The organism is Arthrobacter sp. SLBN-53 (assembly GCF_006715585.1).
Classification (GTDB): Bacteria; Actinomycetota; Actinomycetes; order Mycobacteriales; family Mycobacteriaceae; genus Mycobacterium; species Mycobacterium neoaurum_A.
Map to the genome: position 1 here is coordinate 1,833,486 of NZ_VFNN01000001.1, position 57,671 is coordinate 1,891,156.

The 57,671-nt window shown below is 67.8% G+C and carries 43 protein-coding genes and 1 tRNA gene (2 of these 44 cut by a window edge); 26 read left to right on the plus strand and 18 right to left on the minus strand.

What is annotated here, in order from left to right; translation table 11 throughout:
• The 3 genes in view from FBY28_RS08690 to FBY28_RS08700 are tightly spaced (at most 9 nt apart) and all read left to right on the plus strand, a layout consistent with a single transcriptional unit that may run on beyond the window.
• A protein-coding gene (locus FBY28_RS08690) for an SDR family oxidoreductase (protein ID WP_141865938.1) crosses the window boundary here: on the plus strand, nucleotides 1–281 show its 3' portion. It extends 511 nt beyond the left edge of the window; only the last 281 of its 792 coding nucleotides appear in the window; its start codon lies beyond the left edge, outside the window; the stop codon is at nucleotides 279–281.
• Nucleotides 282–287: 6 nt separating this feature from the next.
• Nucleotides 288–1,391 (plus strand): NAD(P)H-dependent amine dehydrogenase family protein, encoded by a 1,104-nt coding sequence (locus FBY28_RS08695; RefSeq protein WP_141865940.1) that lies wholly within the window; start codon nucleotides 288–290, stop codon nucleotides 1,389–1,391.
• Between the two features lie 9 nt (nucleotides 1,392–1,400).
• Complete coding sequence (locus tag FBY28_RS08700; protein ID WP_141865942.1) at nucleotides 1,401–2,462, plus strand: poly-gamma-glutamate hydrolase family protein; 1,062 nt, start codon at nucleotides 1,401–1,403, stop codon at nucleotides 2,460–2,462.
• Between the two features lie 57 nt (nucleotides 2,463–2,519).
• Here the strand turns inward: FBY28_RS08700 and FBY28_RS08705 are convergent, their stop codons facing one another.
• Nucleotides 2,520–3,875, minus strand: coding sequence for an APC family permease (locus tag FBY28_RS08705; RefSeq protein WP_141865944.1), 1,356 nt, complete (start codon nucleotides 3,873–3,875; stop codon nucleotides 2,520–2,522).
• Between the two features lie 13 nt (nucleotides 3,876–3,888).
• Nucleotides 3,889–5,553, minus strand: coding sequence for an amidohydrolase (locus FBY28_RS08710; protein WP_216847580.1), 1,665 nt, complete (start codon nucleotides 5,551–5,553; stop codon nucleotides 3,889–3,891).
• A gap of 82 nt (nucleotides 5,554–5,635) precedes the next feature.
• On the opposite strand from FBY28_RS08710, the gene FBY28_RS08715 reads away from it, so the two are divergent.
• The 7 genes from FBY28_RS08715 (at nucleotide 5,636) to FBY28_RS08745 (ending at nucleotide 10,392) form a co-directional block, all read left to right on the plus strand.
• Nucleotides 5,636–6,928, plus strand: a complete 1,293-nt coding sequence (locus tag FBY28_RS08715) for an NAD(P)/FAD-dependent oxidoreductase (RefSeq protein ID WP_141865948.1) — start codon at nucleotides 5,636–5,638, stop codon at nucleotides 6,926–6,928.
• Between the two features lie 147 nt (nucleotides 6,929–7,075).
• Nucleotides 7,076–7,621 carry a sigma-70 family RNA polymerase sigma factor gene (locus tag FBY28_RS08720; RefSeq protein WP_286177876.1) on the plus strand — a complete coding sequence of 182 codons (546 nt, stop codon included), beginning with the start codon at nucleotides 7,076–7,078 and terminating at the stop codon, nucleotides 7,619–7,621.
• Complete coding sequence (locus tag FBY28_RS08725; protein ID WP_141865952.1) at nucleotides 7,618–8,331, plus strand: anti-sigma factor; 714 nt, start codon at nucleotides 7,618–7,620, stop codon at nucleotides 8,329–8,331. Before FBY28_RS08720 ends, FBY28_RS08725 begins: the two co-directional genes overlap by 4 nt.
• Before the next feature lie 18 nt (nucleotides 8,332–8,349).
• On the plus strand, nucleotides 8,350–9,150 hold the full coding sequence (locus tag FBY28_RS08730; protein WP_141865954.1) for a TIGR03621 family F420-dependent LLM class oxidoreductase: 801 nt from the start codon (nucleotides 8,350–8,352) through the stop codon (nucleotides 9,148–9,150).
• Nucleotides 9,151–9,327: 177 nt separating this feature from the next.
• Entirely contained in the window at nucleotides 9,328–9,570 is a 243-nt protein-coding gene (gene mbp1 / locus FBY28_RS26395) for a microaggregate-binding protein 1 (protein ID WP_036460373.1), read from the plus strand.
• A gap of 133 nt (nucleotides 9,571–9,703) precedes the next feature.
• Nucleotides 9,704–9,776 (plus strand) — tRNA-Arg (locus FBY28_RS08740).
• 166 nt (nucleotides 9,777–9,942) lie between these two features.
• Nucleotides 9,943–10,392 (plus strand): hypothetical protein, encoded by a 450-nt coding sequence (locus tag FBY28_RS08745; RefSeq protein WP_141865956.1) that lies wholly within the window; start codon nucleotides 9,943–9,945, stop codon nucleotides 10,390–10,392.
• Between the two features lie 13 nt (nucleotides 10,393–10,405).
• On the opposite strand, the gene FBY28_RS08750 is transcribed toward FBY28_RS08745, so the two are convergent.
• Genes FBY28_RS08750 through FBY28_RS08760 form a run of 3 tightly spaced genes read right to left on the minus strand, consistent with a single transcriptional unit; the run spans nucleotide 10,406 to nucleotide 14,838 of the window.
• Nucleotides 10,406–11,926, minus strand: a complete 1,521-nt coding sequence (locus tag FBY28_RS08750; RefSeq protein WP_141865958.1) for an HAL/PAL/TAL family ammonia-lyase — start codon at nucleotides 11,924–11,926, stop codon at nucleotides 10,406–10,408.
• A gap of 45 nt (nucleotides 11,927–11,971) precedes the next feature.
• On the minus strand, nucleotides 11,972–13,018 hold the full coding sequence (locus FBY28_RS08755) for a MupA/Atu3671 family FMN-dependent luciferase-like monooxygenase (protein WP_141865960.1): 1,047 nt from the start codon (nucleotides 13,016–13,018) through the stop codon (nucleotides 11,972–11,974).
• Nucleotides 13,015–14,838, minus strand: coding sequence for a non-ribosomal peptide synthetase (locus FBY28_RS08760; protein ID WP_141865962.1), 1,824 nt, complete (start codon nucleotides 14,836–14,838; stop codon nucleotides 13,015–13,017). Before FBY28_RS08760 ends, FBY28_RS08755 begins: the two co-directional genes overlap by 4 nt.
• A 192-nt stretch (nucleotides 14,839–15,030) precedes the next feature.
• On the opposite strand from FBY28_RS08760, the gene FBY28_RS08765 reads away from it, so the two are divergent.
• Nucleotides 15,031–30,459: a non-ribosomal peptide synthetase gene (locus FBY28_RS08765; protein ID WP_141865964.1), complete on the plus strand. Its 15,429-nt coding sequence runs from the start codon at nucleotides 15,031–15,033 to the stop codon at nucleotides 30,457–30,459.
• Nucleotides 30,460–30,568: 109 nt separating this feature from the next.
• On the opposite strand, the gene FBY28_RS08770 is transcribed toward FBY28_RS08765, so the two are convergent.
• Nucleotides 30,569–31,669 carry an iron-siderophore ABC transporter substrate-binding protein gene (locus tag FBY28_RS08770; protein ID WP_141865967.1) on the minus strand — a complete coding sequence of 367 codons (1,101 nt, stop codon included), beginning with the start codon at nucleotides 31,667–31,669 and terminating at the stop codon, nucleotides 30,569–30,571.
• Nucleotides 31,670–31,781: 112 nt separating this feature from the next.
• Here FBY28_RS08770 and FBY28_RS08775 point away from each other — a divergent pair, with 112 nt between their 5' ends.
• The 3 genes from FBY28_RS08775 to FBY28_RS08785 are packed head-to-tail and all read left to right on the plus strand — an operon-like array spanning nucleotide 31,782 to nucleotide 35,217.
• Nucleotides 31,782–33,062, plus strand: a complete 1,281-nt coding sequence (locus FBY28_RS08775; protein ID WP_141865969.1) for an MFS transporter — start codon at nucleotides 31,782–31,784, stop codon at nucleotides 33,060–33,062.
• 41 nt (nucleotides 33,063–33,103) lie between these two features.
• Nucleotides 33,104–34,156: an iron chelate uptake ABC transporter family permease subunit gene (locus FBY28_RS08780; protein ID WP_216847581.1), complete on the plus strand. Its 1,053-nt coding sequence runs from the start codon at nucleotides 33,104–33,106 to the stop codon at nucleotides 34,154–34,156.
• On the plus strand, nucleotides 34,153–35,217 hold the full coding sequence (locus tag FBY28_RS08785) for a FecCD family ABC transporter permease (protein ID WP_286177878.1): 1,065 nt from the start codon (nucleotides 34,153–34,155) through the stop codon (nucleotides 35,215–35,217). The genes FBY28_RS08780 and FBY28_RS08785 overlap by 4 nt, the downstream gene beginning before the upstream one ends.
• A gap of 16 nt (nucleotides 35,218–35,233) precedes the next feature.
• Here FBY28_RS08785 and FBY28_RS08790 read toward each other — a convergent pair whose 3' ends face one another.
• Nucleotides 35,234–36,277, minus strand: coding sequence for a TIGR03857 family LLM class F420-dependent oxidoreductase (locus FBY28_RS08790; protein WP_141865972.1), 1,044 nt, complete (start codon nucleotides 36,275–36,277; stop codon nucleotides 35,234–35,236).
• Nucleotides 36,274–36,708 carry a nuclear transport factor 2 family protein gene (locus FBY28_RS08795; protein ID WP_160145468.1) on the minus strand — a complete coding sequence of 145 codons (435 nt, stop codon included), beginning with the start codon at nucleotides 36,706–36,708 and terminating at the stop codon, nucleotides 36,274–36,276. The genes FBY28_RS08790 and FBY28_RS08795 overlap by 4 nt, the downstream gene beginning before the upstream one ends.
• Nucleotides 36,709–36,757: 49 nt before the next feature.
• Between FBY28_RS08795 and FBY28_RS08800 the strand changes: the two genes are divergently transcribed.
• On the plus strand, nucleotides 36,758–37,858 hold the full coding sequence (locus FBY28_RS08800) for a phosphotransferase (RefSeq protein ID WP_141865975.1): 1,101 nt from the start codon (nucleotides 36,758–36,760) through the stop codon (nucleotides 37,856–37,858).
• A 9-nt stretch (nucleotides 37,859–37,867) separates the two neighbouring features.
• On the opposite strand, the gene FBY28_RS08805 is transcribed toward FBY28_RS08800, so the two are convergent.
• The 3 genes from FBY28_RS08805 to FBY28_RS08815 all read right to left on the minus strand — a co-directional run bounded on the left by FBY28_RS08805 (nucleotide 37,868) and on the right by FBY28_RS08815 (nucleotide 41,026).
• On the minus strand, nucleotides 37,868–38,479 hold the full coding sequence (locus FBY28_RS08805; RefSeq protein ID WP_141865977.1) for a TetR/AcrR family transcriptional regulator: 612 nt from the start codon (nucleotides 38,477–38,479) through the stop codon (nucleotides 37,868–37,870).
• 95 nt (nucleotides 38,480–38,574) lie between these two features.
• Nucleotides 38,575–40,359, minus strand: coding sequence for an MOSC and FAD-binding oxidoreductase domain-containing protein (locus FBY28_RS08810; RefSeq protein WP_141865979.1), 1,785 nt, complete (start codon nucleotides 40,357–40,359; stop codon nucleotides 38,575–38,577).
• 7 nt (nucleotides 40,360–40,366) lie between these two features.
• On the minus strand, nucleotides 40,367–41,026 hold the full coding sequence (locus FBY28_RS08815; RefSeq protein ID WP_141865981.1) for a cysteine hydrolase family protein: 660 nt from the start codon (nucleotides 41,024–41,026) through the stop codon (nucleotides 40,367–40,369).
• Between the two features lie 297 nt (nucleotides 41,027–41,323).
• Here FBY28_RS08815 and FBY28_RS08820 point away from each other — a divergent pair, with 297 nt between their 5' ends.
• The 3 genes from FBY28_RS08820 to FBY28_RS08830 are packed head-to-tail and all read left to right on the plus strand — an operon-like array spanning nucleotide 41,324 to nucleotide 44,489.
• Nucleotides 41,324–42,469 (plus strand): PP2C family protein-serine/threonine phosphatase, encoded by a 1,146-nt coding sequence (locus FBY28_RS08820; protein WP_216847583.1) that lies wholly within the window; start codon nucleotides 41,324–41,326, stop codon nucleotides 42,467–42,469.
• Complete coding sequence (locus tag FBY28_RS08825; RefSeq protein ID WP_141865985.1) at nucleotides 42,466–44,049, plus strand: sensor histidine kinase; 1,584 nt, start codon at nucleotides 42,466–42,468, stop codon at nucleotides 44,047–44,049. Before FBY28_RS08820 ends, FBY28_RS08825 begins: the two co-directional genes overlap by 4 nt.
• Nucleotides 44,046–44,489: a response regulator gene (locus FBY28_RS08830; protein ID WP_141865987.1), complete on the plus strand. Its 444-nt coding sequence runs from the start codon at nucleotides 44,046–44,048 to the stop codon at nucleotides 44,487–44,489. The genes FBY28_RS08825 and FBY28_RS08830 overlap by 4 nt, the downstream gene beginning before the upstream one ends.
• On the opposite strand, the gene FBY28_RS08835 is transcribed toward FBY28_RS08830, so the two are convergent.
• Together FBY28_RS08835 and FBY28_RS08840 are read right to left on the minus strand one after the other, a co-directional pair.
• A complete protein-coding gene (locus tag FBY28_RS08835) occupies nucleotides 44,475–44,921 on the minus strand; it encodes an ATP-binding protein (protein ID WP_141865989.1) in 447 nt (148 codons plus the stop codon). The genes FBY28_RS08830 and FBY28_RS08835 overlap by 15 nt on opposite strands.
• Nucleotides 44,922–44,954: 33 nt before the next feature.
• Nucleotides 44,955–45,335 carry an STAS domain-containing protein gene (locus FBY28_RS08840; RefSeq protein ID WP_141865991.1) on the minus strand — a complete coding sequence of 127 codons (381 nt, stop codon included), beginning with the start codon at nucleotides 45,333–45,335 and terminating at the stop codon, nucleotides 44,955–44,957.
• Nucleotides 45,336–45,532: 197 nt separating this feature from the next.
• On the opposite strand from FBY28_RS08840, the gene FBY28_RS08845 reads away from it, so the two are divergent.
• The 4 genes from FBY28_RS08845 to FBY28_RS08860 are packed head-to-tail and all read left to right on the plus strand — an operon-like array spanning nucleotide 45,533 to nucleotide 50,419.
• Nucleotides 45,533–47,047 (plus strand): ABC transporter substrate-binding protein, encoded by a 1,515-nt coding sequence (locus FBY28_RS08845; protein WP_141865993.1) that lies wholly within the window; start codon nucleotides 45,533–45,535, stop codon nucleotides 47,045–47,047.
• Nucleotides 47,044–47,994 (plus strand): ABC transporter permease, encoded by a 951-nt coding sequence (locus FBY28_RS08850; RefSeq protein WP_141865995.1) that lies wholly within the window; start codon nucleotides 47,044–47,046, stop codon nucleotides 47,992–47,994. The genes FBY28_RS08845 and FBY28_RS08850 overlap by 4 nt, the downstream gene beginning before the upstream one ends.
• Nucleotides 47,991–48,863, plus strand: coding sequence for an ABC transporter permease (locus tag FBY28_RS08855; protein ID WP_141865997.1), 873 nt, complete (start codon nucleotides 47,991–47,993; stop codon nucleotides 48,861–48,863). Before FBY28_RS08850 ends, FBY28_RS08855 begins: the two co-directional genes overlap by 4 nt.
• Nucleotides 48,860–50,419 (plus strand): ABC transporter ATP-binding protein, encoded by a 1,560-nt coding sequence (locus tag FBY28_RS08860; protein ID WP_141865999.1) that lies wholly within the window; start codon nucleotides 48,860–48,862, stop codon nucleotides 50,417–50,419. Before FBY28_RS08855 ends, FBY28_RS08860 begins: the two co-directional genes overlap by 4 nt.
• Here the strand turns inward: FBY28_RS08860 and FBY28_RS08865 are convergent.
• The 3 genes from FBY28_RS08865 to FBY28_RS08875 form a co-directional block, all read right to left on the minus strand.
• Nucleotides 50,346–51,575, minus strand: a complete 1,230-nt coding sequence (locus FBY28_RS08865; RefSeq protein ID WP_141866001.1) for an MFS transporter — start codon at nucleotides 51,573–51,575, stop codon at nucleotides 50,346–50,348. The two genes, FBY28_RS08860 and FBY28_RS08865, sit on opposite strands and share 74 nt — an antisense overlap.
• A gap of 73 nt (nucleotides 51,576–51,648) precedes the next feature.
• On the minus strand, nucleotides 51,649–52,242 hold the full coding sequence (locus FBY28_RS08870; RefSeq protein ID WP_141866003.1) for a methylated-DNA--[protein]-cysteine S-methyltransferase: 594 nt from the start codon (nucleotides 52,240–52,242) through the stop codon (nucleotides 51,649–51,651).
• Nucleotides 52,239–52,700 (minus strand): RNA polymerase sigma factor, encoded by a 462-nt coding sequence (locus FBY28_RS08875; RefSeq protein WP_216847584.1) that lies wholly within the window; start codon nucleotides 52,698–52,700, stop codon nucleotides 52,239–52,241. Before FBY28_RS08875 ends, FBY28_RS08870 begins: the two co-directional genes overlap by 4 nt.
• A gap of 83 nt (nucleotides 52,701–52,783) precedes the next feature.
• On the opposite strand from FBY28_RS08875, the gene FBY28_RS08880 reads away from it, so the two are divergent.
• From FBY28_RS08880 to FBY28_RS08895, 4 genes are all read left to right on the plus strand, one after another.
• Nucleotides 52,784–53,983: an acetyl-CoA acetyltransferase gene (locus FBY28_RS08880; protein ID WP_141866007.1), complete on the plus strand. Its 1,200-nt coding sequence runs from the start codon at nucleotides 52,784–52,786 to the stop codon at nucleotides 53,981–53,983.
• Nucleotides 53,980–55,482, plus strand: coding sequence for a carotenoid oxygenase family protein (locus FBY28_RS08885; RefSeq protein ID WP_141866009.1), 1,503 nt, complete (start codon nucleotides 53,980–53,982; stop codon nucleotides 55,480–55,482). Before FBY28_RS08880 ends, FBY28_RS08885 begins: the two co-directional genes overlap by 4 nt.
• Complete coding sequence (locus FBY28_RS08890; protein WP_141866011.1) at nucleotides 55,479–56,399, plus strand: winged helix-turn-helix transcriptional regulator; 921 nt, start codon at nucleotides 55,479–55,481, stop codon at nucleotides 56,397–56,399. Before FBY28_RS08885 ends, FBY28_RS08890 begins: the two co-directional genes overlap by 4 nt.
• Nucleotides 56,400–56,506: 107 nt before the next feature.
• Nucleotides 56,507–56,917: an Hsp20/alpha crystallin family protein gene (locus tag FBY28_RS08895; RefSeq protein ID WP_216847585.1), complete on the plus strand. Its 411-nt coding sequence runs from the start codon at nucleotides 56,507–56,509 to the stop codon at nucleotides 56,915–56,917.
• On the opposite strand, the gene FBY28_RS08900 is transcribed toward FBY28_RS08895, so the two are convergent.
• Entirely contained in the window at nucleotides 56,914–57,495 is a 582-nt protein-coding gene (locus tag FBY28_RS08900) for a GNAT family N-acetyltransferase (RefSeq protein WP_141866015.1), read from the minus strand. The genes FBY28_RS08895 and FBY28_RS08900 overlap by 4 nt on opposite strands.
• Nucleotides 57,492–57,671: the final stretch of a hypothetical protein gene (locus FBY28_RS08905; RefSeq protein ID WP_141866017.1), read on the minus strand. 240 nt of this gene lie beyond the right edge of the window; only the last 180 of its 420 coding nucleotides appear in the window; its start codon lies beyond the right edge, outside the window; it ends in the stop codon at nucleotides 57,492–57,494. The genes FBY28_RS08900 and FBY28_RS08905 overlap by 4 nt, the downstream gene beginning before the upstream one ends.

Here is a 57,671-nt window from a genome sequence, read left to right on the forward strand (position 1 = left end):
CCCGACTCTCGGCGCTGGACCTCTGCCCGCGCATCCGCGTCAACGCCATCGCACCCGGATCGATCCTCACCTCCGCGCTGGACGTGGTGGCCTCCAACGAGGCGCTGCGCGATCCGATGGAGAAGGCGACACCCATGCGCCGGCTGGGCGACCCGACCGATATCGCCGCGGCGGCAGTCTATTTGGCCTCCCCCGCCGGCAGCTACCTGACCGGTAAGACCCTCGAGGTCGACGGCGGGCTGACCTTCCCCAACCTCGACCTGCCCATCCCGGACCTGTGAGGAACCATGTCTGACACATCAGCTTCCACACCCACACCGATCCGGGTCGCCGCCATCGGCACCGGAAACGTCGGCCGCCACGCCCTGCGCCAGCTCATCGAGGACCCGCAGTACGAACTCACCGGGGTGTGGGTGTCCTCGGCGGCCAAGGCCGGCAAGGACGCCGGAGAGCTTGCCGGACTGGATGTTTCGACCGGCATCACGGCGACGGACGATCTCGGGGACATCCTGGCCACCGCACCGGATTGCGCGGTCTACACGGCGATGGCCGACAACCGGCTGCCCGACGCGCTCGAGGATTACCGGCGCCTGCTGGCCGCTGGCATCAACGTCGTCGGCAGCGCGGCGGTGTTCCTGCAGTACCCGTGGCAGGTGCTGCCCGCCGAACTGGTCACCCCGATCGAAGAGGCGGCGCGAAAGGGGTCTTCGAGCATCTTCGTCAACGGCATCGACCCCGGTTTCGCCAACGACCTGCTGCCGCTGGCGCTCGCAGGGACATGCCAGCGTGTCGAGCAGATTCGCTGTATGGAGATCGTCGACTACGCCACCTATGACAGTCCCACCGTCATGTTCGACGTGATGGGCTTCGGCAAGAGCACCGACGAACTGCCGATGCTGCTGCAGCCCGGTGTGCTGAGTCTGGCCTGGGGTTCGGTGGTGCGCCAACTGGCCGCCGGCCTGGGCGTCGAACTCGACGAGGTCACCGAGACCCACACCCGGATCCCGGCCCCCGAGGACTTCGAGATCGCGGCGGGGCCGATCCCCAAGGGCAGCACCGCCGCCATGCGTTTCGAGGTGCGCGGCATGGTCGACGGCCATCCCGCCGTGGTGCTGGAGCACGTGACCCGGCTGCGCGAGGACCTCTGCCCGGACTGGCCCCAGCCCGCTCAGGAGGGCGGTTCCTACCGTGTCGAGGTCACCGGCGAGCCGTCCTATGCACTGGACCTGTGCCTGAGCAGCCGCAAGGGCGACCACAATCACGCAGGTTTGGTGGCCACCGCCGCACGGGTGGTCAACGCCATCGCGGCGGTGGTCGCGGCCGAACCGGGCATCACGACCACACTCGACCTGCCGCTGATCACCGGCAAGGGGTTGTACGCCGCACCCTAGGCTGGACCGGTGGCCGACCATCTCTACTTCGCCTACGGCTCCAACCTGTGCACCGACCAGATGGCCGCACGCTGCCCGGATGCCCGCGGCCCGGTCCGCGCGATGCTCGCCGATCACGACTGGTTGATCAACGAGCGTGGCGTGGCCACCATCGAGCCCGCCGCGGGTGCCGAGGTGCACGGGGTGGTGTGGCGGATCAGCGATGCCGACCTGGACGTGCTCGACCGTGCCGAAGGGATCCCGGTCCGTTATCGGCGTGATCGCGCGACGGTCCGGACCGACGACGGACCCCGCGACGCCTGGATCTATATCGATCACCGCATCGAACCGGGCGCGCCCCGCCCCGGCTATCTGGAACGCGTCATCGCCGGGGCCACGCGCCACGGACTCCCGCAGCGCTGGCTGGATTTCCTGGACCGCTGGCATCCCGCGAACTGGCCACGGGCGCTGGCGCCATCCGCGACGCCGGGACCGCGGACCCTCACCGAGTTGTTGACCGACCCGCAGGTGGCGGAGTGCTCGACTCTGCGTGGGCCGTTCGGTTTCCTGGCCATCCACGGCGGTGGGCTGGAACGGATGACCGATGTCATCGCCGAGCGCGCGGCGGAGCAGGCCGGGGCGTCGGTGTACGTCGTACGCCACCCGCCGGACTACCCGCACCACCTGTCCTCGGCGGCGTACCGCGCGGCCGAATCGGAGCGCCTGGCCGAGTTCCTGGACCACGCCGAGCACGTCGTCTCCCTGCACGGCTACGGTCGCGTCGGGCGCGGCAACGAACTGCTCGCCGGCGGCGGGAATCGCGAATTGGCCGGGCACGTGGCCGCGCACATCGACATCCCCGGGCATCGGGTCATCACCGATCTGGACGCGATCCCGCGTGAGCTGCGCGGACTGCACCAGGACAATCCGGTCAACCGAACCCGCGGCGGCGGTGTGCAATTGGAGTTGGCACCACGGGTGCGTGGTATCAGCCCGCGCAGCGGCCCGCTCGGCGAGGAGGGGCTGAGCCGGCCGACCCGCGCCCTGATCGCCGGACTGGTCGCAGCGGCCCGGGCCTGGCCCCGAACCTGAAGACGATCGCGTTGATTCGACGAAAAGCCGCCATCGTCTTCAGATTCGACGCGACACCTACTCCTTCATGTCCAGCACCGGCGTCGGGCGCCGGAAGCCGTGGGTGACCACCAGCAGCCAACCGAATCCGACGGCCAGCCAGATCAACCCGAGCCGCAACGCGTCACCGGAAAGACTGGTCCACAACCACCCCGTGAGCGCGAAACCGATACCGGGCAGGATCAGGTTGTTCAGCACGTTCTTCTCACCGGCATCGACGAAGTAGTGCTTGATCACGGTCAGGTTCACCGCCGAGAAGGCCACCAGGGCACCGAAACTGACCACCGACGCCAGCAGCGCCAGGTCGATGACCAAGGCGAGCAGCGAGATCACCGATACCGCGAGGATCGCCCAGGTGGGGGTGCTGAACTTCACCGAGACGTGCCCGAACACCTTGCGCGGCAGCACACCGTCGCGGCCCATCGCGTACAGGATGCGCGCCACCGAGGCCTGCGAGGTGAGCGCCGATCCGGTGGCACCCGCCACGTAGGCCGCGGTGAAGAACGCCGAGAGGAACGCGCCGCCGGCGGCGACCATGACATCCACCGACCCGGTGTCGACACTCTCGAACGCATTCGACGGGAAGACCAGCTGTGAGGCGTAGGACAGCACGATGAACAGCACACCGCAGATCACGGTGGCCAGCATGATGGCCTTCGGCACATCGCGCCGGGCGTCCTTGGCCTCCTCGGAAAGTGTTGACACGGCGTCGAACCCGAGGAACGACAGGCACAGGATGGCCGCACCGGCCAGCACCGGAGCCATTCCCCCCGCGGTGCCGTCACCGGTGAACGGCGCCATGATGTCGACGGTTCCGGAACCCGAGATCGTCGCCACCGCCATGACGAGGAACACCACGATGAAGACCGCCTGCACCGCGATGATCACCGCGTTGGCGCGGGCCACCGAGACGATGCCGACGATGTTGAGCACCGTCACCAACACGATGGTCACCAGCACGATCACCCACTGCGGGATCGACGGCACCGCGGCGTTGAGATACAGCCCGATCACCATGTAGTTCAGCATCGGCAGGAACAGGTAATCCAGGAGCAACGACCAGCCTGCCAGGAATCCCACCGGCGCCCCGAAGGTCCTCTGGGTGTAGGCGTAGGCCGATCCCGCCACCGGGTAGGCCGCCGCCATCCTGGCGTAGGAGCGGGCCGTGAAGATCATCGCGGCCAGCGTCACCACATACGCCAGCGGCACCCGGCCGCCGGATTCGACGGTGACGATGCCGTAGGTGGTGAACACCGTGAGCGGCACCATGTAGACCAAGCCGAAGAGCACCAGCGAGGGCACTCCGAGGGCGCGTTTGAGCCTGCCCTCGTGCGGATCTGCCGAGATACCGACCAACGGCTCCGAAGTCGACATGTGCGCTCCCTCTTTACGGTGATGTAGCTGCGACGAACCCGGGCTCACCCCGGAGATAGGTGGCCCGCACCCCGATGCCGGGCAGTTCCAGCGGCGGGGTCGATCGCGGGTCGCGTTCCAGCCAGACCAGATCCGCGCTGGCACCGGGCGCCAACCTGCCCCAGATCGCTTCGGCGAAGGCCTGATCGGCCACGCCGGTGGTGTAGGCGGCCAGCGCACGTTCGATGGCCAACGTCTCCTGCGGTGTCCAGCCCCCGGCCGGTTCCCCCTCGGCGGTCTGCCGCGATACGCCGACGGCGATACCGTCCAGCGGAGCTCCCGAGGACACCGGCCAGTCCGAACCCAGTGCCAACGCAGCGCCGGACTCCGCCAACGAGCGCATCCGGTACTGCTTGTCGGCCCGCTCCCGGCCGAGCCGGGGCACGGTCAGCACGTTCATCAGCGCATCCTCCTGCGCCCACAACGGCTGCATGCACGGGATGACACCGAGGGCAGCGAAGCGGTCCAGATCGTCGTCGTCGACCAGCTGGACATGGGCGATCACGGGCCGCCGATCGCGGGGCCCGTTCTGCGCCACGGTGTACTCGATGGCATCGAGCGCCTGGCGGACGGCGGCGTCGCCGATGGCATGGATGTGGATCTGCAAACCGAGTTCGTCGACGCGTTGGCAGGCCCGGGCCAGCGAGTGTCCCTCCCAGACGGTCATGCCGTGGTTTTCCCCCGAGTCGCTACGCTCCTGCCCCCTGGAATGCGAATGCAGGCCCGAGCAGTAGGGCTGCAGCAGCGCACCGGTCTCGTTCTCCACCACACCGTCGGCGAAGAACTTCACCGTCTGCGCGGTCAGCATGGGCGAGCCGAGTTCGCTCACCTGCCGGTGGGCATCGGCGAAATGCGCCACCTGGTCGTCGAAATGCCGAGGGTCGGCGTAGAGGGCGAGGTTGAATCGCACCCGCAGCGCGCCGCGTCGGGCCGCCTCCAGATAGGTCTGCACGTCGCCGGGTTCCACCCAGGCGTCCTGAACCCAGGTCACGCCGTGGGCCAGGTAGTAATCGGCCGCGGTACCCAGGGCGGCCAGCCGGACCTCTTCGTCGCGGGCCGGCATGACGGCGGTCACCAGGTCGACCGCGCCCCATTCGCGCAGGGTGCCCAGCACCGACCCGTCGGGACGGTGCGGGATCTCACCGAGTGCGGGATCGGGGGTGTCAGCGGTGATGCCCGCGCGCTCCAGCGCGGCGGTGTTGCACCACACGGTGTGATAGTCCCAGGCCCGCAGCACCACCGGCCGATCGGCGACCGCGGCGTCGAGCCAGCGCGCGTCGAACAGGCCGTCGGTTGCCAGGCTGCCGTCATAGGACGCACCGACGATCCATTCCTGATCGGGATGGTCCTCGGCGTAGCGGCGGACGGCCGCCACGATCTCGTCGACCGAGGTGCACGGCCGTACCGCGGGGCCGACGAACTCCAGACCGCCGAGCAGCGGGTGGGCGTGACCGTCGCCGAAGGACGGCATCAGGAAACCACCCTGCAGGTCGACGATGTCGGAGCTTTCGGGTGCCTCGGCCACCGCGTCGGGTCCCACGGCGACGATGGCCCCGTCAGTGACCAGCAATGCGTCGGTGGACGGTTGACCGGGCACGCCGGCCCACACGGATCCGTTGCGAAACAAGGTCGACACCACGGATTTGCACATTACGCGGGGTTGGGAGTTTAGCAATTCGAATGTCACCCATCCGTTAGCCGAACGGTCCCGAATCACCATCGTGCAGTATCGGAGGAGTCGGTCCATTGCCGTCATCGGAAGCGGCATCGCCGGGTTGACGGCGGCGTATCTGCTGTCCGCGCATGACCATGTCACGCTCTTCGAGGCCGATGACCAGCTGGGCGGCCACCGGCGCGACCATCGTGTCGATGACGGCTCCGGCAACACGATTGCCATCGATTCGGCGTTCTTGATCCACGACGACACCCGCCCCACCTTGTGCCGGTTGTTCGCCGATCTCGGTGTCGACACCATCCATGCCGACCCCTCGCTCTCGGTGCGTGATGACCGCATCGGCCTGCAGTACGCGCGTATGCGTGGCCTCGGCGGGTTGTTCCCCTCCTGGTCGAACATTGCTCGGCCCCGATATCTGCGCATGCTGGCCGAGGTCAACCGGTTTCACCGAGCCGCCGCCACTCTGCTGGAAACCGGGGACGCCGAGGACACCGGCACGCTGCGCGCCTTCCTCGCGGTGCACAAATTCTCCCGATACTTCGCCGACCACTTCGTGACACCGCTGGTGGCCACCGTCTGGTCCGGCGGGCCGCGCACGACGATGGAGATTCCCGCGCGCTACCTGTTCGCGTTCCTGCAGCAGCACGGGATGCTCCCGGGCTCCGAGTCCGCGGCCGCCCGCACCGTCGTCGGCGGGTCTGCCGGCTACGTCGACGCCATCGCCGCGCACGTCGACGAGGTGCGCACCGGCACCCCGGCCGGCGCCGTACGGCGCATCGCCGACGGTGTCGAGTTGCGGGCCGGCGGGACGTTGCGCGAGTTCGACGCCGTGGTCATCGCGACCCGGTCGGATCAGGCACTGCAGGCGTTGCACGAACCCACCGATGCCGAACGGGCAGCGCTGGGGGCCATTCGGTACTCGACCGAACACGTCTGCGTGCACACCGACACCTCGGTGTTGCCGACCCGGCCCGCGGCCCGGGCGCTGCGGAACTATCTGTTGCCCGAGAGCGGGCGGGACGCGCTGATCACCTATGACATCAGTCGACTGTTGGGCATGACCGGTGCGCGCCATCACCTGATGACCCTCGGCGGTTCCGGGCGGGTGGACCCGGCCGCCGTGATCACCGAGATGACCTACCAGCGTCCGATCTACACGACGGAATCCATTGCCGCCCAACGATTGTTGCCGCTGCTGAACGATGACAGGGTGGTGTTCGCGGGCGCCTATCATGGCTGGGGATTCCGCGAGGACGGCGCAGTCTCCGGTGTGCGTGCCGCCGAGCGGTTGGGAGCACCCTGGCCGGCGGCACGGGAATCCGAGGCGATGCCATGTTGATTGCCTTCGGCACCGTCAGTGCGTCTCGGGCGCAAGCTATTTCGGACCGGCCGAGCAGCCAGGGACGGCGGTTCCCGCAGATGGGAGGTCACAGATGAAACGGGGCATTCCGTGACGCTGCTCGACGAGCCCGCTATTCTACGGAACGTGACGTCAGACCTCGACGCATTGCTGCGCCGGGTAGCGCAACGCGATGTGGACGCCTTCGCCGCGTTCTACGACCACACCAGGGCCAGGGTGTTCGGTCTGGTCCTGCGGGTACTGCGGGATCCCGGATACAGCGAGGAAACCACCCAGGACGTCTATCTGCAGGTCTGGCGCAATGCCGGGGACTACAACCCGGCGGTGGGCACCCCGCTTTCCTGGCTGATGACCCTGGCGCACCGCCGCGCCGTCGACCGGGTGCGTTCCGAGCAGGCCGGCGCCGACCGCGAATCCCGTTACGGTGCCGCGACCGTGGAACCTCCCGTCGACCAGGTCGCCGACCGGGTGCTCGACAACGAGGATTACCGGCAGGTGACCCACTGCCTGGGGTCGCTGACCGACAAGCAACGCGAGTGCATCGAACTGGCCTATTACGACGGACTGACCTACGTCCAGGTTTCCGACCGGCTGTCGGCGAACCTGGCGACCATCAAATCGCGGATGCGTGACGCGATCCGCGGACTCCGCAATTGCCTGGGGGCAGCATGACCAGCCCGCATGACGATCTGTTGACGCTGGCGACCGCCTACGCCCTGCATGCGGTCGACGACGCCGAACGCGCCGATATCGACCGGCGTCTGAGCGCGGTCCCCGATTCCGTCGCCGAGGCATTCGCCAGCGAGGTCCGGCAGGTCCGCGAGGCCATGGCCATCGTCTCATCGGCCACCGCGACCGAACCGTCCGATCAACTACGCGACCGGGTGCTCGCTGCCGCCAGCGCCGATCCGGTGCGTCAGCTGCGCCCCCGCCAACCCCGGCGGTGGACGACCCTACTCACCGCCGCAGCGGCCGCCATCGTAGTCGGTGTCGCCACGTTCGGGATCGGCTGGTCGTTGCGCCCGGCGCCACAGACCACCACTGCCGAACAGATCTTCGCCGCGCCCGATGTGCGCACGGTGTCCGGTGACATCCCGACCGGCGGTACGGCGACCGTGGTGTTCTCCCGTGAACGCAATGCCGGCGTGCTGGTGATGAACAACGTCAACCCGCCCGCGAACGGCACCGTCTATCAGATGTGGTTGATCGACGACGCCGGACCGCACTCGGCGGGCACCATGAATGCACAGGCCATCGCCCCGTCGACGACGGCGGTGCTACCCGATCTGGGCGACTCGATCACGCTGGCCTTCACCGTCGAACCCGGTGAGGGTTCGGCCCTGCCCACCGGCACACCGTTTGCCTCCCTGCCACTGACATAGGTGCCTACCATCGGGTCCATGTTCCGATTCGGATTGGGCCTGCGCGACACCTCGTCGGCGGCGAAGGTGCGCTCGGCGGCCCGCCGCGCCGAGGACCTCGGCTACGACATCGTGCTGGTACCCGACCACCTCGGCGCACCTGCGCCGTTCCCGGTGCTCTCGACGATCGCCGCCGTCACCGAGACGTTGCGGCTGGGCACCTTCGTACTCAATGCCGGGTTCTACAAGCCGGCACTGCTGGCCCGCGACGTCGCGGCATTGCACGAACTGTCAGCGGGTCGTTTCGAGGTGGGCCTGGGCGCCGGTTACGTGCGGGCGGAGTTCGAGGCCGCCGAGCTGCCGTTTCCGCCCGCCCGTCAACGGGTCGAACATCTGGAGCATGTGACCGCGTACCTGGCCGAGCACGTTCCCGACGCGCCGATCATGATCGCCGGTGGTGGGGACCGACTCCTGACCGTGGCTGCCCGGTGGGCGGCGATCGTCGGCGTCACCGGCGGCAGTGGAGAGGATCCGCTTGCCGAACGGATCGCGTTCCTGCGTTCCGTTGCCGGTGACCGCTTCGCCGATATCGAACTCAATGTCGCCATCACCGCGGTGCCCACCGACGGCTCCGGGAGCCCGAACCTGGCCATGACCCGGCACTATGCGCCGGACCTGACCGATGAGCAGCTGTTGACCTTGCCCGGTGTGTTGTCCGGATCGATCGACGAGATGGCCGCCAAGGTGCGCCGGCTGCACGACGAATACGGGGCGAGCTACCTGGTGGTACAGGAGGCCCACGCCGAGGCGTTCGGGCAGGTCATGGCCGCGCTTCGCTGATATTCCCTTGTGCTGCAACATAATTGCTATGTGACCCCTCCGCTTCGGCGCAGCGTGACGTGCGCCACTGCAGACCGGAGGTTTTCGGGTGCGGCGGTCTGGGCATCCACTTCCTGCAGACAATTGGTGAGGTTGAGGACACAGCACACCGTTCACGCGACCAGCAAGGGAGCCGACATGGGTGACAGCAATGGAGCAGCAGAGGGCATTTCGGGCGTCGTCGAGGGTGCCAAGGGCAAGCTGAAGGAAGCGGCCGGCGCCGTGACCGGCAATGACGACCTGCGCCGCGAGGGCGAGGCCCAGCAGGACAAGGCCGACGCCCAGCGCGACGTGGCAAAGAAGGAAGCCGAGGCCGAGGCCGCACGAGGCGCCGCCGAGACCAACGAGGCCCGCCAGAAGGCCGCCGAAGAATCGAAGTAGGACTCTTCACAGAAGGGGACGGTTCTCGCAGAACCGTCCCCTTCTGCGTGCCCGAGGTATGGCGCTCGCGATCCTGCGGACAGCGGCGGCGGGGAGTCAATTAGACTTCTGCAGGTCTGCCTCGGCAGGTGCCGCCCCCGTAGCTCAGGGGATAGAGCACGGCTCTCCTAAAGCCGGTGTCGCAGGTTCGAATCCTGCCGGGGGCACTCCATTATTTGGGGCTTTGCGTGCGCGCCGGTGTTCTGAAGGTCCTGGGCCAGGACCACCACGCGGGTTCGGTAGCGGTGTCGTCCGCCGCACCACCAAGCCAACAAGCGGCGGAGTGCACGGAATCAGGACTGGCACCGCGTCCACTGTGCCTATGCTCCGACGATGAAGAAGGTTATCGGCGCGCGTATCGGGATGTCGCTCCTGGTGACGGTGATGGGGTTGGCGACGTTGGCGCCACAAGCAGCCGCCAATCCCTACTCCGGGGCGGACGACGCGCACGTTCAGTTCTTCAGGTCGCCGTCGGGCAACATCCAATGCGAAATCAACTTTGGACGCGCCGCCGCCGCAGGCGCGGAATCGCTGCCGGACGGGGTCTACTGCATGTCCCAGCAACCACTACAGAGCGTACAAATCCGCGCCGATGGGTCGCTGACAGACGTCTGCACCGGCCCGACCTGTGGCAGTGACGGACCCACAGATCAGGGCGTCCTCGCCTATGGCCAGAGCGCGGCGCTCGGGCCGTTCACCTGCCTGTCGGAGGAGTCGGGGATGACCTGCACCGCCAATGGCCGGGGATTCGAGATTTCGACCGCCGGCATCTTTGCGGTCTAGCGACCCGCTTCGGTCACTGCACCGCCAGCTCGTCACACCACCGACGCGCGCGCTGCTCCACGAACTGCCGTGCCTTCTCGATATCGGGGTGCTGGTAGCGGTCTTGGTCCAGATGGCTCACCTCCGAACGGAACTCGTTGAACAGCTTCGCCGTCTCCGGTGAGAGACGCAGTCCCTCGTTGAGGTCGATCGCCTGGGCGGCGGTCAGCAATTCGATACCCAGAATGTAGGTCAGGTTGTCGATGACCTGCATCAGCTTGTAGGCCGACGTCCCGCCCATGCTCACATGGTCCTCCTGCAGCTGGCAGGTGGCGATGGTGTCGACACTGGCCGGGGCCGAGAGCACCTTGTTCTCGTTGACCAGGGCGGCCGAGGTGTACTGCGGAATCATCAGCCCGGAGTCCAGACCGGGCTTGGCCACCAGATAGTCGGGCAGGCCGTGCTGGCCGGACAACAGTTGGTAGGTGCGGCGTTCGGAGATGCTCGACAGATCCGTCAACGCGATCGCCAACAGGTCCATCACCATCGCCGACGAGGCGCCGTGCAGGTTACCCGCGCACAGTTCGGTGCCCTCCTCGTAGAAGAAGACCGGATTGTCCGAGACGGTGTTGCATTCCTGCTCGATGATCTGGGTGGCGAAGTTGATCGCCTGGCGCGCCGCGGCATGCACCTGCGGCACGCAGCGATACGAGTAGGGATCTTCGTGGGCGATATTGCACTGCGGCAGCTCGTGGTGGTTGCTGCCCGCCAACAATGTCTCCAGGTTCTTGGCGACCGTGACGCGCTCGGGGTGCCGCCAGGTCTTCTCCAGCAGCGGCTGATAGAAGCTCTTCGCGGTGCTGAAACCCTGAATGCTCAACGCCGTCACCAGATCTGCGAACCGGATCAGGGTGCGGGCGCGCAGCAGGCAGTCGACGGCGATCGCGTTGATGTACTGGACGCCATTGGTCAGCGCCAACCCCTCCTTGGGGCGCAGCCGCAGCGGCTCGAAACCTTCACCCGCCAGCATCGTGGCGGCGTCGACGAGTTCGCCCCGGTAATAGACCTTCCCCTCGCCGATCAGCGGCAGGGCCAGATGCGCCAACGGCGCGAGATCACCACTGGCACCGACGGTTCCCTTCTTCGGGATGGCCGGCACGATACCGCGCGCCCAGAAGTCGAGCATGCGGTTCACGGTGTTCGGCGTGATCCCGCAGTACCCGCTGCGGAACGTGAGCAGCTTGATGACGGTGGTGATCCGGCTGATCCGCGCGGGCATCGGCTCCCCCACCCCGCAGGCATGCGACAGCAGGTGGCGGTGCTGCAGTTCGGACTGCTCGTGTTCCTCGATGCGCCGCACGCACAGCGAGCCGAAGCCGGTGTTGATCCCGTAGATGTGGCGATCCTCGCCGGCGATGCTGGCGATGTAGTCCGCACCGCGGCCGATGCACTCCTGCACCTCGCCGTCGAGGGTGAGTTCCTGTGCGTTGTCGACGATATCGGCGATATCGTCGAGGTGGTAGAAGTCCAGCGAGATGCTACGGGTTTCTGTCATCACTTCGTCTTTCTGATCTTCGATGGTGGCGCGGCAGCCGGTGAGTCAGCGAGCCGCCGCGGAACAACGGTCCTTGACGGTGGCGAGCCGTTCGATACTTCCCAGGGCCTCGTGTGCGTCGACGCCGAAATCGACGAGGCAGGCGATATCGTCGACACCGATTTCGGCGAATCGCCCGGCGACGTCGACGCATTGGTCGATATCGCCGAGCAGGCCCACACCGTCGAAGTAGCGTTCGACGCGCAGGTCGAGGAGTTCTTCGAGGATGTCGTCGTCATAGCCGTCACCGTCGGCGGATGCGGCCGCCGCCTTGATGTCCAGCTGCAGGGCCGAACCCAGGTAGTGGCGCAACGGCGCGGCGGCCACCGCCCGCGCATGGTCGGCGTCCGCGCCGACGAAGGTGTGCAACATGACGGTGACACAACCGGTTTCGGGATCATGACCGGCCGACCGCCTGGCCTGGCGATACTGGCCGATCAGCTCGGCCAGCTCCGCGAAATCCTGGGTGATCATATGGGTCAGCAGGTTGGCTCCCGCGGCGCCGGCGCGCACGAACGTCTCGGCGGTGCCCCCGGTGGTGATCCACACCGGTAACTGCGGTTGCACCGGCCGCGGGGTCAACTCGACCTCGATCTGCGCGCCGAATCCGTTGGTCCGCCGGATCCGCTGCCCGCGCCACAGCGCGTGCACCGTGTCGATCTGCTCCCACATCAGGTCCTTGCGACCGCCGTACTGTGCGGGCGCCAAGGCGAAGTCATTCGGATTCCACCCGGAGCCGAAGGACACCGCGGCCCGCCCGCCGGACAGGTTGTCGATCATCGACCAGTCCTCGGCGATCAGCAGCGCATCGTGCAACGGCGAGATGACGCTGCCCGCCCGCAACTGGATGTTCTCGGTCACCGCAGCCAGCGCCGCATTCGTGACGACCGGATTCGGGAAGACACCACCGAATTCGTCGAAATGTCGCTCGGGGGTCCAGATTCCGGCGAAGCCCCGCCGGTCGGCGATCCGCGCGGCATCCAGGAGAAGCTGGTAGTGCCGTTGCGCGTCACCGGTGGCCAGGCTGGCGAAGAACATCAGGGAGAAGTTCATCGCGCGGCGCGCACCCCCGCCGTGCCACCGATCACCGGACTTGCCGGGGCGGATGCCGCGGCGATGGCCAGGCCCTGGATCGTCGGATCATCGATGAACGTGCCCAAGCTGATGCGCACCCCGAACTGTTTGCGGACCCGCGACAGGATCCGGGTGGCCACCAGGGAATCTCCACCGATGCGGAAGAGGTTCGCCGATCGCGAGATGCCCTGCTGTTTGAGCAGGTCCTGCCAGATCCGGGCGATGGCCAGTTCCACCTCGCCGGTGGGTTGGTCGCCGTCGTCCTCGTAGGGCTCCGGGGAGGCCAGCTGCGCCACCGCGGGGCGGTCGATCTTGCCGTTGGCGTTGCGCGGCAGGTGCTCTACCGCGATGACGGCCGAGGGGACCATGTACGCGGGCAGGGCGGCGGCGAGTTGTTCCCTGACGGACTCGGGATCGAAATCGTCGGTCCGCTGCGCCACGGCGAAGACCACCAGCGTCATCGCCCCGGTCGGTGAGGTCCGCACATCGGCGGCGGCCGCGAGCACCGCACCGGTGTTCATGACCGCGGCTTCCACGTCCTCCAACTCGACGCGCTGACCGTTGATCTTCACCTGATTGTCGGTGCGGCCGACGAAAAGCAGCTCCCCGTCGGGCAATCGGCGCGCGACGTCGCCGGTGCGGTAGATCACCTCGCCGGTATCGGGCACGGTGACGAAACGGTTCTCGGTGGCCGCGTCGTCGTTCAGATATCCCTTGGTCAGATAGGAACTGGCGATGCAGATCTCGCCCTCGTCGCCAACGTTCCCGTCCTGATCACGCAGGGTGATCGTCCGGCCGGGAATGGCATGCCCGATCGGGACGGTGCCCAGGTCGGCGGGCAGCTCGCCGATCGGGTAGAAGGTCGCCGCCACCACCTCGGTGGGGCCATAGACGTTGACCAGTTTCGTTGTGGGTGAGAGCAGCTGACGCGATCGCGCCACCACCGACGGTGACAAGGCCTCGCCGACGAACAGCACGGTGGTCAGGTGCGGCAGGTCGGCACCGGTCTGCTCGATCTCGGCGAGCAGCGTGGCCCAGTGCCCAGACACGATCTGCAGCAGCGATATACGTTCTGCCCGCAGCCACTGCACCAGCGCGGCGGGATCATTGCGGATCTCATCGGAGACCATGTGCACGGATGCACCGCGCGTCAACGCACCGAAGATCTCACAGAACGACACGTCGAACCCGGGTGGCGCCAGCGCCGCGACCCGGCTGCCCGCGGACACCCCGAACGCCACCGCCTGCCAGTCGACGAACTGCTGCAGCGTGGCATGCCGGTGCGGGATGCCCTTGGGCAAACCCGTCGATCCCGAGGTGAACGCGATATAGGCCGGGTCGTTGCAGGTCACATCGGGTCGGTCGAGTCGCGTGGACGCCGAAGCGGCGGGAGCGGTCGACAGGTGCGGCAGGTGAGCGAACTCCTCCTCGACGAGCCGGCGGTGCTCCTGCGGCGCGTCATCGTCGATCAGGATGGCCCCTGGCCGCGCCGCAGTGATGACATGGCGAACCCGGTCGACGGGGTGCGCCGGATTGGCTACGACGAAAACGCCACCGGCGGTGAGTGTTCCGAACATCGCGATGACCATCGACGGGCCGCGGTCGGCGATGATCACCACGGGCGTCTGCGGCTGCAAACCGGCATCGGTGAGGGCGTCGGCCAGCCGCCGGGACGCTTTCTCCAGTTCGGTGTAGCTCAGTTCACACCGTCCCGCCTCGGTCACATGTGACAGCGCGAGGGAACCCGGAAGCCGCTCGGCGTGGCGCCAGAACATGTGATGGAGTACCTGTTCGGCCATCGTTTCGTGCGTCTCCTTCGCAAATGCAGACCTTGCCGGCGTCGCCGCCCGCCGAGACTATCCCACGGCAAGTTAAGTTAGCCTAAGCTGCCGTCAGGAGAAAGACGTCCGGTGCCCGGTGCGCTATCGGCCCTGCGTGGGTGCACTTCGCATCGGTGAGCCGCCTCTACCACCAGACCCGGGAGCGCATACATGCATGCTGTCGACGAGCGCGAAGCGTCCTACGGCGAGGCACGGCTGTGGTCGCTGTACCGGCTGGACGGCCCCACCGCGGCGAACAATGTGCCACTGGCCGTCGAATTCCTCGGACCGCTGGATGTCGACGCGCTGAACAACGCGGTGATCACCGTTGTCCGGCGCCATGTTCCGCTGCGCACGGTGTACGGCGAGATCGACGGGCGACTGAACCCGACCGTCGTCGATCCCGAGGCCGCCGCCCTGGAGATCATCGAATGCCGCCGGGAAGATGTGCCGACGGTGCGGGCCGACCTGGAGAACTGGGCGTGCGACCTGGGCACCGAGATTCCGTTCCGCGCCCGGTTGTTGCGGGTCTCGGCCGACGAACACGTGTTGTCGATGGTGATCCACCACATCGCCATCGACGGCAACTCGATCGGCCCGCTGTTCGACGACCTACAACGCAGCTATCGCGCACACCGTGACGGTGCAGGTGACCCGGGCGAACCGCCCGCGGCCCAGTACCACGACTACGTGCGCTACCACCGCGACCTCCTAGAGACCCCGGGTCTGCAGGACGAACAGCTCGACCACTGGCGCGAGGTGCTCGACGGCGCCCCTGCCGAGGTGGCACTGCCGCTGGACCGGGCGCGCCCACAGGTGCGCGGCTACCGTGGCGACGCGGTGCTGATCCCGCTGCCCGACGACCTGTCGAAGCGGGTGACCGATATCGCGCGAGCGGCCGATGTCACACCGTTCGTCGTGCTCTCCAGCACGGTGGCCGCCGTGCTGTCCCGGCTCGGTGCCGGTGACGACATCCCGCTCGGCACGCCGGTGGCCGGCCGGCTCGAAGAGGAGTTCGACGACCTGGTCGGCTTCTTCATCAACATGCTGCCGCTGCGGCTGGACCTCAGCGGTCATCCGCGGTTCTCCGAACTGCTGCACCGGGGCCGTCGCACACTGTTCGCGGCGCTGAGCAATCAAGAGGTCCCGTTCGAGAAGATCGTCGAGGCCGTCAACCCGGTCCGCTCACCGAACCGCAACCCGCTGTTCCAGGCGTTGGTGTCGCTGCAGCCGGCGGATCCGGAACGCCTCGATCTCCCCGACGTCCAGGGCCGCCTGCTCGACCCCGTGATCACCCCCGCCGCATTCGACATCGCATTCGAATTCTTCGACCTGCCCTCCGGGGGACGTCGGCTGCGCATCGTCTATGCCGCCGACATCTTCGACCGTGCCGGTGTCGAATTGCTCGGCCACCGACTGCTCGGCGCGCTCGCCGCGGTGACCGCCGACCCCGATATCCGGCTCGGCGACATCCCCCTCGTCGACGATGCCGACCGCTGGTCCGCCGTGGGCATCGGACCGGCGGGCCTACGCGCGACCGTCACCGAACTGTTCGACGCGCAGGTGCGTCGCACGCCGCGCAGCATCGCTCTGCGCCACGGCAACAGCGAGATTCGCTACGCCGAACTCTCCGACGCCGCCGACCGGCTCGCCGGCGCACTGGCCGATGCCGGCGTGCGCCGCGGTGACACCGTGGCCGTCGCACTGTCCCGCGGCACCGATCTGGTGATCGCGCTGCTGGCGGTGTTACGCGCCGGCGCGGCGTATCTGCCCATCGATCGGCGCTACCCGGCGCAGCGTGCGCACTACATGTGGTCCGACGCGCAACCCCGCGTCATCATCGTAGATGACGCGAGTGCGCCGGACTGGTCCGAGCATCCCTCGGTGCCCGTCACCGCCCGGGCGCAACCGCGCGCAGCCGCACCGCTGAACCCCGACGATGCGGCCTATGTCGTCTACACCTCGGGCAGCACCGGGCGGCCCAAGGGAGTGATCGGCACCCACGGTGCATTGGCCAACCGGCTGTGGTGGGCCGCCCGATCATGGTCGGCCCGGGACGGGTCAGATATCCGGATCGCCAAGAGCTCCATCGGGTTCATCGACGGCAGCACCGAGATACTCGGCGGACTGCTGGCCGGCGCATTGGTCGTCATCGCCGATGACGACACCGCAGCCGACGGTGACGCGTTGACCGAACTGATCGAACAGGCAGGCGCCACACAGATACTCGCGGTCCCCAGCCTGGCCGGAGCCATCGCCGAGGCCGCACCCGAGCGGCTCGGCTCCGTCGCGCGATGGATCTGCAGCGGTGAGCGACTCGACTCCTCGACCGTGGCGGCACTGCGGGCGGTGTCCCCCACCGCCGAACTCGTCAACTCCTACGGCTCGACCGAGATCGCCGGTGACGTGCTGACCACGGTCGTCGATGACGGCCGGGTATCACTCGGGCGCCCTGTCCCCGGCGTCACCATTCACATCCTCGGCCCGCACCTGGAGATCGTCCCGCCCGGCGTCGCGGGTGAAATCTACGTCAGCGGCCTCCAGTTGGCACGCGGCTATATCGGCCAACCGGCCTTCACAGCAACACGTTTCGTCGCCGACCTGCACGGCGGAGCCGGGGAGCGGCTGTACCGCACCGGTGACATCGCCCGGTGGACACCCGACCATCAGGTCGAATACCTGGGCCGCGCGGATGACCAGGTGAGCCTGCATGGATTCCGCATCGAGCTCGCCGAGGTGGAATCGGCCCTCGCCGCGCTACCCGGGGTGCACAACGCCGCCGCGGCGGTGCGGGAGAACCCGGCCGGGGGTAGGCGACTGGTCGGCTACGTCACCGCCGACGACAGCGTCGACCCGGAACTCTGCCGGGCCGCCCTGGCCCGCCGGCTGCCCGACTACATGGTCCCCGCGACCCTGGTCCAGCTTCCCGAGATGCCTCGTGGTGCAACCGGAAAGATCGATCGCCGGGCGCTGCCCGATCCGGAGTTCACCAGTGTCGCCGCCGGGCGCGCGCCCCGCACCGAGTTCGAGGCGGTGCTCTGCGAGGCGATGGCCGCCGCGGTCGGCCTCCCGACCGTCGGTCCCGATGATCAGTTCTTCGCCATGGGCGGTGACTCGATGTCGGCCATCCGCGTCGCCTCGCTGGCCCGTGGGCGCGGCGTCGCCGTCACGCCCCGGCAGGTGCTCGAACACCCCACACCTGCGGCACTGGCCGCCGTCGCACGCGGCATAGACACCGACAGTCAATCCTCCGCTACAGCAGGCACCTCCGCGGGCATCGAACTCAGTGCCACCGACCGCGCGGAACTGTCCGTCCTCGGGTCGATCGACACGGTCCTGCCACTGCTCCCCCTGCAGTACGGCATGTACCTGCATTCGGCCTATACCGAGCCGGAGACCGACCTCTACCGCATCCAACAGATCGCCCGCCTGAGCGGCCCGCTCGACCCCGATGCCCTGCACGGAGCAATCCGAACGGTCATCGCACGACACTCCGCCCTGCGGGCGGCCATGCACACACTGGTCGACGGATCACCGGTGCAGGTGGTCTTCGGCCAGGTCGAACCTCGTTGGCGCACTGTGGACCTGCGCGGTTCCGACCCCGCCGCGGCACAGGCCGAACTACTGCGCATCGCCGCCGCCGAACGCGCCGCGCCGCTGGCGCTGGACCGGCCGCCCCTACTGCGCCACGTCCTGGTGACGCTGGCCGATGACGACCACCGGCTGGTCCAGTCGATGCACCACATCATCGCCGACGGGTGGTCGCTGTCGTCGATGTTCGACGAGATCGCACACGTCCACAATGCGATCGTGGCCGGCTCCGCACCGGAGATCACCGTCGACGGCTTTGCCGAATTCGTCGCACAAACCGAACATCGCGCCGAGAGTTCTTCGCGGGCATGGGAAACCGTCCTGGCCGAGGTCCGTCCCACGCTGCTCGCCGCGACCGACTCGCGCGCGGTCACGAGCCAGGACCACCGCGACGTGAACACCAGTCTGTCGCGCGCGCGTACCGAACGTCTCTACGCGGCCGCCCGGCGTGCGGGTGTCACCGCGGCCACCGTCGTGCACACGGCGTGGGGCCTGGTGCTCGGTCGCCGGCTCGGGATCGACAGCGTCGTGTTCGGCTCGCTGGTCTCCGGGCGCGGAACGGGCCATCCCGGTGTCGAATCGATCGTCGGCCTGCTCATCAACACGGTACCGGTGCCGCTGTCGTGGCAACCCACGGACAGCCTTGGCTCGGTGGCCACCCGACTGCAGGAACAGCAGAACCGCGTGCTGGAGGCCCAGCACGCGCGGCTCACCGACCTGACCCGGTCCGCCGGCACCCGCACCCTGTTCGACAGCGTCGTCGTGATGGAGAACTTCCCGGACACGGACGCCACCGACGATGACCGAAACACCCTGACCTACCGCGGATTCGACGGATCCAGCGTCAAGACCGACTATCCGGTCGCGCTGGTCGCCGACGCCGCCGACGATCTCCAGCTCCGACTCGATTACGACCCCGGCCTGATCGGCGCCGCACAGGCCGGTGATCTGCTCGGCGATGTCGTAACCATCCTCGAGGCGTTCGCCGCCGACCCCGCCGCGCCGATCGCGGCACTGCCCCCGGTGCATGCGGTAGCCGCGACACCGGCCACAGGAACCGTCACCGCCGGCGCTCCCGCCCATACCGCCGATGCCGCGGTCGTGGCGCAGTTGATCGGTCTCTACACCGATCTCCTGGGCGTCCCGGTCGGCGCAGACGACGATTTCTTCACCCTCGGCGGTGACAGCGTGCTGGTGATCCGCCTCGCCGGACGCGCGCGCCGCAGCGGACTGCCGCTCAAGCCCCAGGTGGTCTTCGCCCATCGGACGCCCGCGGCGGTGGCGGCCGCCCTCACGGCCGATTCCGGGGCGCACGCGTCGCCGTCCGTGGCCGACGGGCCACTGCTGGAACTCTCCGCGGCCGAACGCGACCGGGTGGCGGCGGCGACCGAACGCACCGTCGTCGACGTGTGGCCGCTGTCGCCCCTGCAGGCGGGGATCTACTTCCAGGCCCGCTATGCCGAGAACGCCGCGGTCTACATCCTGCAGAACGTCATGGAGCTGCGCGACAATGTCGACATCGCCGCCATGCAATGGGCGTATGCACTTGTGCTGGAACGTAACCCGGTACTGCGGTCGGGGTTCGTGGCAGACGACCTGCCGCACCCGGTGGCCTTCATCGCCGGCGACCCGTCCTGCCGTGTGCAATTCGTCGATCTGTCCGAAGCCGACCGGGACAGCGCCCTGGCAGACACCCGACGGCTGATCGAGCAGGACCGACACGTTCCGTTCGACATGACCGCGCCGCCGTTGTCGCGGCTCACCGTCATCCGCAGGCGCGGCGGTGACGCGCTGATCCTGAGCTGCCATGTGCTGCTGATGGACGGTTGGTCACGCGAACTGCTGATGCGTGACCTGCTCAGCGCCTACGCGATGGCCACGCAGGGACGCCTCAGCCCGCCGCGCGGTCCGGCGCACGGATACCAGGATTATCTGCGCTGGCTCGGCGCCCAGGACAACACGGCGGCCGCCGACTACTGGGCACACGTCCACGACGGACTCACCGAACCGACCCTGCTGCTGCCCGAGGCCGCGGGTGCCGAACCGGCGATGACCTCGCGGGTCGACCTCCAGTTCTCCGACGACTGCGCCCACGCGCTGCGGGAGACCGCGCAACACCTCGGCGTCACCCTCAACGCGCTGCTCACCACCGCACTCGGCATCGTCCTGGGCTACGAGACCGGGCGCGATGACGTGGTTTTCGGCACCACCGTCGCCGGCCGACCCACCGAGGTGGACGGCTCCGACGCGGTCATCGGATTGTTCCTCAACACGGTTCCGGTGCGCCTGCGCCTCGACCCCGGCGCATCGGTGGCCGATACCGTGCGCGGTGCACAAGCCGAACGGCTGCGGTCCCTGGACCATGAATTCCTCGGCCTCGGTGATATCCAGCGCGCGGTGGCCGAGGCACACCGCGGCTCCGGTCTGCTCGCCGGCGGCGGAGCGCTGTTCGACAACCTGTTCGTGCTGCAGAACTTCTGGAGCGACGAGGCGTTCGCCGATGCCGAGAGCGAGTTCGGCATCCTGCGCCACGACACCTTCGACGCATCCCACTACCCGCTGACATGGGTGGTGGCCCCCGGGGAGACCCTGGCGGTGAAGCTGGAGTACCGGCCCGATTTCGTCACCGAATCGGCCGCTCGGCGCCTCCTGGACCGCTACCGCACCGTCGTCGAATTCCTCGCCACCCGAACCGATGCCGCCCTGTGCTCCGTCACGGTACAGCTCCCCGACGAACGCGACGGCCGTGCCGACCGCAGCAACCGGGCCCACCACGAGGTACCCGACCTGACCATCGCCGAGATGCTCGCCGACTACACCGACGGCGACAGCACGGCGCTGGTGTACGGTTCCGCCTCGGTCACCCGCACCGAGCTCGACCAGCGGGTCAGCCGTTTGGCGGGTCTGCTTGCCGCCGAGGGCATCACCGCTGAGGACACCGTCGCGCTGGCCATCCCGCGCTCCATCGACACCGTGGTCGCCCTGTTCGCGGTGCTGCGCGCCGGTGCGGCGTACTTGCCGCTGGAGCTGGACTATCCCGACGAGCGCCTGGCCGTGATGCTCGACGATGCCCGTCCGCGCATCCTGCTCACCACGACGGCGGTGCGCGAGCGCATCGACGCCATCACCCCGCCGGATTGCCTGCGGATCACGTTGGACGACGCGGAAATCCACAGCGCACTGGATGCGTCGGCGCCGAACTGGACCGGCGAACGACCCACGCCGGACCGCCCGGCGTATGTCATCTACACATCCGGGTCCACCGGAACGCCCAAGGGTGTCGTCACGCCCTACCGCGGCCTGACCAACATGCACTTCAACCACCGGGAAGCCATCTTCGCCCCCGCGATCGCCAAGGCCGGCGGCCGGCGACTGCGCATCGCCCACACGGTCTCCTTCGCCTTCGACATGTCCTGGGAAGAACTGCTGTGGCTGGTCGAGGGGCACGAGGTGCACATCTGCGATGAGGTGTTGCGCCGCGATGCGGCCGCACTCGTGGCGTACTGCCGGGCACACCTGATCGACGTCATCAACGTGACGCCGACCTACGCCCAACTGCTTTTCGAAGAGGGCCTGCTCGACGACGGTGAGCACCACCCCGTGCTCGTCCTGCTGGGCGGCGAGGCGGTGCCGCCGGCGGTGTGGGACCGGCTCCGTGACGACCCCACCACCTATGGCTACAACCTCTACGGCCCCACCGAGTACACCATCAACACCCTCGGCGGCGGCACCGATGACAGTGTCGAACCCACTGTCGGACAGCCGATCTGGAACACCGACGCGCATATTCTCGACCCGTGGCTGCGCCCCGTGGCCGACGGCCGTCCCGGCGAGCTCTACATCGCCGGTGCCGGCCTGGCCCGCGGCTACGCGCACCGATTCGGCCTGACGGCGCAGCGTTTCGTCGCCAATCCGTACCCCACCGCCACCGCTCCGGCGGGCACCCGGATGTACCGCACCGGTGACCTGGTCCGGCGCGGCGCCGACGGCAATATCGAATTCCTCGGCAGGACCGACGAGCAGGTGAAGATCCGCGGACACCGCGTCGAGCTCGGTGACGTGGAATCAGCGATCGTCGCCCATCCGAACGCCGCACAGGCCGCGGTGATCGCCACCGCCGATCCCCGGGTGCCCGGAACCCAACGGCTCGTCGCCTATCTGGTTCCTGCTGCCATCCCCGAGGACGACCGCACGGCCGCCGAAAGCGCCCATGTCGACGAATGGGAACAGATCTACTCCGACGAATACTCGACGATCTCCACCGCGGTGTTCGTCGAGGACTACGCCGGCTGGGATTCGAGCTACGACGGTGCACCCATTGCGTTCGAGCAGATGTCGGAATGGCGGGCGACGACGGTGGCCGCCATCGCCGGGTTGTCCCCAGCCCGGATCCTCGAGATCGGCGTCGGCACCGGGCTGTTGCTCGGACAGCTCGCGCCACGGGTCGAGGAGTACTGGGGCACCGACCTGGCCGCGCCGGTGATCGAGGCGCTGAACAACGAGCTGGGTGCCGAACCGGAGCTTCGCGACCGGATCCATCTGAGGGTCGCCCCCGCTCATCGACTCGGCGAGGTCCCCACCGAGCACTTCGACGTCGTCGTCATCAACTCGGTGATCCAGTACTTCCCATCGGTGCGCTACCTGGCCGAGGTGATCGAGAGCGCGGCCCGGCACCTGAGGCCCGGCGGTGCGCTCTTCATCGGCGATGTCCGTAACGGGTTGCTCCTGGACACCTTCCACACCGCGATCGCGCTGTCCCGAAGTGCCGCTGAGGGCACCGACGCCGAGCAGGTTCGACGCGCCGTCGAGCGGGGCGTCGAGCTGGAGAAGGAACTGCTGCTCGATCCCGACTTCTTCGTCGCGCTCGCACACCGTCTCGGCCTGACGGCCGAGATCAGACTCAAGACCGGCGCATTCCACAACGAACTCACCCGGCACCGCTATGACGTGATCCTGCGCGCCGACACCCCCGCCGCACCGGCGCAACGCCCGGCACTGCACTGGCCCGGCGACCTGGAGACGGTGAAGGCCACACTCACGGAAGCAGGTCCGGACGGACTGCGGGTGACGGCCATCCCCAACGGACGACTGGCCGGTGAGGTCGCCGCGATGCAGCGACTCGCGGCCGGCGATGTCGCCGGGGCCAGGACCGCGCTGAGCACGCCGGCCGGTGTCGACCCGGCGCAGCTGCACACGCTCGCCGATGAGACCGGCTGGACGGTACGGCTGACCTGGCACCCCGGCGACCCGGCGCTGATGGACGCCGTGTTCACCACCGCCGACGAGCCGCTCGGCGATCTCTACGCCCGCGCCGGCGTCGACCGCCCGCTGGAGGAACTCGGCAACAATCCTGCCGGGGCGCGCGAGCGCTCGGCGGCCATCGCCGCGCTGCGCCGCCACCTGCGCGACACGCTGCCCGACTACATGGTGCCCTCGGCGTTCATTGCGCTGGACCGGATCCCGTTGACCGACAACGGAAAATTGGATGTCCGGGCGCTGCCCGATGCCGACGCGGCCGCACCGGTCTCCACAAGCCGTGCCGCCCAGAATCCCGTCGAGGAACTCCTGGCCGAGTTGTTCGCCGAGGTGCTCGGCGTCGACGGGGTCGGCGTCGAGGACAACTTCTTCGACATCGGTGGCCATTCCCTACTGACCATCCGGCTGATGAGCCGGGTGCGCAGCGCGATGGGTGCCGAACTCACCATCCGCGATGTGTTCGATGCCCCGACCGTGGCCCAGCTGGCCACCAAACTCCGGCTCGACGGCCCCGCCCGCCCGGAGCTGACCACCGCGACACGCCCCGACCGGCTGCCGCCGTCCGCCGGACAGGAACGACTGTTCATCCTCGAACAACTCGGGGAAACCGGTGCGGCATACAACTATCCACTGACCTTCCGGCTCCGCGGATCGCTGGATACGGACGCGTTCACCGCGGCGCTGACCGATGTGGTGGACCGCCACGAGGTGCTGCGCACGGTCTTCACGACCCAGGACGGCACCCTGCACCAGACGATCCTGCCCCCTGGCGAACGGGTGCCGGTGACGGTGCTCGACTGCGACGAATCCGCCATCGGTGACCTCGTCGACACCGCGGCCAACCACCGCTTCGACCTGAACACCGATATCCCCCTGCGGGCGACGATCATGCGAGTCGCCGAAGACGATCATGTCGTCGCGCTGATCCTGCACCACATCGCCGTCGACGAATGGTCGGATGCGCCGCTGCTCGACGACCTGGCCACCGCCTACCGGGCCCGGCGGGCCGGGCAGGCACCGCAGTGGTCACCACTGCCCCTGCAGTACGCCGATTACGCGCTGTGGCAACAGGACCTGCTGGCCTCCGTCGCCGACGAGCAGACCGCGTTCTGGACCGCGACGCTGGCGGGCGCACCGGATGAGCTGGCGCTGCCCACCGACAGGCCGCGCCCCGCCAAGCCCAGCGGCGCAGGCAGCACGCTGCACCTGGATCTGCCCGCCTCGGTGGTCGCGGGCCTGCGTCGGATGACCGCTGAGCATCAGGTCAGCACGGTGATGTGCTTCCATGCCGCCGTCGCCGCACTCCTGCACCGACTCGGCGCGGGTGAGGACATCGTAGTCGGCACACCGGTTGCCGGGCGCACCGAGGCCGAGCTGAACCCGTTGGTCGGGTTCTTCGTCAACACCGTGGTGCTGCGCGTCGACCTGTCGGGCAACCCCACGTTCGTCGAGCTGCTCGACCGGGTTCGCGATGTCGACCTGGCGGCCTTCGACCACCAGGATCTGCCGTTCGACCGAGTGGTCGAGGCGCTCAACCCGCCGCGGGCCGCGGGACGAAATCCACTGTTCCAGACCTTCGTCGGGTACCACTACCGCGATGATGCGACCGCCGATGTGCTGGACCTTCCGACAGAGTGGTTGTCGCCCAACGTCACCGCCGCCATGTTCGACCTCGGCTTCACCCTGATCGACAACATCGCCCGTGGCCAGATGACAGTCCTGGCGGAGTTCGCCACCGACCTGTTCGACGCCGACACCGTCGAGCGCATCACCGAACGCCTGCTGGCCCTGCTCACCCAGGTGGTGGCCGAACCCACCACCCACATGGCGGATTCCGCGGTGTTCCTGCCCGGTGAACGTCAATGGCTCGACGAGGTCGGCACCGGACCGGTCACACCGGTATCACCGGACGACCTCGCCACCATGGTGATCCGTCAGGCGTTGCGCAGCCCCGATGCCGTCGCGGTGCGCGGTGACGAGGCGGATACCGAGCTCACCTACGCCGAGCTCGATGAGTGGTCGCGCCGACTGGCCGCCGACCTGGCCGCCGAGGGCGCCGGGCCCGGCACCCTCATCGGGGTGGCGCTGCCGCGCTCGGTCGAGCTGATCGTCGCCCTGGTGGCAATCGCCCGGTGCGGTGCGGCATTCCTGCCGCTGGACAGTGACTTCCCCGACGACCGACTGCGGTTCATGCTCGACGACGCGCAGCCGGTGACCGTGCTGCGGGACAGCACACGAATCCGGGCCGCCCGCCACGGTGAAAGCACCACCAGGACAGCCAGATCCGAGAGCGCAGCCCGGGGTGAGCACTGGGCGTATGTGCTCTACACGTCCGGGACCACGGGACGGCCCAAGGGTGTGCCCGTGCCCCACCGCGCCATCGCCAACCGGATCGCCTGGTTGCAGGAGGCCTACCCGCTGTCGGTGAGCGACCGGATGCTGGTCAAGACGCCGATCAGCTTCGACACCTCGGTCTGGGAGGTGTTCTGGCCGCTCAGTGTGGGTGCGACCCTGGTGCTCGCCCGACCCGGCGGACACCGCGAACCCCGCTACCTCGCCGAGACCATTGCCGCGCATGGCGTCACCGCCGTGGACTTCGTCCCTTCGGTGCTCGAACTGTTCCTCGACGAATTCGATGACGAACTCGATGACGAACTCGATATCGACACCGACCACTCGGCTGATCTGTCCAGCCTGACCCGGGTCACCGTGGGTGGTGAGGCGCTGTCGCGGGAACTCGCCGACCGGAGCGCCCGACGCCTGGGTGTCCCCCTGCACAACCTGTACGGACCGACCGAGGCCGCCGTGGACGTCCTCGGCTGGACCGCCGACGGCGGCCCTGTCGCGATCGGCGTCCCGGGTGCCAACGTCCGTGTCCACGTCCTCGACGCCCGCCTGCGCCCCACTCCCCCAGGCATTCCCGGTGAGCTGTACCTGGCCGGCGTGCAATTGGCGGACGGATACCTGGGTAGGCAGGCACTGACCGCCGAACGTTTCGTCGCCGATCCCTGGGGACCGGCCGGTGCCCGGATGTACCGCACCGGTGACGTGGTGCGGTGGCGGTCGGACGGACAGCTGGAGTATCGCGGCCGTGACGACGACCAGATCAAGGTCCGCGGCGTGCGCATCGAACCCGGTGAGATCGAGGCGGTACTCGCCAGACACCCGGCCGTCAGCTCGGTCCGCGTACTGCTGCGCGCGGGTGCACTCGTCGCCTATTACGTATGTGCGGGTGCGGATTCGCCGACTGCCGACCAGCTGCGGCGCCTCGGTGCGCAAGCGCTGCCGATGCACATGGTGCCCGCGGCATTCGTCGAACTCGAGGCGCTGCCGGTGACAGCGACCGGCAAGCTCGATCGCGATGCGCTGCCTGACCCGGTTGCTTCGCCGGGATCCGGCAGGGTGCCGGCCACGGCGACCCAGGCCGGCTTGTGCGAGCTCGTCGGCGATGTCCTGGGTGTCGACGCCGTCAGCATCGACGACGACTTCTTCGCTCTCGGTGGGCATTCGCTGTCGGCGATCAGGTTGCTCGGCAGGATCCGCGCGGTCCTGGGCGTCGAGTTGAGCCTTCGTGAGCTGTTCGATGCCCCGACCGTCGCCGAGCTCTCGGCTCGTATCGACCAGGACAGCGGTATCGCGGCGGTGCGGCCGGCGTTGGGTGCGCGGTCGAGGCCCGACCGGCTGCCGCTGTCGCCCGGGCAGTCCAGCATGCGGTTGCATTACGCACTGGAGGGTCCGAACCCGACCTACAACGTGCCCATGGTGTGGCGGGTGGACGGTCGGTTCGACATCGAGACACTGGAACTCGCGCTACACGACGTGATCGGGCGCCACGAGATCTTGCGGACCATCTATCCCGACCGGGACGGTGTCTTCGAGCCTCGTGTGCTCGACCCCGCCGAGGTGGATCTGCAGGTCGAGCTGATCGCCGACCATGAGCTCCGCGACGCGGCACGATACTGCTTCCGCCTCGACGAGGAGATACCGGTCAAGGTGTACCTCGCTGCCCGGGGCGCCGAGAGCGTGCTGTTGGTCAACATCCACCACATCGCCACCGACGAGTGGTCCGACGAACCGCTGCTGCGTGATCTGCGCACGGCCTATGAGGCCCGTCGCGCCGGGCTGGCACCGCAATGGCCGGAGCTGTCACTGCAGTACACCGACTACGCGCTGTGGCACGCCGAACTGCTCGACGGTGTCGCCGAGAATCAGTTGCGGTACTGGAAGGAGGCGCTGGCCGGGGTTCCCGAAGAGACCGGCCTGCCGACCGATCACCCACGCCTGCCGACGAACACCTTCCGTGGCGGCACCGTGACGGCGTCGCTGCCGCCCGCGACCGTCAGCGCGCTGCGCGCACTGGCGCGCGACAGCCAGTCCACGATGTTCATGGTCGCCCACTCCGCGGTGGTCACGCTGCTGAACCGGATGGGCGCCGGTGACGACGTGGTCGTCGGAACACCGGTGTCGGGGCGATCGGATGTGCTGTTGCACGACCAGATCGGCTATTTCCTGAACACGCTTGTGCTGCGCTCCCAGGTGCGCGGCGGGCAGACCTTCGCCGAGTTGTTGGCCGACAACCGGGCGGGCGTCCTGCGGGCGTTCGACCACCAGGACATCCCGTTCGACCGGATCGTCAAGGAAGTGAATCCGATTCGCGTCCGCGGGCAGCACCCGCTGTTCCAGATCATGATGATGTACCTGGTGAGCGGGGACACCGAGCGCATCGAGATCGACGGGATGACGCTGACCGCCGATGAGGTCGACACCGGAACGGCGAAGTTCGACCTGTCGATCGATTTCGTCGAGCACGCCGACGAATCGGTCACCCTCACCATGGAATACAACGCCGACCTGTTCGAGACGACGACCATCGACGCGCTGCTGGCCCGTCTGGTGGCGGTGCTCGACCGGGTGTCGCAGGACGGAGGAGTCCGGCTGTCCGATATCGACATGCTGATCGAACCCGAGCCCGGCCGGATCGCCGAATGGGGGCATGGCACCGAACTCCCCGCGCCGGCGGCAACGCTGACCGCGCTGTTCGAGGCGCAGGTGCGCGCCACGCCCGGCGCCCTGGCGATCATCGATGGTGCGCGGGAGCTGACGTTCGACGAGGTGAACCGTCGGGCCAACCGGCTCGCACGCCACGCGATCGCGCGGGGTCTGGGGGCCGACGATATCGCCGCGCTGGATCTGGCCCGGTCGGCCGATGTGCTCATCGCGATTCTGGCCGTGCACAAGGCCGGCGGGGCATATCTGGCGCTCGACGCCGAATATCCCCGCGAGCGAATCGCGCACATGCTCGCCGATGCCCGCCCGGTGCTCACCATCACCGCCGAGACGATGGCAGACGCAGACGGTGACCGGACGCTCTCCGATGCCGACGTCACCGACGCCGAGCGCCGCACCCCGGCGCATCCGGATCATGCCGCCTACCTGATCTACACCTCGGGCAGCACCGGGAAGCCCAAGGGTGTCGTCGTGCCGCAGCGCAGCATCGTCAACCTGTTCGCCAGCCACCGCGAACGCCTCTACCGGCCGACGATGGCGACCGCGGGCCGCGACCAGCTACGGGTCGGGCACGCCTGGTCGTTCGCGTTCGACGCGTCGTGGCAACCGCAGCTGTGGCTCTACGACGGACACACCATCTGCCTGGTGTCCGACGAGACACGTCGCGATCCGGCGCTGCTGGCCACCCAGCTCGACGACCAGCGATTCGACTTCATCGAGCTGACACCGTCGATGTTCGACAGCGTCGCCCGCGCCGGGGCCGTCCGCGACGGCGCCTGCCGCTTGTCTGCGGTCGGTGTCGGCGGTGAGGCCGTCCCGCCGGAGCTGTGGGCCGAGTTGGGCGCGATGCCGGGCACCCGGGCCTACAACCTGTACGGGCCGACGGAGACCACCGTCGACGCCCTGGTCGCCGAGCCCGCCGGGGCGTTCCAACCGAAGATCGGTACCCCGGTGTCGAACTCGACGGTCTACGTGCTCGACACGTGGTTGCGCCGGGTTCCGCCCGGGGTGCGCGGTGAGTTGTATGTCGCCGGAGCAGGTCTGGCACGCGGGTACCTCGGCCAGTCGGCCAACACCGCACAGCGCTTCGTCGCCGACCCCTACCGCGACGGCGAGCGGATGTACCGGACCGGTGACCTTGTCAGCTGGTCGGTCGACGGGCAGTTGGTCTACCACGGCAGGGCCGATGAGCAGGTCAAGATCCGCGGCTATCGGGTGGAGCTCGGCGAGATCGAGTCGGCACTGCGGGCAGCGCCCGATGTCGCGGACGCGGCCGTGGTGGCCCGCCACGACACGGCCAATCATGTGGTGCTGGTCGGCTATGCCGTGCGGGCCCCGGGCTGCGCACCGGATCCCGCCGAGCTCAAGCGGCAGCTGTCCGCCCGGCTACCGGCCTATATGGTCCCGGCGGCGGTCGTGCTCGTCGAGGCCATTCCGTTGCTGCCCAACGGCAAACTGAACCGGGCCGCTCTGCCGGTGCCCGATCTGGCCGCCGCGCCGGCGGTGCCACCGCGCAACGAGCTGGAGGCCGCGCTGTGCGATGCGGTCGCCTCGGTCATCGGTGGTGACGACATCGGTATCCACGACGACTTCTTCGAGCGGGGCGGTGACAGCGTCGCCACGATGCGTCTGGTCGCCGCCGCCCATGCCGCCGGGATCGTCGTCAGTGCGCGTCAGATCTTCGAGCACCGCACGGTCGCCGAGCTGGCGACCATCGCAGAGCTGAGTGCCGAGGTTGAGAGCTGAGATGAACCGATGAGAGTGGCTCTCGGCGAACCGATCCCCTGAACACAACACACCGCGAACGCGGCGCGGTCGACGCGCTGCGTTCGCGGTGTGTGTTACCGCGTCGGGGTCAGCTGACGATTGCCGGGACGGTGTCCGGGTTGCCGTCGAGTGCCACGGCGAGCTGCGGGGCCAGCCGGTCCAGCAGGTACGGGATCGACAGCACCGAGGCGAAGTAATAGGCGCAGCTGGCGTCGGAGCCGCCCTGGATGAACACCGAACGGTCTTCGCGGGCGACGCGCAGCCGGGAGAAGATCGGGTCGGCGGCCAGTTCGGCCTTCAGCGCCGCGACGTCCTTGGGCTCCCAGACCAGAACATCGGCATCGATCAGGTCGGCCCGCTCGAAACTGATGGTGGCGTCGAAGTTTTCGCCCAGCGCGTCCTTGACAGCAGCGGACTGGGTGAAACCGAGCATCTGCAGGAACTGGCCGCGTGGATCGGTCGCGGCGGAGACGCTGTACCCGTCCTCGTTACGGTAGACCGACAGCCCGGTCTTGCCCTCGAATTGCGGGTAGGTGGACTTGGTCTCGGCGATCTTCTCGCGGGTCTGGGCCAGCAGCTGGTCGCCCTTGGCCTTTTCGTCGAGAGCCTGCGCGAGGATCGGGGTGATCTGTTCCCAGGTCGCCGCGTAATCGTTGGTGTCCTTCGGCTGCGCCAACGTCGGCGCGATCTGCGACAGCCGCGCGTACTGCGTATCGGTCAGGTCGGAGTACAGACCGACGATCAGATCCGGTTTGAGGTTGGCGATCTCCTCATACGGCGGCGCCCCGTCGGCGGCGAAGGACAACTCGGCGGGCGCCGGCCGGTCACCGAGCAGGTCCTTCGACCATGGGCCGAGCACTCCGGTGGTGAAGTATCCGTCCCAGGTCATGACGGCGACGGGCACGGTCCCGAGCGCGATCAGGGTGTCCTGCTCCTGCAGCCCGATCACCACGACGCGGCTGGGCTTCTGCTCGAGCGTGGTGCTGCCGTAACGATGGTCGATGGTGACGGGGTAGGACCCCGACTGCTGGGCCGAGGTGGCCGCGGAATCGGTTCGACTGCTGGAGCAACCGGCCGCGACCAGCGCGAACAACATCACGAAGAGCATCAATGCCCGGCCGCGGGCCCGCTTGCCGCCACGGCGGTCCGTGCTGTTCTGTCGCTCGGGCATGGTTGCCGCCATGGTCATCACAAAGGTTCCCTCCGATGATGGAATTTGGTGAGCCTAACCTCGCATAGGTGGCCGGTTCAAGCGGCACGGGGCACACCACTCGGGCGTGTCCGACCGCTAGCCTGTCCGGGTGCCTGACGACCGCGATGCGCAGATCTCGTACCTGCCCCGTGCACTGTGGCCACTGCGCAACCGCGACTATCGGCTGCTCACGCTCGGATTGTCGACCACCCTGCTCGGCAACGGGCTCTGGTCGGTCGCCTTGGTGTGGCAGGTCATCGCGATGGGAGGCGGTGCCGGCCAGGCGGCGATCGTGATGACGATGTTCAGCGCGGGACTGCTGATCAGTGTGCTGCCCGCAGGTGTGGCAGCCGACCGGCTGCCCAAACTCGTCGTCATGCGTGCCTCACTGTGGGTGCAGGCGGCGCTGCTGATCATCGTCGGCGTCCTCGCCGTCGGCGGCCAGGTGCAGATCTGGCATCTGGCGGTCACCGGCTTCGCGTTCGGCATCGCCGAGGGGTTCTACATACCCGCCTACACCGCACTGCTGCCGACGATCCTGGCGCCGGAGGATCTGCTGGCCGCCAACGGAATCGAAGGCGTTCTGCGTCCCGGTCTGCAATTCGCCCTCGGCCCGGCGATCGGTGCGCTCCTGGTGCAACTGTGGTCGCCGGGGTGGGCGATCCTGACCCAGGGCGCGATGTTCGTGCTCGCCGCGGTCATCCTCGGGTTCATCAGGCCGCCTTCGTCCGTCGCGCCCGACGGCGAGGACGCCGAACCGGAATCGGCGCTGGGTGATCTGCTGGCCGGATTGCGCTACATGTATCGCACCAAGTGGTTCTTCGCGACGCTGTTGTTCGCCGTGGGCAATGTGCTCGTCGTCGTCGGCCCCATCGAGGTGCTGCTGCCTTTCGTGATCCGCGATATCGGCGGAGCCCCTGGGCATCACGCGACCGTGCTTGCGGTGTTCGGGGTGGCCGGTGCGGTGGGCGCGCTGCTGGTGGCCTCGCGCCCGCTGCCACGCCGCTACATCACCGTCATGCTCGTGCTGTGGGGATTGGGCGCGCTGCCGCTTGCCCTGATCGGCTACACCGACGCGATCTGGATGATCGCCGCGGCGATGGTGGTTGTCGGCGCCACATCCGAAGCGGGGCAGGTCATCTGGGGAACACTGCTGCAGCGGCGAGTGCCCGCCGAGATGCTCGGCCGCGCCTCCAGCCTGGATTTCTTCGTGAGCCTGGTGATGATGCCGGCATCGCTGGCGCTGGCCGTTCCCGCCGCGCACCTGATCGGCACGACGGGTGTCTTCATCGTCGCGGGCGTCGCACCGGTGGTGTTCGCGGTCATCGCGCACCTGGCCGCCCGGCTGGGCCGCGATGAACTCGACCACCCACTGGCTGACCGGACATGACGGGCTGTCACGCCGATGAGCACCGCCGATGAGCACCGCCGATGAGCGCTGAAGCCGCGCAGTCCCTGCCGGACGTCGCAAGGGAATCCCGTTCCACGGGCACCAGGACCCGCCTGGCCTGGCTGGCCATCTTCTGTCTCGTCCTGCTGCTCGCCTGTATCGCCAGCGCCGCCGTCGGCACCCGTGACATCCCGATATCGACGGTCATGCGGGCGCTGTTCGACTATCAGGGATCCGACAACGAGGTCGTGGTCCGCGCGGCCCGTATTCCCCGCACGGTATTGGGGCTCGTGGTCGGCGTGGCGATCGGCGTCGGCGGCGCGATGATCCAGGCCGTCACCCGCAACCCGCTTGCCGATCCCGTCGTGCTGGGCATCACCCCCGGCGCGATGTTCAGCGTGGCACTTGCGGTCGGCGTGTTCGGGTTGCGGTCCATCCACCAATACCTGTGGTTCGCGCTCGCCGGATCCGCAGTGGCCATGGCGATGGTCTACGCGATCGGTCGGTCGGGGCGTTGGGGCGCGACACCCATCCGGCTGACGTTGTCCGGAATCGCCATCGGCGCGGTCTTCACGGCATTCACCTTGGCCCTGACCCTGTTGAACCCGTCGGCATTCGACCGGATGCGGGCCTGGGACGCGGGATCGATCGCCGGGCGCGGCTGGGATGTCACCGTTGCGGTGCTGCCGTTCGTCTTTGTCGGACTGGCGATCACGGCATCGGTTGCCCGTGGACTGGACGCGATCGCCCTCGGTGACGATATGGCGCGCGCACTCGGTACCCAGCTGGCCCGGACGCGCACCCTCGGCCTCATCGCCATCACCCTGCTGTGCGGCGCGGCGGCCGCCGCGGCCGGTCCGATCGTCTTCGTGGGTCTGATGATCCCGCACATCGCCCGATGGCTGGTCGGCGCGAACCAACGGTGGATCCTGCTCATCTCGGCGATCGCGGCCCCTGCGCTGGTGCTGGCCGCGGACGTCCTCGGCCGGATTGCGTTGCGCCCGGCAGAACTGCCCGTCGGGATCGTCAGCGCGTTCCTGGGGGCACCCGCCCTCATCTGGCTGGTCCGGCGCAAGACGGCGATCCAACCGTGACCCCCACCGTGCCCCCCACCGCGACAACGAGGATCGGTCGCGTCGATTTCGGGCGCCCGACGTTGCGATGGCGAAACCTGCGTATCGACGTCATCTCCGTGGTCACCACCGCCGTGCTGGTTCTCGCCGCGGTCGTGGTGTCGATCTTCAGCCTGGGTGCCGGTGACTACGACATCGCACCGTGGGACGTGCTGCGCGCGGTGTTCGGCACCGGCGCGCCGTTCGACATCGTGGTGGTCCGCGAATGGCGGGCGCCACGGGTCATGATGGCGCTGATACTGGGTGCGTTGCTGGGCATCTCGGGTGCCATCTTCCAGTCGCTCACCAAGAATGCGCTGGGCAGCCCGGATGTCATCGGCTTCAACTCGGGTTGCTACTTCGGTGCGCTCGTGGTGATCCTGTTCGTCGGTGCGCACTCGAGCGCGCTCCTCGCCGTCGGCGCTGTCGCCGGCGGCTTCGCGACCGCCGCCATCGTGTATCTGCTTGCCTTCAAACGTGGTATCGCCGGTTTCCGGCTGATCATCGTGGGTGTCGCGGTCGCCATCATGATCGAGGCGGTCAACACGTGGATGATTCTCAAGGCCAATCTGCAGGTCGCCATATCGGCCGCGGCATGGGGTGCGGGCACGCTGGCCAATGTCACCAACGGCCAGGTTTTGGTGGTACTCGCCGGAACTGCCGTCCTCGTCGTGCCGCTGGCCGTGATCGCCCGGCGGATGCCGGTGGCACAGCTGGGCGATGACGTCGCCGCCGCGCTCGGCCTGCGCATGGAGGCCACGCGGGTGTTGATGCTGGCCGTCGGTGTCGGATGCGTGGCCATGGCAACCGCTTTCACCGGACCCATCAGTTTCGTGGCACTTGCCGCACCGCAACTGGCCGCCCAGGTCACCCGCGGCGGCGGTCTGCGGCTGGCCCCGTCGGCGGCGATGGGAGCGGCCATCCTGGCCGCATCCGATGCCACGGCCCAGCACCTGTTGCCCGGTCAGCTGCCCGTCGGCGTGATCACCTGGGGTATCGGCGGGGCGTATCTGGTGTGGTTGCTGATCAGGCAGTCGGGCTGAGCGCTTCCAGAAGTGGTCAGTAGGCCGCGAGGATCGGCTCCAGCTCCGAGGGGGTGGCGCCGTGCAGAATCACCCCATCGGCACCAAGAGCCAGCTGCTCACGGATCGTGGTGACACACTCCTGCGGACTGCCGGTGGCCGCCGGCGCCGTCCACTCCGGGGGCAGCAACGTCGCAATATGCTCGAGTTTCTCGATGGCGGTGGTGGGGCTGTCGATGGCCTGCAATCCACCCACATAGAAACTCTGCACCACCTCGTCATCGCGAAAGCGCTGCAGCACAGCCGGATCCCAGCGATTGGTCCGCACCAGCAGATCACCATAGGCCTGCAGATAGGTGGCCAGCCGGCCGACGAGCTTGCGCAGCCGCATCTCCTCGGGAAGGTGGTCCCCGATGGTCGCCAGACATGACCACACCTTCACATCGTCGGGGTTGCGGCCGGCCCGCTCGGCGGCGGACTTCACTGTCTGGACACACCGCGCCAGCGTCTCGTCGGTGAAGAAGGTGTGCAGGATGACCTGGTCCATCACTCGGCCACCCAACTCAAGGGAGTTCGGCGCGAAGGCGACCATGCCCATCGGGATATCGGCATCGTAGTCCTGGCCCAGCCGCAGCAAGGGAAAGCTGCCCATCGGACCGTCATGGCCGACGATGGTCTCACCGCGGAACAGTCGGCGCATCACCCCGACGAAGTCTTCCATCTGGGCGGTGGTGATGCGCGGCATCCCGAACGCATCCTGCAGCGGCGGCACACCTCGCCCGATACCCAACGTGAAGCGGCCCTCGCTCAGACGCGACATCGTGAGCGCATAGGCGGCGGTGACGATCGGGTGGCGAGTGTTGTGATTGGTTGCGCCGGTGGCAATGGCGATGCGTTCCGACACCGCGGCGGCGGCCCCGGACAGGGTGCATGCCTCCTTGGTGTTGAAGCGCTCGGAGATGAAGACGTGGCCGAGCCCGAGTTCTTCGGCACGGCGGATCTCCTCGATCATCACCCGCGGCGATTCCGGTTGCCCGCCAAGGGTATAGAAGCCCAGTTCGGGTTTCATGGTCACGGTCACAGCGTTGCCTCCTCGGCCAGTTCGGGCCACCGGTCATGGTCATATGTGCAGGGATTCCATACTTCGACGATGCGTCCCCCGGCCACCCGATAGACCTCGATCGAGGAGATGACGTCGCGGGTTCCGTCGTGCTGGACGATGTCTGCTTGGTAGACAATCGAACACAGCTGGTCATCGGCGACGATATGCGGCAGCGTGAAATGCACGCTGCGCACGCCCGCCCACAGATCGCGCACCCGCTGCACCGCCTCGTCGTGGGTGAGCACGGTTCGGCCGCCCGGGGTGTTCCGGATGATCTGCTCACCGATGATCTGCTCGCCGACCGCGTAGTTCCGCTCATTCCACAACTCGTAGTTGTAGCGCTCGATGACAGTTCTCGGGTCGGCCGTCGGGACACTCGGCGTCGGCACGGCCGGCTGCGGTGTAACCATGACCACATTCATACTTGCTTGCGTGCAAGTTAACAACTAGTTTTCGAACATGGCGTCGACAACACAGCTCTTCCCCCGCTCCGCGTCCGAGCTGACGACGGGCTGGCTCACCGAGATCCTCACGTCCTCGGGTGCCATCGCACCGGGGACACACGTCACCGAACTGCGCGCCCAGCGCATCGCCGAGGGCGTCGGCTTCGCCTCGTTCCTGTATCGGGTGCACCTCGGCCTCGACGGTGCGGGGCCGGCCAGCGTGATCGCCAAGTTCCCCACCGACTACCCCGATTACCAACTGCTGGCCTCCTCGATCCGGCTCTACGAGCGAGAGGTGACGTTCTACAACGCGGTAGCCACGTCGGCTCCGGTGCGCACCCCACGCGCGCACGCGGCCGCGTTCGACAACGCCACCGGCGAGTTCGTCATCGTCATGGAAGACGTGGGCGCTCTCGAAAACGCCGACCAGGTGGCCGGATTGAGTTTCGACCGGGCCCGTGCGGTGCTCGCGGAAACGGCCCGCTTCCATGCCTGGGGCTGGGATACGACACCACCGGTCACCGCTCACCCGACCTTCCTCAGTCTCGACGACGCGCGGATGGCCGGGCTCTTCAGCGCCGGCACCGCGGCGGGATGGCAGGTGTTCGCCGAGCACGGACGCGCTACTGCGCCTGCCGATCTGGCGGCGGTGATCGACGACTACGCCGCATCGGCACCGACTCTGTTGGCAGCTCTGGCGACGCCCACCACGCTCATCAACGGGGACCTGCGGGCCGACAACCTGTTCTTCGCCGAGGATGGCTCACACGTCACCGTGGACTTCCAGTTCACCGGTCGCGGATGCGGAATGTGGGATGTCGCCTACCTGGTGGGTCAAGGTATGTCGCCGACCGAACGGGACCGCCGGCAGGCCGAGTTGGTGCGCCATTACCTGACCACCCTTACCGGGCTCGGCATCGACTACCCGTTCGACCGGGCCTGGCGCCAATTCCAGATCGCCACGGTGCTACAGATCGCGTTGCCGCTGGCGGCCATGATGTCCTGGGACAACGTCAACGACCGTGGACGCGAACTCCTCCAGGTCCTGATGGAGCGCAGCATCGCGATCATCGCCGACTGCGGTGCGGTCCACGCGGTCCATGCCACGCTCGGCTGACCTCACCGGTCACCGCACCCCGTTCGTCAGCCGCACGAGCAGTCGGTCGTGCAGTCGCCCCAACGTCTCGTCGAAATTCGTCGTGTCGGGGTTCAGCAACCACGCGTAGGCATACCCGATGGCCGCCGCGGTCAGCTCCGACGCGATCTCGTCGGCATCGCATTCCGGTGCCACCGAACCATCGGACTGTCCGTCGAGCACGGCCTGGCGCAGTCCGGCGCGGGTCCGCGCGAGCCAGCCCTCGATACGCGGCCGAAGGATGTCGTGGTCGTGCAGGGCCTCGAAGTTCAGGGTCAGCGCGGCGCGCAACAACCGTGGGTCCTCCGCCGCGAATTCACGGAGTGCCACCACCGGCGCGAGAACCTTCTGCAGACCGGACGCGCCCGGCTCGGGTGTGACCTCGACGCCCCGCTCGTACGCCTGCAGGACCGTCTCCAACAACGCCTCTTTGGACCCGAACCGCTCCCGCACCATGGCCCGGCTGTAGCCCGCCCGGATACCGATCTCCTGGGCGGTCGCGTTGTTGTAGCCCTTCTCGGCGATGAGTTCGATTGCCGCTTCGGCAAGTCGGCGCGAGGACTCCTCGACGCGTTCCCGCTGCGAACGGCGCTCCGTGCTCATCGCGTCGCCGGGAAGGATCTGCAGAGATACATCCGCGAGATTCTAGCCACCTGCCACCACCGGCAGCCCGAGCCCGCACGGCGTGCACACCGGCACTACATGTCCAGCACCACATCCCCGGACGGATACGCGCAGCACGGCAACAGATTGCCCGCGGCGGGGGGTTCCAGCGGCTCTGGATCGTAGCCGACCTCGCCGGCGAGCAGCCCTGTTTCACAGGTGTGGCAGACCCCGGTGCGACACGACCACCTGGTAGGCACATCGCAGGCCTCGGCGAACTCGAGCAGGCTGCCATAGTGCGCGCTCCACGCCACGGTCAACGAGCTGCGGGCGAAGGACACCGCAGGCCCCGAACCGGTTTCGGCAGGCGGGTGCACACCGGCCGGCACCATCACCCCCGCAAGACCCGGATTGACCGCGGCCGCCGCACCGAAGGTCTCGGTACGCAGCCGGCCGGTGCCGATACCGAGTTTCTCCAGCCCGGTCACCAGATCGTTCATGAATCCGGTTGGGCCGCAACCGTATATGTCACCTTCCAACGGAACACCGATTGCCCGCAGGGTGTCCACCGAAATCCGTCCGGCAAGGTCGTAATCGAGATCCGGGCGATCCGCCGGACCGGGCCGGCTGTAGAAGGTGCGGCTGTGTGCGCAAGGCAGCCGCCCGATCAATGCCCGGATCTCCTCGGCGAAGGCATGTTCGGCGCCGTCGCGCGACCCGTGAATCCACCAGACTTCGCGTGTGGAACGGTGATCGGCTAGCAGGTGCAGCATCGACAGCAGCGGCGTCACCCCGATACCGGCCGACAGCAGCACCACCGGACCCGCACCGTCGTCGAGGGTGAACACACCGCGCGGCGCGGCCACGTACACCGCATCGCCCACGCCGACCCGGGTGTGCAGATACTCCCCGGCCGCGCCACCGGCAAGACGTTTGACGGCCACCCGGAACTCCGATGAGCCCGGCAGGTTGGACAGCGAGTAGCTGCGGATGACCGCCGGCCCGACTTCCGGTGTGAGGCGCACGGTGATGTACTGCCCGGGTCGCCAGCCCGGCAGTGCGCCACCGTCGCGATCGACCAACGTCAGCACGACGATATCGGCGCCCGCACGTTCCATCGTGCGCACCGCGAGCCGACGGAACCCGGTCCAGGCCGGCGGCGCGCCCGCGGCGGCGGTCAGGCCCGGATTTCCGGTCGAACGGGGCTGCTGCTGACGGTCTTGCTCGGCGAGCGCCCGCAATGACTGTTGCCAACCCGGGCTCAGCGCAGGGATCCGCAACGCCCGTGCGAGGAGCTCGGGGGAATGGCCGGGAAGGTAGAGCAGCGCATCGATCTCGGCCACCGACACCTGCTCGGGACCGGCGGCGATCTTGGTGATCACCTCCCCGGGTCGCACCTCGCCCTCTTCGATGACCCGGCAGTAGAAGCCCGGGCGATGATCGGCCACCAGCAGCGCGGCCATGCGTGGCTCACCGAGTCGCAACCCCACGCGATAGCAGGTGACCCGTGGCTGGGTGACCTCCAGCACCACCGCTCCGACACGGAACCTGTCCCCGATGCACACCTCGTCGTCGCCGAGGCCAGAGATCGTGAAGTTCTCGCCGAAATGCCCGGGCCGCAGGTCATCTCGACCAAGGACCGCCGACCAGTGCTCATACGAGCCGAGTTGGTAGACCAGGACCGCACGTTGCTCGCCACCGTGACCGCCCAGGTCACCCTGCCCGTCACCGTCGATGTTGAGCCTGCGCACCAGCACCGGCCCGGACACCGGTGTCTTGTACACCGCCGTTCGCACGACCCGCCCCTGCCACGGCACATCCTGGGGCATACCGACATTGATCGACACCAACCTCGGGTCCCCCGCGGTGTCCGCCATCATGGGCCGCTCAGTCCTGCCGGGCTGCCATCGCGGACACGATCTCGGCGGTGTCCGGGACCGCATGCGCGAGATAGGCGAAATTCACCAGCGCTGCCTGATATCCGTCACCGCGCACCGGATGGCGGGGACCGGCGGTCGCATCGCGGACGACGGCCACCTCGAAACCCTGCTCCAGCAGATCCCGCAGATGTGACTCGACGCAGATGTTGGCGAGCATCCCGCACAGGATCACCCGTTGCACCCGCCGCTTGCGCAACTGCAGGACCAGATCGTTGGTCTGCGGGCCCCACACCTTGTGCGGGCTGACCACGGTGGTCGCCTCGTCCTCGATGAACGGTGCCAGTTCGGCCAGCCAGTCCGCACCCGAGCCGGCCAAGCCGTCCAGGTTCAGCACACCTGTGCGGGCAAAGGTGCCCGAGCTCAACTCGTCATCCTCCAGCGGTCCGTTGAAGGCCCAGCGGTGATCATGCGGATAGAAGTAGTGCGGTGAGACGAACACTCCGAAGCCGTTGTCCCTGGCCGTGCCGAGAATCTGTGCGAGGTGTGCCACCACGCCGTTCTCCGTGACGCTCGCACCGAGCACGGCCCAGTTCTTTCCGGTCGGGCTGAGGACATCGTTCTGCGGGTCGATGACGACCACGGCGGTGTCGTCGGGGCGATAGCGCACCGGTCGAACGCTACGCCCAATTAAGCGGCTGCTCGTCCGATTCGCACTGCTCATCGCCTGCGACCGCCGGCCGCACCGGGGACGCGCGCGGTCGGCCATTCAGCGACGAACAAGATCAGCCATGCGTCGCTGTGTGGTGCCTTATGGGTAGGGTCGTCATTGTTGTCAGTCATTAGGAGATTCGGCGCGACCGGGGCCAGCGCCCCAGGTGGGGGATGTTGAACTTTCATGCCCGCACCACAGCGTCCGCTGGCTTCACCCGGACTCAATGTTGCCTCACCCATAGGGCGAGCGCCGTTGTCCCTGCTCCTGGTAGAGGATGACCGCGGCGACGCGTTGCTCGTCGAGGAGCTCATCGAGGAGGCCGGGGCCGGATTCCAGTTCAGTTGGTCGCAGTCGGTCGCCGAAGCCGAACGCGCCGTCGCCGACCGTCGACCGGACTGCATACTTCTCGACCTGAACCTGCCCGACTCCAACGGCATGGATGCCGTTCACCGGATCGGCAGCCTGGACTCGTCGATCCCGATCATCGTGCTGACCGGGCACTCCGATGAGCACTTCGGCGTGAACGCGATGACCTCGGGTGCGCAGGACTACCTGGTCAAGGACCGTGTGGACCCGGAGATGCTGCGACGCGCGGTGCTCTATGCCATCGAGCGCAAGCGGGCCGAGATCGCGACCGTGGACCTGCATGCCAGCCAGATGCGCGCCATGGAGAACGCCCGGCTGGAGCGTGGCCTGCTCCCCTCACCCGTCCTGCTCGACTCCCCCGGGGTCAACATCGTCACCCGATCACGCCCCAGCCGCCAGGATGCCCTGGTGGGCGGCGATTTCTTCGACGTCGTACAGACCCCGAACCGCACCGTGCACATCATGATCGGCGATGTCGCTGGTCACGGCCCCGACGAAGCCGCCCTCGGGGTGGCGCTGCGCATCGGCTGGCGGGCCCTCACGTTCGCCGGATTGCGCGGAATCGAAAGAATGCGCGAATTGGACCGCATCCTGGTCAGCGAGCGCCCCCACAAGGGCATCTTCGCCACCTTGTCGAGCGTCGCGCTCGAGCCGGATACCGGGGCGTTCACCATCCTGCGCGCCGGCCACCCCGGCATGCTGCTGCAGGGCGGGGGCACCGTGGACTGGATCGAGCCCGTCGCGGGTAAGGCGCTCGGTCTGGGCGCGACGGAATGGCCGGTCAACGAGTACCAGCTGCCCGAGAACCACGGGCTGCTACTGCTCACCGACGGACTCTTCGAAGGACATTCCGGACCCGGGGAGGAGCGCCTCGGCGAACACGGACTGCTCGCCATCGCGCGCTCGCTGGCCACGCTGCCCGATACCCAGTTCGTCGAGGCACTCATCGAACATGCCGAGGCGCGCGCGCAGCAACACGGCGGCCTCACCGACGACATCGCCGTCATCCGAGTGGAGCGATCACGGACATGAAGCTGACTGTGCAGGGTTGGCAGAACCTGGTGCTCGCGGTCATCGGCACCGCGGTGCTGGCGTGCGCGGTGGCCACGACGATCCTGGTGAGCCAGGCCGACAAGGTGTCCAACCGGCTGCGCGACGGTGTCCAGCCGGCCCGCGTCGCCGCCTACCAACTGCAGGCCGCACTGCGCGACCAGGAGACCGCGGTCCGGGGCTACCTGATCACCTCCGACCGCCGCTTCCTCGACCCGTACAACGACGGCCGCGCCGCCGAGGCCACCGCCGTTGCGGAGATCCGCAACACCATCGCCGAGTATCCGGACCTGCTCGACGACCTCGACAACATCGAGGCCGCGGCCCAGGACTGGCGCGTCGAGTACGCCGATCCCCTGTTGGCCAGTGCCGCGCCGACCCGGGCCACCGAGGAAGCCGGGATCGAGGAGGGCAAGGCTCTCTTCGATCGACTGCGCGCGCTGTTCACCCTTCAGAACGACCATCTGAGCGAGGCCAGGGACGCCGGACTGGCCCACCTCGAACAGATCCGGCAATGGCGCGACGCCACCCTGGTGGCCATGATCCTGGCGTTCGTCACCACCGCGGTGCTGCTGGCGGTGGTCATGCGCGCGGCGGTGAACCGGCCGCTGTCGCAGCTGGCCGCGTCGTGCCGGCGGATCACCGAGGGCAACTTCGGTGAACGCATCATCCCGAGCGGGCCAAGGGATATCCGCGCCATGGCCACCGATGTCGAGAACATGCGCCAGCGCATCGTCGACGAGCTGGAGACCTCCCGTGCCGCCCGCAGCGCCCTTGACGAACAGGCCGGCGAATTGCGGCGCTCCAACGCCGAACTGGAGCAGTTCGCCTATGTCGCGTCCCACGACCTTCAGGAACCGCTGCGCAAGGTCGCCTCGTTCTGCCAGCTTCTGGAGAAGCGCTACGGCGACAAACTCGACGAACGTGGAACGGAATACATCGCTTTCGCCGTCGACGGCGCGAAGCGGATGCAGATCCTCATCAACGATCTGCTGACCTTCTCCCGGGTCGGCCGGCTCAACGCGACCATCAGCGAGGTCGCGCTGGATGCCACCGTGGACGCCGCGATGCACAACCTCAGCAGCACCATCGAGGAGTCCGGCGCCACGATCGTCCGCCCGAACGACCCGCTACCCACGATCGACGGTGACCCCACGCTGCTGACCATGGTGTGGCAGAACCTCATCGGCAACGCGGTGAAATTCCATCGCGACGGGGTCGCGCCCAGGGTGCTGATCGAGTGTCACGAGGGCACCGGCGAAAATGCCGAGAATTGGGTGTTCATCGTCTCGGACAACGGTATCGGGATCAGCGCCGAGTTCGTCGAGAAGGTGTTCGTCATCTTCCAGCGTCTGCACGGGCGCGACGCGTATGCGGGCACCGGCATCGGATTGGCGTTGTGCAAGAAGATCGTCGAGCATCACGGCGGCACCATCGGTATCGACACCGACTACACCGACGGCACCCGCTTCGTCTTCACCCTGCCCAAGACTCCGGTCACCGAACCTGATCTGGCGCCCGAGCGGGCGCCAGATGCCCAGCTGGAAGGAACCAACCGATGAAGCTACCCGAGGGCCGCGCGATCGACATCCTGCTCGTGGAAGACGACCCGGGTGATGAGTTGATCACACGGGAAGCGTTCGAGCACAACAAGATCAAGAACAATCTGCATGTCGCCCACGACGGCCAGGAGGGGTTGGACTTCCTCTACCGGCGCGGCGAGTACGCCGATGCGCCGCGACCGGATCTGATCCTGCTCGACCTGAACCTGCCCAAGTACGACGGTCGGCAACTACTGGAGCAGATCAAGAACGACGAGAACCTCTGCCACATCCCGATCGTGGTGCTCACGACGTCCTCTGCCGAGGAGGACATCCTGCGCAGCTACAAGCTGCACGCCAACGCCTATGTCACCAAGCCGGTCGACTTGGACCAATTCATGAGCGCGGTGCGGCAGATCGACGAATTCTTCGTCCAGGTTGTGCGGCTACCGCAGTTCTGAGCTGTGATTGGGTGTGATGTGATCCCACTCCAGCCGCACGCAGGTGCCGGTCGGGGTGGTGTCGATATCGGCGCGGTCGCTGAGCGCGTGGATCAGCGGTAGCCCGCGCCCGCGCGCCGAATCGACCATGCTCTCGTCCTTGGTCCGCCACACACCTTCGTCGGTGACCGTGACCCGCAAACTGCCGTCGCCGGGATCGAATGCGGCGTGCATGTGCATCGGACCGGGCTCCGCAGCGCCGACGTAGGCGAATTCGGCGGCATTGGCCAACGCTTCATAGACAGCGAGCAGCACGTCGCTCGACTTCTCCGGATCCAGCTGAAAATGATTCCGCAGCCACTCCGCGAACTCCTCCCGGACCTGGGCGGCAAGTTGCGGATCGGCGAGAACGCCGACCCTGGCGAAGCTAGCGGAGGCGCCTTGCTCTGTCATGTCGGACTGCTGGCTACCCGTTCGCCGATTTTTCTAACTCTGCAACGCTGCCAACGCCTCATCCAGCGTGGCGTAGAGGTCGACGATATCGGCGATGCCCACCAATTTCAGCGGTCGGCTGGTCGCAGGCCCGTCGGCCACCACGCTCAATTTCACCCGAGGAGAGAGGTCACCGTGGGCGGCGACCAGGACTCCCATCCCGGCCGACGCCAGAAACTCCACGGCGGTGAAATCGACGACGACCGCCGACGGCGAGCTCTGTGCCGCCGCCGCGATGGCCGCTTCCAGCTTCGGAGCCGTCAACATGTCGACCGTTCCGCTCACAGCAACCACGCTGATATCGCCGACACGACGTTCCTCGACCTCGCCGACAGCCGCTGCACGGCTGGGAGTGGGGTCTTGCTGGCTACTCATCGATACCTCCGAACATCTTTACCCACCCGAAGGTGGCAACGGCCAGAGTCTATCCGCACAACACGCGCACACGACGAACCCGGTATCCGCGGTCAGCTGCAGGTACCGGCCATCGCGCGCAGCCGCCGCGACCGTCGTCGTCGTTCATACAGGTCAGCGCCGGTGTAGTCCGGCGCAGGTTGGGGTACAGGTTCCTCATGCGGACCCCGGCTGCCCTCCTCGCGGCCGTGCTGCTCGTGGCCTGCATGGCGTGTTCGCCGGGCCGCGGAGTGGACCTGGGGCAGGGCTCGGGGAACCTGATCGCCGCCATCGCCGGCGAGCCCGACCAGCTCGACCCACACAAGACCAGCGCCTACTTCTCCTTCGAGGTGCTGGAGAACGTGTTCGACACGCTGGTCGAACCCGATGCCGACCTCAACATGGCACCGGCGTTGGCCGCGTCGTGGGACACCGCACCCGACCAGCTCAGCTGGACGTTTCACCTACGGCCCGGGGTCACCTTCCACGACGGCAGCCCACTGACCGCCGATGATGTCGTCTACTCCTACCGGCGCATCATCGACGAGAAGCTGTCCACCGTCGACAAGTTCAGTGCCGTCACCGCCGTCGACGCGATCGACCCCAGCACCGTCCGGATCAGCCTCTCCCGGCCCACCCCGAACCTGCTGACCAACCTCGGCGGATTCAAGGGAATGGCGATCGTCTCGCGCCGCAACGTCGAGGACGGCTCGATCGCGACCCACCCGATAGGCACCGGCCCGTTTGCCTTCGCCGGGCGCCAGAGCGGTGACTCGATCACCCTGACGGCCAATCCGAACTTCTGGGGCGGAGCCCCGAAACTGCCCGGTGTCACCTTCCGGTTCATCAGCGAGACCTCCACGGCGCTGGCGGCGCTGCAGGCCGGCGAGGTCGACTGGACCGACGCGGTGCCCCCGCAACGCGTGCCTCAGCTGGAGGGTGACGATTCCCTGCGGCTGGCCCGCACCCCCAGCAATGACTACTGGTACTTCGCCCTCAACGCCGCCCGCCCGCCGTGGAACGACGTCCGGGTCCGCCAAGCCGTCGCCTACGCGGTGGACCGGCCCTCGATAGTGCAGGCCACGAGCTATGGCACCGCGGAGGCGAACCAGCTGGCGATCCCGCAGGGCAACCCGTGGTTCACCCCATATGACCGCTACAGCCGCGATATCGACCGGGCCAGGGCACTGCTCGCCGAGGCCGGAGCCGCCCCACAGCGCATGGACATGTTGGTCACCAGCGAGTATCCGCAGACGGTGACCGCGGCACAGGTGGTCGCCGACAATCTCGAACCGCTCGGCATCGCGGTCGACATCCGTACCGTGGACTTCGCGACCTGGCTCGACGAGCAGAACAACGGCAATTTCGACATGCTGATGATGGGTTGGCTTGGCAATATCGACCCCGACGACTTCTACTACGCCCAGCACCACACCGACGGCGCCAACAACGCCCAGAAGTTCTCCGATCCGCGTGTCGACGCCGCACTGGATGCCGGTCGCTCCGAGACCGATCCGCAGGCACGCAAACGCGATTACGCCACAGCGGCCACCCTGATCGCCGATGGGGTCAGCTACATCTTCCTGTACAACCCCGCCGTACTGCAGGCGTGGACACCGAACCTGCACGGGTATGAAGCGCGCCGGGACAAGGCCATCCGGTTCCGGGACGCGTCGCTGGGCGGTGAACCGTGACGGTCGTGAAATTCCTGGCCCGCCGGCTGGCCTACTCGGCCGTGGTCCTGGTCGGGGTGGTGATCGTGGTGTTCACCCTGGTGCACCTGGTTCCCGGCGACCCGGTCCGCATCGCGCTGGGCACCCGCTATACCCCGCAGGCCTACGACGCGCTGCGCGCGGCAAGCGGATTGGACCAGCCCTTGCTCACGCAGTTCTTCCAGTATCTGGGCCGCGCGGCGACCGGCGACCTCGGCGTCAGCTTTCGCAACGGCGCCCCGGTGACCGAGGTCCTGCTGGAACGCCTGCCGGCCACCGTCTCACTGGCCCTGGTCGGCATCGTGCTGGCGCTGCTGATCGCGTTGCCCGCGGGCACCTGGGCGGCCCTGCACGAGGGCCGGGCCAGTGACGCCCTGGTGCGGGTCACCAGCCAATTCGGCGTTTCGGTACCGGACTTCTGGCTGGGCATCCTGCTGATATCGCTGTTCTCCACGACGCTGGGCTGGTTGCCGACGTCGGGATACCGGCCGCTGCTGGAGGATCCCGCCGGTTGGTTACGCCACATCATCCTGCCCGGCCTGACGGTGGGAGTGGTGGCGGCGGCGATCATGACCCGCTATATCCGTTCTGCGGTCCTGGAAGTCGCGGCCATGGGCTATGTGCGCACCGCCCGCTCGAAGGGGCTTCCGCCGCGCACGGTGACGCTGCGGCACACGGTGCGCAATGCGCTGGTGCCGATCCTGACCATCACCGGAATCCAGTTGGGCACCATCCTCGGTGGCGTCATCGTGGTCGAAGTGGTGTTCGCCTGGCCCGGTATCGGCAGGCTGGTCTACACCTCGGTGGCCGCCCGCGACTACCCGGTGATCCAGGGCGCTGTCCTGTTGATCGCCGTGTCGTTCCTGGCGATCAATCTGCTGGTGGACCTGTTGTACGCCATCGTCGACCCGAGGATCCGGCTGTCATGAACCGAGTGAACGCCTGGCGGCTGTTGGCCGGTAACCCGGTGACGCTGCTCAGCGCCGCGGTATTGGCGGCGGTCGTGGTGATCAGCATTGCCGCCCAATGGATCGCGCCGTACGGCGTCAACGATATCGACGTGCCGCAGGCACTCCAGCCGCCGAGCGGCGCACATTGGTTCGGCACCGACGAGCTGGGCCGCGATGTGCTGTCACGGGTGATGGTGGCCGTCCAGGCCTCGATGAAGGTCGCGGTGGTCAGCGTCGCCTTCGCTGCCGTCATCGGGGTGACGGTAGGGGTGATCGCCGGATACCTCGCCGGACGCGAGGGCGGCTGGTTGGACACCGTGCTGATGCGCATCGTCGACGTGATGTTCGCCTTCCCGGTGCTGCTGCTGGCATTGGCCATCGTCGCGGTGCTCGGCCCCGGGATCGGCACCACCATGCTGGCCATCGGGGTCGTCTACACCCCGATCTTCGCGCGGGTCGCGCGCGCCAGCACACTGTCGGTGCGGGTGGAACCCTATGTGTCCGTGTCGTACACGATGGGCACCGGCTCGGGTTACATCGTGACCCGGCACATCCTGCCGAACATCAGCGGACCGCTGATCGTGCAGACCTCACTATCGCTGGCGTTCGCGATCCTGGCCGAGGCCGCGCTGTCCTTTCTCGGGTTGGGTATCCAGCCCCCGCAGCCTTCACTGGGTCGGATGATCTTCGACGCACAGGGTTTCGTGACGTTGGCCTGGTGGATGGCGGTGTTCCCCGGCCTGGCGATCTTCCTGATCGTGCTGGCGCTCAACCTTCTCGGCGACGGGCTGCGCGACGTGCTGGACCCCAAGCAGCGCACCATGATCGAAGCCCGGCGGGCCAGATGAGCATTCTGCGGATCAGTGACCTGTCGGTGCGGATCGGGCGCCGGGAGATCGTGCGCGGCGTGTCGTTGGCGGTGGAACCCGAACAGACCGTCGGCATCGTCGGCGAGTCCGGGTCGGGCAAGTCGATGACGGTGCTGGCGGCCACCGGCCTGCTGGACGCGCCGGGTGCGGTGGTGCACGGATCGAGTGTCCTTGCCGGAGAACAGGAACTCGTCGGTGCCTCGGCCCGGACGCTGCGCGCGGTGCACGGCGGTCGGATCGGTTTCGTCTTCCAGGACCCGGGCACGTCGCTGAACCCGTTGCTGACCGTCGAACGCCAGATCACCGAATCGCTGGAGACACACCGCAGGATGACGCGCCGGGCCGCCCGGCAGCGCGCGCTGGAACTACTCGACGCCGTGGGACTTCCGGACCCGGACAGACGTCTTGAGTCCTATCCGCACCAGCTCTCCGGCGGTCAGCGGCAGCGGGTGATGGTCGCGATCGCGCTGTCCTGCGATCCGGGGCTGCTGATCGCCGACGAGCCGACCACCGCCCTCGATGTCACCACCCAGGCCCAGATCATCGACCTGGTCGCCGAACTACAGCGCGACTTCGGCACCGCGGTCATCTGGATCAGCCACGATCTGGGCGTCATCGGGGAGGTGGCCGATACCGTGACCGTGCTGCGCGACGGGAGCGTCGTCGAGCAGGGAACGACCGACCAGATCTTCGACGCCCCCGGCCAGGAGTACACCCGCGAACTCCTGGCGGCCCGCCCGCTGCTCGACGGCACCGGCCCGCCCGCGCCCCCGGCCGACACCGAGGTGCTCCTCGAGGTGCGCGGCCTTGAGGTGCGCTACGGCGGCGTGCACGCGGTGGACGACGTGTCGTTCCAGATCCGGCGGGGCACCACGCTGGGACTGGTCGGCGAATCGGGATCGGGTAAGTCGACGGTGGCGGCCGCGCTGACCGGATTGGTGAAACCCGATGGTGGCAGCGCGGTGCTCGACGGCGCCGATGTGCTGGACCGCAGGGCCGACCGACGACGCATCGCCATGGTGTTCCAGGATCCGTTCGCCTCGCTGAATCCCCGGATGGCGGTGGGTGTGTCGATCGCCGAGCCGCTGGTGGTGCATCGACTGGTCGGCGATCGCGCGCAGCGCCGGGCCCGGGTTGCCGAACTGCTGGAGATGGTGGGGCTGGACCCGGATTTCGCCGGGCGCTATCCGCACGAGTTGTCCGGCGGTCAGCGGCAGCGCATCAGTATCGCGCGCGCACTGGCGGCGGAGCCGGACCTGCTGATCCTCGACGAGGCGACCGCCGCGCTGGATGTGTCGGTGCAGGCGACGGTGCTCGAGCTGCTGGCCCGTCTGCAACGCGAGCTGGAGCTGACCTATTTGTTCATCGGGCACGATCTCGCGGTGATCGAGCGGATGAGCCACGACGTGCTGGTGCTGCAATCCGGTCGAACCGTCGAATATCGCAGCGCGGAGCAGCTTTTCAGCGCACCCGAGCAGGACTACACCCGAGCTCTGTTGGCGGCAGTTCCCCCGGCGCGGCCGACGCGCTCCTGACCTCGCGGAAATGGCCGAGCTCGGAGGCCAGCAGGGCGATCAGGATGGAGCCGGCCGCGGCGGCCAGCAGGACCGCGAATCCGTAGGGCAACGCCGCCGCACCGATGAGCGGAGCGATGGAGATACCGATGTACATCGCCGTCGAGTACCAGGCCAGCGCCACCCCGGCGTACCGGGCGTCGATGACGGCGAGCCGGTACTGGATGGCCACCGATGCCGCGGTCCCGGCCAGACCCGAGCAGGCGAAGACTGCCGCGGTGGCGACCACGGAGTGATGTGCCGGTATCAGGCTGAGGAAGGCCGCACACTGGACGGTGAGCACCGCTTGCAGGGTGCGGCGGCTGCCGATGCGGTCGGTCAGCCTGCCGCCCAGGACGTTGCCCGCGATGCCCGCCATGCCGTACACCAGCAACAGCACGGCGGTCTTCGAACTGTCGCCGCCCGTCGCATCGTGGGTGATGACCGCGCTGAAGATGTAGACCATGTTGAACGCCAGCATCATCAACAACGACGCGGCGGTTGCGAAGACGATGTGCCGGTTGCGCATCACGGCCACCCGGTCGCGCAGGCGCACCCCGTCGCCGATGGGCACGTCACGCACCACGAGCAGCAGCACCGGGGCCAGCACGGCGGCCAGGCCGGCCAGCAGGGCCAGCGGTAGCCGCCATCCGCCGATATCGGCCAGCGCGGTCCCGATCGGTGATCCGATCGCCATGGCCAGGGTGAACCCCATGCCGACGAAGGCGATGGCGCGACCACGCACCGCCGCGGGGACCAGCACGGGTGCGGCCGCGATGGCCGTCGGCACCAGGGCGGCACCACCGAACGCGGCAACCACCCGGCCGGCGGTGAACACCGCGAAGGTGTCGGCCGCGGCGGCCAAGAACGTGCCGATGGCGATCAGGACGAGTCCGGCCGCCATCACGCGCTGCTGGGGCATGCGGCCACAGGCGACCGAGACGACCGGTGAGGCGACCGCGACGACGGCGGCGTAGACGGAGATGGCATACCCAACGGTGCCGGGCCCGACGCCGAGTCCCTCACCGATCTTGGGCAGCAGACCCGCGATGACGAAGGCATTGGTGCCGACGATGAACAGGGCCAGCGCGAGCAGCGTCAATCGCACGGTGTTCACCCTGCCCAGACGCGCCGTCACGGTACCTCAGCGTACCGGGCTTTGGGCTACACCGTTTACCGCCGACACTTCAGGCCGGGCACAGCACTCACCCTCAGGCCGCCTCCAGCGCCAGCAGGGTCGCCTTGACCTCCGCACCGCCGGCGTACTGGCCGATGGACCCGTCGGTGCGGACCACCCGGTGACACGGGATGACCAGGGGTAGCGGGTTGTGCCCGCAGGCGCTGCCCACCGCCCGCACCGCCTTCGGATTCCCGACGGCGGCGGCGACGTCGGCATAGCTCTCACGGAGGCCGTAGCCGATACGCCGCAGGTGTTCGACCACCTGCCGTCGGAACCCGGCGGTGAGTCGCAGGTCCAACGGCAGATCGAAGGCGGTCCGGTCCCCTGCCAGATACTGCTCGATCTGAGCGGCGGCATCGTCGAGGCGGGCCGGGGCACGCAGCACCCGCGGGCTGACCTTCGCGGCGAGCCTGCTCAGCTCGGCTTCCTCGGGATCGTGGGCGAGGAACGCGACCCGCACCAGTCCGGCCGGTGTCGCCGCGAGCAGCAAGGGTCCGACGGCCGTATCGACGGTGCGGTAGGCCACGTCGAGCGTGCCTGCGCGTTCGGCATCGCGGGCCAACCGGTCGTGCAACCGGCGCAGCGCGCTGTCGTCGGCGGTCAGCCGATCGAAGATCTCGGTCATGAGGACTCCCTCGGATAGGTGGTGCGCAGGGTCTTGATGCCGTCGGCCGCGGCGCGCCGGGCGGCCTCGGCCGAACCGCCCACCAGTTCGGCGATCTCGCCGTAGGGCAGGCCGGCCAGGTAGCGGTAGGCCAGGGTGCGGCGTTGTTTGTCGGGAAGTACCGCCAGCGCGGCCCACAGATCGGGGTCGAAACCGTCGACGCGAGCCGTCTCGGGGATCTCGGCTACCGGCGCGGGGGCCCGGGTCTGCGAACGGCCGATGTCGATGGCCCGCCGGTGCGCGATCGTCACCAGCCAGGCCTGCACATTGGCGTCGGGATCGAGATCCGGATAGCCGCGCATGGCCGATAGGAATGTCTCCGACCAGGCGTCCTCGGCGTCGATGGGACCCAGGACCGCCCGGCACACCCGCAGCACCATCGGGCCGTACTCGGTCACGATGCTCTCGAAGGGTCGCACGCTCACATTGTGTAGACGTCGGCGGCGGGCGAAACGTGAGATCACCCCAAGTCACTCTCTTAGTTGTAGTAGCGTCGGTCGACATGACCGCCAACGTGTGGATCCTCGGGGGTTACCAGAGCGACTTCGCCCGCAATGTGCAGCGCGAAGGCGGCGATCTGGGCACGCTCACCGCCGAGGTGGTCCGCGAGACCCTCGCCGCGGCACACACCCGGGCGGCCGATATCGGCGTGATCCATATGGCCAATGCCTTCGGCGAGCTGTTCGCCCACCAGGGCCACCTCGGCGCGATGCCCGCCAGCGTCGAGCCCGATCTCTGGGGCACCCCCGCCGCCCGGCACGAGGCGGCCTGCGCATCGGGCAGCGCGGCGGTGCTGGCCGCCATCGCCGATCTCCGATCGGGCGCCTACCCCAGCGCCCTGGTGCTCGGGGTGGAGCTGGAGAAGACGGTCCCCGGCGATATCGCCGCCCGCCACCTCGGCGCGGCCGCCTGGACCGGACACGAGGGCCGCGACGCGACCTTCATGTGGCCGTCGATGTTCTCGCGGGTGGCCGACGAATACGACCGCCGATACGGCATCGACGACGTCCACCTCGATGCCATCTCCACGCTGAACTACGCCAACGCCCGGTCCAACCCGAACGCCCAGACCCGGTCCTGGCGCATCGACCCGGAGTCCAACCCCGTCGTCGAGGGACGGATCCGGCGGCTGGACTGCAGCCAGATGACCGACGGCGGCGCGGGCCTGGTGCTGGTGTCCGACGAGTACCTGCGTGACCATCCCGACGCGCACCCGATCGCAGTGATCGCGGGATGGGGGCACCGCACCGTCGGACTGGGGTTGGCACAGAAGCTGGACCGCTCCGACGAGTACCTCTTTCCGCATGTGCGCCTGGCGGTGCAGGACGCCTTCGCCCGCGCCGAGGTCGATCTCGACACGCTCGACGGGTTCGAGGTGCACGACTGCTTCACTCCCAGTGAGTATCTCGCGATCGACCATATCGGCCTGACCGGGCCCGGCGAATCGTGGAAGGCCATCGAGAACGGTGAGATCGCGCTCGGCGGACGGTTGCCCATCAACCCCAGTGGCGGCCTGATCGGCGGTGGGCATCCGGTCGGGGCGACCGGTATCCGGATGATCCTCGATGCCGCCCGCCAGGTCTCCGGAACCGCCGGGGAGTATCAGGTCGACGGCGCCCGGAGCTTCGGCACCCTGAATTTCGGTGGGAGCACCGCCACCACCATCAGCTTCGTGATCGGCTCTGCCGAGGAGGTTTCGTGAACACGGATGTGGTCGCCAAGTATCTGTCGACATTGCCCGAGGATGACGATCATCCCTACCGCACCGGGCCCTGGCGGCCGCAGACCTGCGAATGGGACGCCGACGACCTGATCGCCGTGGAGGGCGAGATTCCCACCGACCTGGACGGGGTGTACCTGCGCAACACCGAGAACCCACTGCACCCGGCGTTCAAGGCCTATCACCCCTTCGACGGTGACGGGATGCTGCACATCGTCGGCTTCGGCGACGGTAAGGCGTTCTACCGCAACAGGTTCGTCAAGACCGACGGATTCCTGGCCGAGTACGAAGCCGGTGGGCCATTGTGGCCAGGGATCGCCGAACCCGTCGAACTGGCCCAGCGCGACCACGGCTGGGGTGCGCGCACCCTGATGAAGGATGCGTCGAGCACCGATGTCACCGTGCACCGCGGGGTGGCGTTGACGAGCTTCTACCAGTGCGGCGATCTGTACCGTATCGACCCGCGCACCGGCGACACCCTCGGCAAGCAGGCTTGGGTACCCGCCGGGCTCGGGGTGTCGGCACATCCCAAGGTCGACGATGCCACCGGCGAACTGCTGTTCTTCAACTACGGCAAGGATACGCCGTACATGCACTACGGGGTGGTCGACGAGACCGACACCCTGGTGCACTACGTCGGGGTGGAACTGCCGGGACCACGACTGCCGCACGATATGGCGTTCACCGAGAACTACGTGATACTGAACGACTTTCCGCTGTTCTGGGACGCCGAGTTCCTCAAGCACAACGCCCATCTGCCCCGGCTGCACCGCGATCTGCCGTCGCGCTTCGCGGTGATCCCGCGCCGCGGATCGGAGGTGAAATGGTTCGAGGCCGACACCACCTATGTCCTGCACTTCACCAACGCCTACGAGGACGGCGACGAGATCGTGCTGGACGGCTTCTTCCAGGGTGATCCCGAGCCGGTCACGGGTATCGACAACGGGATGAATCCGAAGTGGCAGCGCATCTTCCGTGGATTGTCCCTCGACGGTATGCAGACCCGCCTGCACCGCTGGCGGTTCAACCTCGTCACCGGTGCCACCCGCGAGGAGCAACTGTCCGACAGTCTGACCGAGTTCGGGATGATCAACTCCGGTTACGCCGGTCGCCCGTATCGCTACGCCTATGCCGCCACCGGTAAGCCGGGCTGGTTCCTCTTCGATGGACTGGTGCGCCACGATCTGCAGACCGGTGCCGAGGAGCGCTTCTCCTTCGGCGAGGGGGTGTACGGCAGCGAGACCGCCATGGCACCGCGGGTGGGTAGCCGCGGTGAGGACGACGGCTACCTGGTCACCATCACCACCGATATGGCCGCCGACGCGTCGTATTGCCTGGTGTTCGACGCCGCCCGGGTTTCCGACGGCCCGGTGTGCAAGCTGCAGCTTCCCGAACGGGTCTCCAGCGGAACGCATTCCACCTGGGCACCCGGGCCCGAACTGCGGCGGTTCCGGCCAGAAGGATCTGCGTCGGCCCGGTGACCCCGACGCGACTGGCCGCCGGTGATGTCAATGCCGTCGGCCGCATGCTCGGCGTGCTCGCCGACGAGTGGACGCTGTTGATCGTGCAGCAGTCGCTACTTGGGGCCACCCGGTACGCCGAATTCGCCGCGCGCCTGCCCATCTCACATTCGGTGCTGAGCCGACGCCTGGCGGCGATGGCCACCGATGATCTGCTCAAACGTGTTCGTTACCAGGACAACCCGCCTCGTTTCGAGTACACCGCCACCGAACGTGCGCAGAGCCTCTGGCCGGTGCTGACCAGCATTTGGCACTGGGAACGAAGCTGGGTGCCCGAGCATCCCGAGCCGTTGCCCGCGATTCGGCACACGGTGTGCGGTGCGGCCTGCTCTCCGGCGCTGACGTGCCGCACCTGCGGCGAGCGCGTCTCGACCGGCGACCTCACCGCGCACTGGGGACCCAGCGGATCATGGGCACGCTCGATACCCGAGGTCGCCACCCGGCGCCGGTCCCATCGCGATCGCGCCAACGGAGCATCGGACCTGTTCCCGCACACGATGAGCATCCTCGGCAACCGGTGGGCGTTCGCCATCATGGTGGCCGCCTTCGTCGGGACCACCCGATTCTCCGAGTTCGCCGGGCAGCTCGGCGCTCCCCCGGGTTCGCTGGCCGACCGGCTGCAGATCCTGGTGAGCAATGATGTGCTCGACGGTGGCTACCGGCTGACACCGAAAGGCGACGCCGTCCTGCCCATCATCGTCACCGCGCTCGACTGGGCGCAGCGGTGGTTCGTCGCCGCCGAGGGACCGGCGGTGGCCGTGACCCATATCGGCTGTGGCGCAGCCTTTGTCGCCACGCTGACATGTGACCGATGCAACGTCGCCCTGCGCGGAAATGACATCGAAAGAGGGTTGGCACTCGACGCACTCGAGTGCTAAATTCGGTGGTGCACAGTGATTGGCTGCCCGCCAGGGTGGTGGGCTCTTGATCGACGAGGAGGTGGATTGCTGTGCTCCGTTTCGATCCGTTCAGTGATTTTGACTCCATGACCCGCAACCTGCTGACCGGTCAGACCGGCTCTGCGCGCACGCCGAGGTTCATGCCGATGGACCTGTGCAAGATCGACGATCACTACGTCCTCACCGCGGATCTGCCCGGTATCGATCCCGGATCGGTGGATATCAGCGTGGACAACGGCACGCTCACGATCTCCGCCCACCGCACGGCCCGCTCCGAGGACTCGGTGCAATGGTTCGCCAACGAGCGCTTCTTCGGCAGCTACCGCAGGCAGCTCTCGCTCGGCGAAGGCATTGACACCGCGGCCATTTCGGCGACCTATGAGAACGGGGTACTCACCCTGACCATCCCACTGGCCGAACGCGCGAAGCCGCGCCGGATCGAGATCGCACACAACACCCAGAAATCCGTCGAGGCACCGACCGTCGACGCCGGTTAGTTCGCGGCGGTGCGGTCCAATCGGTGGTTCAGATTGGACCGCACCGCCGGCCACTCGATATCCAGGATCGAGTACACCACGGTGTCCCGGCGCGATCCGTCGGGCAGAAGCTGGTGGCTGCGCAGCACCCCGTCGAGCTTGGCGCCCAGGCGTTCGATTGCCGCGCGGCTGTCGGCATTCAGGAAATGCGTACGGAATTCCACTGCCACACAACCGAGCTCGTCGAAAGCGTGGGACAGCAGCAGCAACTTGGCCTCGGTGTTCACCCCGGTGCGACGCGCGGCGGCCGTGTACCAGGTGGCACCGATCTCCAGCCTGCGATTGGGTTCGTCGATGTTGAGGTAGCTCGTCGACCCCACCACCGTGCCGTCCAGCCGGCGCACCACGAACGTGCTGCCCCGCGCATCGGCCAGTCTGGTCTGCACCCACTCCCTGGTCGTCTGCGGTGAAGGCGCAGAGGTGAACCACAGGTCACCGGCATCGGCGACGGCCGCGATCTCCTCGGCGTGTTCGGAGCCCAGCGGCTCCACGACCACCCAGCGCCGCCCGCTCAGCACCACCGGCGCCCGGAAACTCATGCGCCGGCCCGTCTCCAGGCCACCACCATGGTCGCCACCGAGAGCAGCACCGCCACCACGGTGACACCGGCCGCCAGGTACATGCCGTAACCGACCGCCACCGGATCGTGGACGTAGAGGCGGACGTACCAGGCGATCAGCGCACCGATGATCATCGAAACCGACAGCGCCGCAGC

What these genes read in the sequence shown, in the direction of transcription:
- FBY28_RS08695 (WP_141865940.1), top strand. Translation starts at nt 288, where the DNA reads ATGTCTGACACATCAGCTTCCACACCCACACCGATCCGGGTCGCCGCC.
- FBY28_RS08705 (WP_141865944.1), bottom strand. Translation starts at nt 3,875, where the DNA reads ATGTCGACTTCGGAGCCGTTGGTCGGTATCTCGGCAGATCCGCACGAG.
- FBY28_RS08725 (WP_141865952.1), top strand. Translation starts at nt 7,618, where the DNA reads ATGACCAGCCCGCATGACGATCTGTTGACGCTGGCGACCGCCTACGCC.
- FBY28_RS08730 (WP_141865954.1), top strand. Translation starts at nt 8,350, where the DNA reads ATGTTCCGATTCGGATTGGGCCTGCGCGACACCTCGTCGGCGGCGAAG.
- mbp1 (WP_036460373.1), top strand. Translation starts at nt 9,328, where the DNA reads ATGGGTGACAGCAATGGAGCAGCAGAGGGCATTTCGGGCGTCGTCGAG.
- FBY28_RS08745 (WP_141865956.1), top strand. Translation starts at nt 9,943, where the DNA reads ATGAAGAAGGTTATCGGCGCGCGTATCGGGATGTCGCTCCTGGTGACG.
- FBY28_RS08750 (WP_141865958.1), bottom strand. Translation starts at nt 11,926, where the DNA reads ATGACAGAAACCCGTAGCATCTCGCTGGACTTCTACCACCTCGACGAT.
- FBY28_RS08755 (WP_141865960.1), bottom strand. Translation starts at nt 13,018, where the DNA reads ATGAACTTCTCCCTGATGTTCTTCGCCAGCCTGGCCACCGGTGACGCG.
- FBY28_RS08760 (WP_141865962.1), bottom strand. Translation starts at nt 14,838, where the DNA reads ATGGCCGAACAGGTACTCCATCACATGTTCTGGCGCCACGCCGAGCGG.
- FBY28_RS08765 (WP_141865964.1), top strand. Translation starts at nt 15,031, where the DNA reads ATGCATGCTGTCGACGAGCGCGAAGCGTCCTACGGCGAGGCACGGCTG.
- FBY28_RS08770 (WP_141865967.1), bottom strand. Translation starts at nt 31,669, where the DNA reads ATGACCATGGCGGCAACCATGCCCGAGCGACAGAACAGCACGGACCGC.
- FBY28_RS08780 (WP_216847581.1), top strand. Translation starts at nt 33,104, where the DNA reads ATGAGCGCTGAAGCCGCGCAGTCCCTGCCGGACGTCGCAAGGGAATCC.
- FBY28_RS08795 (WP_160145468.1), bottom strand. Translation starts at nt 36,708, where the DNA reads ATGGTTACACCGCAGCCGGCCGTGCCGACGCCGAGTGTCCCGACGGCC.
- FBY28_RS08800 (WP_141865975.1), top strand. Translation starts at nt 36,758, where the DNA reads ATGGCGTCGACAACACAGCTCTTCCCCCGCTCCGCGTCCGAGCTGACG.
- FBY28_RS08805 (WP_141865977.1), bottom strand. Translation starts at nt 38,479, where the DNA reads ATGAGCACGGAGCGCCGTTCGCAGCGGGAACGCGTCGAGGAGTCCTCG.
- FBY28_RS08810 (WP_141865979.1), bottom strand. Translation starts at nt 40,359, where the DNA reads ATGATGGCGGACACCGCGGGGGACCCGAGGTTGGTGTCGATCAATGTC.
- FBY28_RS08825 (WP_141865985.1), top strand. Translation starts at nt 42,466, where the DNA reads ATGAAGCTGACTGTGCAGGGTTGGCAGAACCTGGTGCTCGCGGTCATC.
- FBY28_RS08830 (WP_141865987.1), top strand. Translation starts at nt 44,046, where the DNA reads ATGAAGCTACCCGAGGGCCGCGCGATCGACATCCTGCTCGTGGAAGAC.
- FBY28_RS08835 (WP_141865989.1), bottom strand. Translation starts at nt 44,921, where the DNA reads ATGACAGAGCAAGGCGCCTCCGCTAGCTTCGCCAGGGTCGGCGTTCTC.
- FBY28_RS08840 (WP_141865991.1), bottom strand. Translation starts at nt 45,335, where the DNA reads ATGAGTAGCCAGCAAGACCCCACTCCCAGCCGTGCAGCGGCTGTCGGC.
- FBY28_RS08845 (WP_141865993.1), top strand. Translation starts at nt 45,533, where the DNA reads ATGCGGACCCCGGCTGCCCTCCTCGCGGCCGTGCTGCTCGTGGCCTGC.
- FBY28_RS08855 (WP_141865997.1), top strand. Translation starts at nt 47,991, where the DNA reads ATGAACCGAGTGAACGCCTGGCGGCTGTTGGCCGGTAACCCGGTGACG.
- FBY28_RS08860 (WP_141865999.1), top strand. Translation starts at nt 48,860, where the DNA reads ATGAGCATTCTGCGGATCAGTGACCTGTCGGTGCGGATCGGGCGCCGG.
- FBY28_RS08870 (WP_141866003.1), bottom strand. Translation starts at nt 52,242, where the DNA reads ATGACCGAGATCTTCGATCGGCTGACCGCCGACGACAGCGCGCTGCGC.
- FBY28_RS08880 (WP_141866007.1), top strand. Translation starts at nt 52,784, where the DNA reads ATGACCGCCAACGTGTGGATCCTCGGGGGTTACCAGAGCGACTTCGCC.
- FBY28_RS08895 (WP_216847585.1), top strand. Translation starts at nt 56,507, where the DNA reads ATGACCCGCAACCTGCTGACCGGTCAGACCGGCTCTGCGCGCACGCCG.
- FBY28_RS08900 (WP_141866015.1), bottom strand. Translation starts at nt 57,495, where the DNA reads ATGAGTTTCCGGGCGCCGGTGGTGCTGAGCGGGCGGCGCTGGGTGGTC.